This window comes from Flavobacterium sp. FlaQc-57 (assembly GCF_044007395.1).
In the GTDB taxonomy this organism is placed as follows: domain Bacteria; phylum Bacteroidota; class Bacteroidia; order Flavobacteriales; family Flavobacteriaceae; genus Flavobacterium.
The window spans coordinates 57,672-115,342 of the sequence record NZ_JBIPDA010000007.1 but is presented as its reverse complement, the minus strand read 5'-3'; the positions used below and the strand labels follow the sequence as shown (position 1 = coordinate 115,342).

Below are 57,671 nucleotides of genomic sequence, written 5' to 3'. Positions count from 1 at the left end.
ATTTGAATCCGGAAGGAGCGAAAGACTTAGTTTACGAATTAGGAAACTTAGGAAATAATTTGTTTTTACTTTTGGCTACTGCCGAAGAAGGAAAACCAATGTTGACATGTTATATTTCTAAAGAATTGGTTGCAGAAAGAAAACTAAACGCGGGACAAGTAGTTCGCGAATTAGGAAAATACATTCAAGGTGGAGGAGGAGGACAACCTTTCTTCGCAACTGCAGGAGGTAAAAACGCTGATGGAATTGCTGAAGCTTTGGCTAAAGCGGTTGAGTTCGTTAAATAAAGGTTCTAAGGGAACTAAGTTACTTAGGTTCTAAGTTTTTTATAGTATTCAAAAAAGTAAACCCGACAGATTTTAAAAACCTGTCGGGTTTTTAAGTATTTTATTATGGAAATTAAAGATGTTTGTTACACCGTCGGTATTTTATTGACATTTATTATTGGTTTTTTAAATTATCTTGTCTCTTTGAAAAACAGAAGAAATTTTCTTAGAGAATTAATTTATAAAGAACAACTTAATGTTATGGGAAAGATAAATTCAGAATTTCATATTTTGAATACATTCTTAATTAAATCCTTAAAAGCTAGAAAAAAAAATACTTATAACGAATTGGAAATGAAAATACTAGAAATTGATAATTTGCTTTATTCTAATACTCATTTACTGCCAACAAAATTGTTTGTTGTTTGGAAAGAAATTTTAGTTATTCTGGATGAATTTTTAGATTCCTTTGATAGTTCTGAGAGTAAACAACTAAGGGAATGTTATGATAAATTCGGTGAAAAATACTATAGTATTATAAAATTAATAGTTAAAGATTTTGGAATTGATAAATTATATTTAGAAAACAAATCTATATTGATGAATAATTGGTCAAAAAAGTTTTTTGAATAAGTTAATTGTCTGTTCAGTTAAAAAAAAAGAATTCTAGTACAAGTTAAGAAGAAAGGCCTTAGCCAAACGTAACAGTTTGGCTAAGGCCTTTTTCCAATACAGCTAAAGCTGGAGGTTATTCATAAAAAAAACTTAGAACCTTAGTAACTTAGAATCTCAGAACCTACAAAAAAATTACTTACGCTCACCAATTTGTTGGCGCCACATAGCGTAATACAAGCCTTTTTCAACAATCAAATCTTCGTGTTTTCCTTCTTCAATAATTTTTCCTTGTTCAAGTACAAATATTTTATCGGCGTGCATTACAGTAGATAATCTGTGCGCAATTAAAACTGTGATTCTGTTTTTGTCAGAAATATTTCTAATCGTAGTATTAATTTCTTCTTCGGTAATAGAATCTAATGCCGAAGTTGCTTCGTCAAAAATCAATAAATTCGGATTTCTTAATATCGCACGAGCAATCGATAAACGTTGTTTTTCTCCACCCGAAACTTTAATTCCGCCTTCGCCAATTGTTGTGTTTAAACCGTCTTCGGCACGTTTTAAAAGTTTATCGCAACTTGCTCTTTTTAGAGCATCGTATAAATCTTCATCGGTTGCATTGGGTTTCACAAACAATAAATTCTCGCGAATCGTTCCGGAGAATAACTGAGCATCTTGCGTTACAAATCCGAGCTGTTTTCTTAAATCTAATAAATCAATTTCGGTCGAATCAATTTCATTATAAAGTACACGACCTTCGGCAGGCGTATATAATCCGACCAATAATTTAACTAAAGTTGTTTTTCCGGAGCCAGAAGGCCCGACAAACGCAACGGTTTGACCTTGCTTGATCTCAAAATTAATATTTTCAACCGCTTTGAATTTTGCCGTTTTGTGCTGGAAACTTACATTAGAGAACAATAAGGACTGAATTGCTCCAACATGTTTTGGGTTTTTAGGACGAAATTCTTTTGGAGCACTTAATAAAGTCTTGAAGTTTTCCATCGAAACTTTAGTCTCATTCACCGCAATAATAAAATTACCTAATTCTTGTAAAGGTCCAAAGATGAAAAAAGTAAAAAATACCATTGTCAATAAATCTCCAACAATTATTTTTTGTCCAAACAAGAAATAATAGAGAGTAAAAACGACACAAGTTCTTAAAAAGTGAACTGTTGTACCTTGAATAAAACTTAAACTTCTAATGAAACGGATTTTTTCCAATTCAAGATGCAGAATTTTAAAAGTGTTTAAATTCAAACGTTTCTCTTCCTGATACGTTAATCCTAAACTTTTTACAAGTTCAATATTTCTTAAACTTTCAGTTGTAGAACCCGCCAAAGCATTGGTTTGATTGACAATTTTTCGAGAAACAATTTTTATTTTTTTCCCTAAATACGAACTAATTAAGGCAATAATTGGAGCCGTAATCAAAAAGATAATCGATATACGATAATCGATTCGGGCAACATATACGATAACAAATATGAATCCGATTATAGTTTGAAAAATTAGAGAGATAGAAAGTGTAATTAATTTTTCAGAATCAGTACGTACTTTGGTTAATTTGCTTAAAGTTTCACCGCTGCGTTGATCTTCGAATTCTGCGTAAGGTAAATCGAGTGATTTTTTAATTCCGTCCGTATACATTTGAGCTCCGGTTCGCTGAATCACAACATTGGTAAAGTAGTCCTGAAAATTTTTAGTAATTCGGGATACCATCGCCGCACCAAGTGAAAGTCCCAGCCAAAAGGATAAAGATTTTATAAAACCCATTTCATTTCCTTCATATTTATGCAAACCAACACCGCAATCTTGCATTAATTTACCGGTAATTACAGAGTCGGATAAGCTGAAACAGATGTTTATTGTGGCCATAATCAAAGCAAAAAACAGAAGCATTTTATGTTTGATTATATAAGAATATAGTAATTTCATAAGAGAATTTAGATTTATTGGAGATGCAAAAGTAGTGAATAGTTTGGCTATATATAGCTGATTTTTACTGGAGAATATTAAATTTTCTTATTCGTAATATTTTCAATTATATTTGTTCAACCAAAAACAAATACCAAAAAATGAAACAACTTTTATTGCTTTTCAGTGCTTTTTCTTTATTGCTTACATCGTGTTCCAGCGATGACAATTCTTCTTCTGAAGATAAATCTATCCTGCCTAAAACAATTTCTTATATTTATCCGTCAGTAAATTTGGGGACAAATACTAAAAATACTTTGACTTATGACGGAAACAAAATACTAAGCAGTATTTCATTAAATTCAAAAGTAATTTTTACATATACAGGAAATGTTATTGCCAAACAGCAGTTATTTGATGTTGATTCCAAAGGCTTAGAAACTAAAGATATGGAAGCTGAATATACTTATGAAAACGGGAAATTAAAAACCAGAGTTACAAGAGAATATTTTACTGCTAAATATCCTAACGGACAAAATATTGGCAAAACAATTTATACTCATGTTTCTAATAATTCGATTTCATATATAGATTACTTGGTTAATCCGGATACTAAAATAGAAACAAAAATCAGTGAAGGAACTTTTACTTATAAAGACGGTAATCTTATTGAAGATAAGAATATTAGAGGAGTTGTAACATCGACAAGAACTTATGAATATGACACTAAAAATAATCCTCTTAAAAATATTTTGGGTTTAGATTTGTTATTAAAAGAAACAGAAATTGCTAGTAACAACATATTGAAAATTAAAAGAGTAGACAGCGATTTACCGAATCCAGCGATTTATTTAACAAATTACATTTATAATGATAAAGGTTTCCCAACAAAACAAACATCATTAACGGGTGACGGAAAATCAATAGAGTATGAAATAGAATATACTTATTAAGGAATCAAAATTTGAAATTATATCAAAAACCAAATACTTCTGTATTTGGTTTTTTTATTGGCGAAAATTGGTGAAATTCGTACTTAAATTAAATTCCATGCAATTCAGAACTCAAATTCCAATTTCTAAAACCAATAATCCAATTGATTATAATTCGAAGATAATTTCTATTGGTTCTTGTTTTGCAGAAAATATGGCCGAGAAGTTTGATTATTTTAAGTTTCAGAGCGAGACGAATCCGTTTGGAATTATTTTCAATCCCGTTTCTATCGAGACCGTTATTAAGAGAGTTGTTCAGCAGGAATTTTATACAGAGAAAGATGTTTTCTTTTATAACGAACGCTGGCACAGTTATGAAGTACATTCAGACTTAAGTAATTCGGATAGACAAGAGTTACTGGAAACCTTAAATAAAGCACTTTCAGAAACCTACAAACAATTAACCGCGGCGACTCACATTATTATTACCTATGGAACTTCGTGGGTTTATAGAAATTTAGAAAGTGATCAAATTGTGGCCAATTGTCATAAAGTACCGCAAAAGCAATTTTCAAAAGAATTATTATCAGTTGATGCAATTCAGAAAAGCATTCAAAATACCATTGAATTGATTCATACATTAAATCCGGAGATCAATTTCATTTTCACCATTTCGCCTGTACGTCATATAAAAGATGGTTTTGTAGAAAATCAATTAAGTAAATCGCATTTGTTTACTGCAGTGCACACAGTTCTAAAAAATCATAATTTGCAACTTATAACGCATAACTATTTTCCGTCTTACGAAATCATGATAGATGAACTTCGTGATTATCGTTTTTATAGTGAAGATATGTTACATCCAAATCAAGTTGCAATTGATTATATCTGGAATAGATTCAGTGAGAATTCCATTGCTGAAAATAGTGTTGCTACAATGCAGGAAATCTCAGAAATTCAAAAAAGTCTGCGTCATCGAAGTTTTAATCCGGAGTCAGAGCAGCATCAGAAATTCTTAGCCAAACTTCGTCAAAAAATGAATCTTTTAGAAACGAAGCTTCCGCATATCAGTTTTTAAATTAAGTAAGAAAATATTTATATATAAATAAAATTATAGAATAATTGACCTCAATTGTATAAAATTTTGAGGTATATTTTTTACAATTTTGTAAATTGTATAAGACTACAATTTTTGTAACGCAATTGTCTAAACGTGTTTTATAACGTATGAATAAGAAACCAATTTATTTTCTAAAAAAAGCACTACGTATACTACTTTGGTGCGTGGTTTCGATTATTGCACTTTTACTACTTCTTATTATTTTAATTCAGATTCCGTCAGTTCAGAATTTCGCTAAAGACAAAGCGATTAACTATCTGCAGGGTAAAATTAAAACCAAAGTTTCGTTAGATCATATCTCTATTAAATTTCCAAAAGACATAGTTTTAGAGGGTTTTTATTTTGAAGATCAAAAGAAAGATACTTTATTGGCCGGTAAACGTTTAGAGCTCGATGTTGATTTGTTTAAATTGGTAAGCAGTGAACTCGAAATCAATTCAGTTTCATTAGAAAATGTCAAAGCAAATATTTCCAGGAATAAAGACGGAGTTTTCAATTTTGATTACATCATAAAAGCTTTCGAATCTAAAGAACCCAAAGTTGAAGATCCGGATAGTAAACCATTTAAAATATCAGTTGTAAAAATAGATCTCGAAAATGTCAATTTTAATTTTAAAGACGATTTATCTAAAAACGATATTCGTGTAAAGCTTTCTAATTTCGACACCAAATTCAAGAAATTTGATTTGGATAAAATGGATTTTGATATTCCGAATATAAATTTGAATGGACTAAAAGTTGTTTTGAATCAAGACGTTGTTGAAAAAATAGCCGAAGTTTCAGTAAAAACTGCCGATACTATTTCTAAAAGAAATGACTTCAATTTGAAATTGGGAAAAATAAGTCTTTCAAAAATTGATATTGCTTATGACAACAAAGATTCAAAATTAGATTCAGGAATAAAACTGGGTAATCTGAATTTATCATTCAATACAATAGACCTTAATAATCAGCTTGTAGATTTAGAAACTTTCGAAATAAATGATTTAAAAGGAAATCTTCGTTTAGGAACAAAAGACAAACAAATTCAAACTCCAAATTTAGATACAACGGCAATAAAACAAGCAGGTTGGAAAGTGAAATTGGCTGATATTAGCTTAGAAAATATCGCGTTCAAATTTGATGATATGCAATCGAAACCTATTTTAAAAGGTATCGATTACAGTCATATGGATTTGGACAAAATCAATTTTAAAGCTGAAAAGTTATATTACGGTAATGATACCATTTCTGGAAATATAAAAGCTTTGACTGCAAATGATAAAAGTGGATTACAGATTCAGTCTTTCAAAACCAATTTCTTTTATGGGCCTAAAAATGCTTATTTGAATGATTTGTATTTGAAAACTCCTCAGACATTACTTCAAGATAAAGTAAAAGTTGCCTATCCGTCTATTGCAGCAGTTTCTAAAAATATTGAAAAACTTTCTTTAGACGCCAGTTTAAAGCAATCGAAAATTGGATTTAAAGACATATTATTATTTGTGCCGGATTTGCAAAAAACAAATCCTTTTAAGAGTAATCCAAATGCCGTTTTGTATTTGAATACACGCGTGAGCGGAAAAGTTAATGACCTAAACATTCCGCAATTCGAGATGAGCGGAATAGGAACAACAAAAGTTTCTCTTTCGGGAAAAATAAAAGGCTTGCCTGATGCGCAAAAAGCGTATTACGATTTAGATATTAAAAAACTATCGAGCACATCAAAAGACATTTATTCGTTTGTACCAGCAGGAACAATTCCTAAGAATATTCAGTTGCCTTCGCAGTTGAGTTTGCAAGGAAAATTCAAAGGTTCAGTACAGAGTTTTGACACTAATTTAATCTTAAGCAGTAGTTTTGGAAATGCAAAAGTCGATGGTTTATTTGATCAGCGCGTTAAAAACAAAGAAAGATATGACGCGACCGTTTATTTATTAAATTTCGATTTAGGGCGATTAATCAAAAATGATTCAATTGGAAAAATTACGCTTAAAGCGAAAGTAAAAGGTAAAGGTTTAGACCCGAAAACGGCGCAGGCAGAATTTGACGGATTGGTTCAGAAAGCCGTATTTAATAAATACACGTATAAAGATTTAGCATTAAAAGGAAATATAGCAAACGGATCATTCGCTGTTAAATCAGGAATGAAAGACCCTAATTTGCATTTTGATTTAGTAGCCAGCGGAGATACAAAAGACAAATACCCAACCATACAATTAAAACTAAATCTGGATATTGCTGATCTGGAAAAACTAAATCTGCATGCAGGTCCAATGAAACTGCGAGGAAATGTAGACGCTGATATTGCAAATAGTAATCCTGATTTTTTAAACGGAAAAGTATTTCTTTCAAATATTCAGGTTTCGCAAGGTGCTGAACCAATTGTTTTAGACTCGATGAGTATAATTGCATTTGCAGATAACAACCGAAATAATATCAAAATTACTTCTCAATTCTTAAAAGCAGAAGTTGATGGAAAATACAAACTGACAACATTAACGGCCGCAATAAAAAAATCGTTGTCAAAATACATGGACTTAAAAAATCCGAAAGTAAACGGAGAATCAGATGAGCAACGATTGGCTTTTACATTAAAAATAGACAACGATCCGCTGCTTTTTAAACTGGTTCCAAAATTGACAAGTTTAGAGCCTGTCATTATTACGGGAAAATACAATAATGTAGCCGATTCTTTAGAAATAAAAGGAACGATTCCGAAAGTAGTTTATGCAGGAAATACAGTTTCAGATGGTAAAATAAACATAGAGGGAAAAGAGAATGCTTTAGAATATCAGGTTTCTATCGCTCCTATAGAAAGTGGTGATTTTAAAATTCCTTTTGCAGGTTTATCGGGTAAAATTGAGAACAATATCCTTTCATACGCTTTACAAGTAAAAGATAAAGAACAAAAAGAACAGTATTTTATTAAAGGAGAATTGTTGCATGAAAATGCTAAAAACACCTTGAAATTTGATTCGGATAATTTTGTTCTAAATTATGATAAATGGAATTTGAATCCGGAAAATTGTATTGAATTTGATGATAAAAGGCTGTATGTTAATAGATTTTATTTAGAAAATTCAGGTAACGAACTTAGAGTTCAATCTCAAAACGAAGGAAATGATTCGCCGTTGAAAATCGATTTTGTTAATTTCAAAATTGAGACGATAATGAACTTAGTCAAAAAAGACGAGCTTTTAATGCAAGGTTTGATAAACGGTACAGCTTTGGTTGAAAATATTATGACTAAACCAATATTTACCTCTGATATAAAAGTAGAAGGTTTTGCTTTTAAAGGGGAGCCGGTTGGTGATATTACGGTGAAAGTTGACAATAAAACAGCAAATTTATTAGCAGCAAATGTCACGCTTAGCGGAGAAGAAAACGACGTAAATCTTACGGGTACTTATAAAATTGACGATGAGAATCTTGATTTTAACTTAGATGTAAACAAACTAACAATCAAGAGTATTCAAGGTTTCAGTATGGGCAATCTTACTGAAGGAAAAGGATTTTTAGCAGGAAATTTCAAAATTACAGGTAATGCAGCCGCGCCAAAAGTTAACGGCGAATTGGATTTTAAAGATACTGGTTTCAGAGTAACAAAATTCAATTCTTATTTTAAGACAGTAGATGAAAAAATAACGCTTCAGAACGACGTAATTACATTTGATAAATTTACTTTTCACGATGAAAATGATAATGAACTGACGATAAACGGAACAATAAAATCGGCTGATTATAGCAATTTTGATTTTGGTCTAACGATAGTTGCAGATGATTTTAGAGCAATACATTCTAAAGAAGTAGACAACGATTTGTTTTATGGAGATTTGATTTTAGATACTAAACTGAATATCAAAGGAACACTTGAAAATCCAATCGTTGGAGGAACCATAAAAATAAATGGCGACACCAAATTTACGGTTGTTTTACCACAATCAGATCCGTCGATTGCAGACAGAGAAGGAATTGTAGAGTTTGTAGACGAAGATAATATACAACTGAAACAAACTGTTGCGATGGAAAACAAGCTCAACCAATCGCAATTGATTGGTATGGATGTGAGCGTTGCGATTTCGATTGATAAAAAAGCAGAACTTACCTTAGTTATCGATAAAGGAAATGGAGATTACTTGAATCTTAAAGGTGAAGCGGAACTTATTGGAGGAATTGACCCATCTGGAAAAACTACTTTAACAGGTAAATATGAGTTTTCAGATGGGGCGTATGAGATGAATTTTAATATGATTCGCCGAAAATTTGATATTCAAAAAGGAAGTTACATTATTTGGAATGGAGAACCTACAATGGCCAATTTGAATATTACTGCAATTTATAAAGTAAATACAGCGCCAATTGACTTATTAGGAAATCAATTGGGAACTATGTCTCCGGCTCAAAAAAATACATACAAACAGAAAATTCCTTTTCAGACACATTTGAAAATGAATGGTGAATTGTTAAAACCGGAAATTACTTTTGATATTGTACTTCCGGAAGGTAATTACGATGTTTCGTCTGCTATTGTAGACATGTCCCGAACAAAATTAGAACAACTGAGACAAGAGCCTGCCGAATTAAACAAACAGGTATTTGCGCTTTTATTGTTGAATAGATTTATTGGTGAAAATCCGTTTGCAAGTGAAAGTGGCGGAACGAGTGCCGAATCATTAGCAAGACAGAGTGTGAGCAAAATACTTTCGCAACAATTGAATGATTTGGCTGGAGAATTAATTTCAGGAGTTCAATTAGAATTTGATCTTGAATCTACAGAAGATTATACTTCAGGAGCTAAGGAAAACAGAACAGATTTGAATGTTGGTGTTTCTAAAAAGCTCTTAAATGACCGACTAAAAGTTACAGTTGGGAGTAGTTTTGCAGTTGAAGGCCAAGAGCGTGCAAATGAACAAAGTACAAACATCGCCGGCGATGTTGCATTAGATTATCAGCTTACTAAAGACGGGCGCTATATGGTTCGTGCTTACAGAAAAAATGAATATCAGGTTGCGGTAGAAGGTCAGGTTGTCGAAACTGGAGTTGCTTTTATTATCACTATGAGTTACAATAAATTCCGTGAACTTTTTCATCGTAGTGCAGCAGAAAAAGAGATGATTAAAGAAGAGAAACTCCGCAAGGAAAAAAACAAACTCAAAGAAAAAGAAGATAAGGAAAAAGAGGAAAATAAAATAGAGGGAAATGAGCAAAAAACATAGCAATATGAAAACGAAATATATCAGATGTTTTATGGTGCTGTCCTTACTTTTTGTTTTTGGATGCAGTAATACAAAATATTTACCTAAAGGTGATTTATTGTACACAGGCGGTTCTGTGACAATAAAGGACTCCGTTATTAATAAGAAAGAAAAAAAAGAATTAGAAAACGAACTTGAAGGTTTGTTGCGCCCTTTGCCTAATAAACAATTTTTAGGATTGCGTCCTAAATTATGGTTTTATAATATTGCCGGAGAACCCAAAAAGCAAAAAGGAATTAGATATTGGCTGCGTAATAAAGTGGGCGAAGCACCGGTACTTTTTAGTAAAGTCGATTTAGATTATAATGCTTCTGTTTTGCGAAATTATGCTGAAAACAAAGGATATTTTAAAACTCGCGTAAGTTCTGATTCAACCGTCAACAGCAAAAGGGTAACCGCAGAATATACCGTAGAACCTAAAAAACAATATAAAATTAAGAGTGTAACTTTTCCTGATGACTCATTGGCAATGTCAAGAATAATTGGGCGATCAAGTCGTAGAAGTTTATTAAAAGTGGGTAAGCCATATGATTTGGATGTCATAAAAGCCGAACGCGAGCGAATAGATGCCAGACTAAAAGAAAGAGGATATTATTATTTTAATCCTGATTATATTTTGGCGCAGGTAGACAGTAGTAAAGGCGATTATGAAGTAAAAATTAGATTGGTAATAAAAGCCGATACACCGGCAAAAGCACTTACTTCTTACAAGATCAACAAAATAGTTGTGTATCCTAATTTTACGATTTCAAAAGATAGCGTAAAGTATAAAAAAGAAGATATTGTTCAATACAAGGATTTTACGATTATAGATACAGCAAATACTTTTAAACCAAGAGTTTTTGATCGTGCCATTTATTTTAAAAAAGGAGATCTTTACAACCGAAAAGACCACAATTTAACCTTAAACCGATTTGTAAATCTCGGTACTTTTAGTTTTGTGAAAAATGAGTTTAAAACATCAGACAGTTTGCCAAACACATTAGACAGTTATTATTATTTAACCCTTTTGCCTAAAAAGTTTATTCGTGTTGAGGTTTTGGGAAAAACGAACTCAGCGAGTTACACAGGTTCAGAAATTAATGTAAACTGGAACAACCGAAATTTATTTGGTGGCGCTGAATTACTAACAGTTTCCATTTTTGGTGGTGCCGATTTTCAGCTTTCAGGAGCAAATAGTGGAAAAAACATTTATAAGCTAGGTACAGAAACCAGTTTGACCTGGCCAAGATTTGTTACGCCGTTTCATATTGAAGGCTCAAGTGAGTATGTGCCGAGAACAAAGGCGACATTGCGATACGAATATCAAAATAGAACACAATTGTATGCCTTAAATTCTTTTCAGACTTCTTTTGGTTATTTGTGGAAAGAAAACATTCGAAAAGAACATCAGTTAAATGTAATTGATGTTACTTATGTAAGTCCAAACCATGTAACAGCAGAGTATTTAGAAGATATAAAAGAAGACGAATCATTGGGTAAAGTAATTGAGAAACAATTGATATTTGGTCCAACGTATAACTTCACATATACTAACACAATGCAGAAGCGTAAAAAAAATACGTTTTATTTTAGTGGTGATTTAGATTTGGCCGGAAATATAACAGGTTTGGTTACAGGCGCAAACGTCAAAAAGAACGACACCATAAAAATATTTGATGTTCCGTTTAGTCAATATGTAAAAATGAGAGGTGATTTTAGACATTATTTAAAACTTACAAAAAATAGTGAACTAGCCAGTAGAATCATATTAGGAATTGGACTTCCTTACGGAAATTCTGGGGCGTTACCAACATCGAAGCAGTTTGTAGTAGGAGGAACCAACAGTATTCGTGCCTTTAGAGCGAGATCAATTGGACCTGGAAGTTATATAAATACCACGACAAGTAATTCATTTTTGCCAGATCAATCGGGAGATTTAAAATTGGAATTTAGTACAGAATACAGAGCAAAATTGTTTAGTATTGTCCGCGGAGCAATATTTGTCGATGCAGGAAATATTTGGCTTTTAAATGCCGATAAGGATAAACCTGGTGGAGAAATCAGTAAAGATTTTATGAAAGATATTGCTGTAGGAGCGGGAGCGGGTTTACGTTTCGATTTGTCATTTTTTGTTCTAAGAACCGATTTAGCATTTCCACTTAGAAAACCGTATTTGCCTCAAGGAGATCGATGGGTAATCGATGATATTAACTTTGGAAGTGGCCCGTGGCGAAAAGAAAATCTGATACTTAATATTGCAATCGGATATCCTTTTTAAAGTATTTTTTTGATAAATTTTTTGCCACAAATTTCACGAATTTTAATCCGTATTATTAATAAATTATAGACAAAGCATTAGTGAAAATTAGTGAAATTCATGGCAAAAGAAAAAATAATTCATGACGAAAAAGAATAAAAAAAGAAGTAAATTCGTCTAAACAATTTAATAGAATGCAAAACTTAGTCAAAAGAATTATAGGAATCGGTGTTATCGTTTTAGTCATTGTTTTGGCTTTCAAATATTGCGAGTTTAAAAAAGCCGACGATTCTACAATTGATTATAATACCAATTTAATTCAGCAGCAAATCTTGAACGTGGGTAAACTGGTAGTTACCGAAGGACATTTTTCAGAAGTTATAACCTATAAAAATCAGCAGAAATATTTGATGGATATGGTTTCTTTTGAGAAGAAAGCACTTGTTGTAGTGAATGCAAATGTTACAGTTGCATACGATTTACATAAGATCAAATATGATATTGACGAAAAAAATAAAACAATCACGATTTTAAATATTCCAAAAGAAGAAATTACAATCAACCCGGATATTCAGTTTTATGATGTAGAACAAAGTAAACTAAACCCTTTTACGGGAGATGATTACAATAAGATCAATAAATCTGTAAAAGCAAATCTGGCCAAAAAAATTGAAAATTCTACTCTTAAAACAAACGCACAAAATAGATTAATTAGTGAATTGTCTAAGATTTTAATCCTGACAAACTCAATGGGATGGAAGTTGCAATACAACGGAAAAACGATTGAATCTGAGAAAGAATTGAACCAGGATTTGAAGTTGTAGAGGAGAGGTTCAAAGGCTCAGAGTTGCAAAGGTTCAGAGTTGCAAAGGTTCAGAGGTTTAAAGGTTTTTTCGTAAACTTGTCATTTCGAGGAACGAGAAATCACACAAGAAATTCCATGTAGTACGTCGCCAATCTTTGTCGAGTTACTAGTGTGATTTCTCGTTGCTCGAAATGACAAACTATAGTTTTAGCATTTCTCTTTATCAAAAATCAAATCCAATCCTCCGGCTATTAAATGTGCTACTTCAGGACGTTTTAATTTCAACTGGTCGAGATAAACCAAGACTTCCTGTAAAAGTTGTTTTTCATCAGAATCTTTCAAAAGTTCTGCAATTTCAACTGCCAGTAGCCAGTCGTTAGAATGGTTATTTTGAAGTTTTTCAAATACATTTTTTAATTCGGCTTTTGAATCTTTATTATCTCTAATTAGTCGAACTGTTTGATAAAGAACTTCTAAATCATCACGTTCGTCTGAATGTTTTGCTTTGATCGTAGTAGTTTTCGGAACCGTATTTATAAGATCAAAACTATTCACATCGGCTGGACCGGAAAAAGCCGAAACAACTTTTTTACCAATTGCCATATCGTAATTTCCCCATTCAGGCTGAAACAAAATCGTTTCGCCATGAGTAACAGTACAATTTCTAAAACTGATTAGGATAATCTCTCCGTGTAAGTTTCTGGAACCTGTAATAATTTCACCTTCAACAATAATATTGCCTTCAAACTCCAATTTTACAGTTTCGTTTTCTACGATACTATAGGCTTGTAAATCTTTTGGACTCATATCTTCAATGGCTAAATTAAAGCCTTTCAGTTTCCCAATCGGACTTCCAAATCCGTGTGGATGAGTTAAAGTTCCGTGGCCAACTAATTCTTTTTCACGATAGGATAAAGCCGTTTTTCCTGTGGTTTGAATGTAAATTGGTTTTCCTTCTTCTTCCAAAGCATTGGTAAAAACTCCGGAGATTTGTAAACCCGTGCTCAATTCAATCGTTCCTAAAGCATTAGAATGAATTAATTTTTGAATTCCTGAAAGCCCTCCGGTTCTTAAAGCCATTTTATTAGCAAATTCTTCTAAAATCAAACTCAAATAAGAAAAATTAGGAGTAACATAAAGTTGAGGCTGTAACTGCGTAATATCAAAATTTTGATTGGCAGCGGAGATATCATAAGGGATTTTCTTTACATTATCTGTCATACACCAAGCGCTTTCTCCGATAGAAGAAAGTAATCCGGCACCGTATATTTTAGGATCTTCAATCGTTCCAATCAAGCCATATTCAACCGTCCACCAATGTAGATTTCGAATTTGAGCCATTTCGGACAATTCACCCATATTATTTTGTAAATCGGCAACCGCTTTTTCAGCATCATCAATTTTTTCCTGAGGTGTATCTTCAGCTTCTTTCAAAATAGAAAGTAAACGAATTGCTTCATACATCTGATAATCTTTATGAGATGAAATCGCTTTACAGCCAATTTCTCCAAAACGGCGCAAATATTCAGCATATTCAGGATTTGCAATAATAGGAGCGTGGCCGGCGCCTTCGTGAATAATATCCGGAGCAGGAGTATATTCAATATGTTCTAATTGACGAATATCTGACGCAATTACCAAAACATTGTAAGCCTGAAACTCCATAAATGCATTTGGCGGAATAAATCCGTCAACGGCAACTGCAGCCCAGCCAATTTCAGTCAAAATTCGATTCATCCCGTACATACTCGGAATAGAATCAACCTCGATTCCTGTTTTGCGTAAACCATCTAAGTATGAACTATGCGCAACTTTTGATAAATAATCTACATTTTTGCGCATTACGTAGCGCCAAACCGCCTGATTTATTGGCGTGTAATCGCTATAATCCTGTGGCTTAATAAATTGCTTTAAATGCTTTGGCAATCGTTCTAATAACGGATTTGTTTCAATAGTTGGGTTCATTTCGAAAACGTTGTAGATTAGAATGTAAAATTACGAATTTACAGCACGATTTTTTATCGTTTATCGCAAAATTTTTAATCAAAAGAATGTTTTATTGAGTTTTTCGTGAGTTTTGTTTTTTATCAAAAAGCATTTAGCTTAAAGTTTAATTATTTTAAAATAATATCATAATAAGATTTTTATTACTTTTTTGTAAAAATATTTATATATTGCTGTAGTTTAAAATGAGAATTAACTTATAAAAAAAATTATGGCTAATAAACATGTTGTAGTACAAGGAGCAACTTTAGAATGTGAATTTAGTGTTGCGCCAATAACGGATATCTTAAAAGTTTTGACAAATTCAAAGCATTATGCAAATGATCATGAAGCCGAAAATAAGCTTATTGCCACTACTAAAGAAATTGGTCAGATTTTGGAGAACAATACATTTGGCAAATGTAAAAAACAACCATCGGGAAATGATTATTTGCCTTGCACAGCACAAATTATAAAATGGAGTAATTTTTATGAAAAAGTAACTTTATCTAATAAAGGCAAAATGTTACTCGAAGATAGTAAAGCTACTTGCCCAATGGGAGCGCCAGATTGTATTAGTATTGTAAAACATGGACAGAAGGCAGAACTTACCAAAATTCATGTTATGAAAGCTAATCCAATCCTGATGAATCAAATAAATCCATTGTTGGATATGGGAGCATTTCAAAACAAGTTAAACGGAATACCAGAAGTTGAAAAATAATAATTATGAGTTTTTATATAAAAGGAGAAATAAGACCATTTCTTGGAAAAAATGTCTATAAACTAATGTCGACAAGTGCCCCTCAAGCAAAGAAAAAAATAGAACTTTATATTGATCCTGATGTAGATACAACACAAAAAGCAGATCCCTCAAAGATTGTAAAACAGCGTTGGACATTATATAAAAGAGGAGAACGTTTTTTTGATTTAGGTAATGATGGAGGTGTTACATTTAACCAAGCAAGTTTAGGAGTAACGTATAAAATAGAAGTAATTTTTACAGATGCTTTTGGCGTATCAGGCAGTGCGTCTCTCGAAATTATACCTGTTGCAGGTAAACCAAGTATTCAAAATCTTAAATGGCAGGATCAATATTATGAAGATCTAAACGGAAGACCAATTGCTTATCTTGATAATGTGCGATTGTTTATTCATACGCTTAACATTCCTATTGGTGATACACTACAAGTAACCATTTGGGAAGATGAAGGTTTAGACGGGCATGACAAGAAATCCAGAAACATGGGGACCTATACTACAACCCGTGTTGACAAATATGGAAAAGCAGAGCTCTATTTTACCAATATAAAACTATATCAAAAAATACTTAATGATCAGGATTATGTAAATGAAGATATGCATGAGTTTTATGCCGAAGTAAAATACAACGGCAAAATGGATGTTATCGAAGATAAAATACAGCTTAAGGTTTTTAACAGTTTAGTAAAAAGAATAGAACAGCCTAAGAGTAATAGTGTTCTGAAAGTATCTATTCCGGATAAACAAAAGAAACCCGAAAATAAAAAAGGAGTAAAAGTAAACATAAATTTATTTTTTGATGGCACATTGAATAACGGTAATAATACGGATGCCAGATTAGCTTATAATAAAAAGAAAAAAGGAATTGCATTAAGTCCTGAGGAATCAAAAGCAGCTGAGGCATACAGAAAAAATCATGAAGACGGCAGTAGTTACGAAAATTATTACTCGAACATAGCCATTATGCACCAAATGAATCTCGCCGATAATGCAAAGAGAGAAATAAAGGTATACATAGAAGGCGAAGGAACCGAAGACTATAAAGGTGATGATACTGATGGATATGCTTTTGGCAGTGGTAAAACAGGTATTCCTGCCAAAGTGAATATCGCTTTTTTGAAAATTAAAAAGAATATTGAAAATATTCAAGATAACAAATATATAGAAAAAGATGAGTTTATAAACGAAATAGAATTAACGGTATTTGGTTTTAGTCGTGGCGCCGCAGCGGCACGACATTTTATCGCGCTCAAATACAAAGTACAGGATGAATACAATATAGAATCAGCTAAGTTTTCTATAAAATTTGTGGGGTTGTTCGATACAGTATCTTCTTATCATGATGCCCATAGTTTAATAACCGGAGCAGCAAATAAAAATTTTGATAACGATGTAGACGAACTCAAACTAAAAATGGAAGGTGTAAAAAAAGTATTCCATCTTACCGCTGCCGATGAGTATCGAGAAAACTTTTCGCTTACTACCATAGAACATTCAATTGCTGCAGGAGTAGGTTTTGAATTAGAAATTCCTGGTGCGCATAGTGATGTAGGCGGAGGTTATGGTGAGATGGAAAATGAAACAAGATATTTTAGTGATGAACCTGATTTTAAAAATATCCAACAAGTTTTACTCGAGCAAGGATGGTACACACCACAACAGCTTAATTACCCAATGAGAAATGAACAAGCAGGAAAACCTTATGGAGGTACACGCGTAGGAATCCCAAACAGTTATCAATATGTAGCATTGGCTATTATGGTAAAAATGGCAGAGAAATATGGTTTAAAGTTTAATAAAACATTAATGGTTGGAGATAAAAAAGCGACCTATAAAGTTCCTGATGATTTAAACTTCGTAAAAGAAAATTTATTGAGTTTTGCTTTAAAAAATGATGGAGCACGCAGTATAAAAGCGACCATACATGAAGAATATTTAAAACCTATCCGTAATAAATACCTACATCGCTCAACTTCAAAAGCTATAGGAAAAGGAGGGCGATACCTAGACGGCAAGCCTTACAGACAACCAATAAAAGGTTAGAAAAAATGAAAAAATGTAGTAAGATAATAATAATGCTAATGCTCTTCGTAATTGTTTTGAGCTGCAAAAAAAACGAAAAAGATATGTTTGTTAAAATAGAAAAATTTGAATGGAGTCCAGAAGTAAGTGCTGATGTTGCCTACCCGATGGAAGTAATTTTTGGTAGTTTTGCACTTTCAGATGGTAATAGCGTCCGGATACCTAGCGGAGAATTTCTTCAAGGAGACTGGCGCTCTAGCAGTAGTTCTTATGCCGTAGGGGAGGAAAGGAAAAAAGTGCCAGAGAAAATTGTACTAAGATGGTTTTCTTATGCCGAGAATAAGTTTTATTTAGGAGATTTTGAGTTACCACAAAAAAAGCTATACGACATCTTTAAAAAGGATTATGGAACTTCTTTTTATCCCAGTGGTAATGAATATAAAAAAGCCTACTATATCTTAACGGTCGGGATAGCACCAAAAGGCATGATAACAGTCTGGATAGGTGGTAGTGCAGGCAATATAGAAATAGGCAGTTACCAGGCGCATGAAGTTTATGATGAAGACTGGAACGATTTTAGCAAAAACCCTGACCGCAAAAACGTTATGAAATCTTATTATGATGATTTTTTACCTTTTGTTCAGAAAGAAATAGACGATAATAAAGTAAACAATACTTATTTTAAGAATCGCCTTAAGCGTTACAATTATACTATCGTAACCAATAATCCAGACTTTAAAATTTACGACTTTGATATTCTTTTTCTTAATGGCGAAGTAATGGAAAAGAGCAATGCTGGCCTTGAGTTTTTGACCGATATTGTAAATGGCAAAGGAGTACCAAACTCGATGGCAATTTTTATTGAAGATCGATTTCGTCACAAGCTCGAAGTTCGAATTTGGGTTGATTTATTAGACGGTAAAACCACAGGTGAAAACGATCATTTGCAAGACCCAATAGAAGAACGGGCATTTAATAATCAGTTAATGGATCGTTTTAAAACTTTTTTTGAAAACAATCAAAATGTTGAGTTGTATATAAAATTTGATAAAGAGATTAAAAAGAGTAATATCAACAAGCCTGTATATTCGGGTAAAGTTTGTTTGAAATCGCCAACAAATGAGTTTGAAATACCAAATTCAAAAGTTGAGGTTTATGATGCGGAATAATTAAATTATTTAAGTTGCTAATTCTCGATTTTTTCCAATTAATCGAGAATTAGCAATCATTAAAATTATTGCTTTTCAGCATTTCTAAAATATTCAATTTTATAATTGAACATATACGCCATATTTGCTGCGCGTACTTTAGCTTCTTCGGCTAATTTTCCAACAAATAAAAAATCTACAGTCGAAGTAAAAATTTCCATCCAGCGATCAAAATGTGCTTGATCTATTGGTAGTTGTTTATGCGGAGGAAAAGGACTTCCGGAATAAGTGTGTTCTTCTAATAAAATAGTCTGCCAAAAGCGATACATTTTCTCTAGATGTTCAGGCCATCTTCCTAACATTTTTTGGTTAAAAATTGGACCTATCAAATCGTCGTCCTGCACTTTTGCATAAAAAGCATTTACTAAAAGTTTAATATCGCCTAAGCTTGAAATATCTTGAGTTGCCATTTTTTTTGGTATAAAATTCAGATCGCAAAAATACAATACAACTGAGTCTTTGTTTTCTGATAATTATCATTTAACGTTTTTTTATCCAATTAGCTGCGTAAATAAATCATGCTTGTCGTTTAAATATTGAAATTCAAAACCATTTTTGGTCATATTCATTTTAATTGCCTGAATGTCTTTTTTATTCTTTAATTCTAATCCAACCACTACAGAACCTACCTCACGGCTGTTTTTCTTCGCAAACTGAAAATAAGTAATATCATCGTCAGGCCCTAAAATATTGTTTACAAATTCCTTTAATGCTCCCGGGCGTTGGGGAAACTGAATCATAAAATAATGCATCAAGCCTTCATAAAGTAAAGAACGTTCTTTTATTTCGGCAGTTCTTTCAATATCATTGTTGCTTCCGCTCACAACGCACACGACGTTTTTACCTTTAATTTTTTCTTTATAAAAATCTAAAGCGGCAATTGTTAAAGCTCCCGCAGGTTCTACAACCATCGCTTCTTCATTATACAAACGTAAAATTGTAGTACACACTTTTCCTTCTGGAACGAGGATAATATCATCCAGATTGTTGCGACAAATTTCAAAAGTGATGTCGCCAACTTGTTTTACGGCGGCACCATCTACAAATTTGTCTATTGTTTTTAAGGCTGTATTTTTGTTTTCTTCAATAGAAGTTTTCATCGATGGAGCACCTTTTGGTTCAACGCCAATAATCTTTGTATTTGGACTTAAATGTTTAAAAACTTCAGATAAACCCGAAGCTAATCCGCCGCCGCCAATCGGAACAAAAACATAATCAATAGGCTCTTTGTAACTTTCTAAAATCTCTAAACCAACTGTTCCCTGGCCTGCTATTACTTTTTCATCATCAAAAGGATGAATGAAAATTTTATGGTTTTGGATTGCATCTGCAGTGGCAGAAGCATAAGCGTCATCAAATGTATCTCCAGTAAGAACGATTTCAACAAATGATTTTCCGAATAATTGAACTTGTTTTACTTTTTGTTTAGGAGTAGTTTTTGGCATATAAATTTTGCCGTTTATCTTTAAAAGATTACAAGAATAAGCTACACCTTGTGCATGATTTCCAGCGCTGGCACAAACAATTCCGATTGCTTTTTCGGCATCATTTAACGACGAAATTTTGTTGTAGGCTCCTCTAATTTTATACGATCGTACAATTTGTAAATCTTCTCTTTTTAATAAAATAGTTGATTTAAATTCGTCTGAAAGATTGAGATTTTGCGTGAGCGGAGTAGCGGCAACTACATTTTCGAGTTGCTTTTTGGCTGCAAGTACTTCGTTAAATAGATTCATGATTTTGTGTTGTTTTTTTGCCACAGATTAAATGATTTTAAATGATTTTAATCTGTGAGAATCATTTAATCTGTGGCGAAAATTTACTGTTTAATAGTTTTTTAAAATAAAAAACCTCCCGATTTGGGAGGTTTAATAAATTGTATTTTGTTTACTTATTTATATAATACCTCACCATTATTGCTGAATAGCAATAATATTGATAGAGATAATAATGTTATTTAAGTTTTTCATTTTAGATAATTGAATCGCAAATGTATTAATTATTTTTTTACCGGAGGATATTGTGCTAAAATTTTAGAAACAAACTCGGCAACTTTTTCATCTTTTTTGTCAACGTTTTTAGTTAAGGTACCTACACCTTCACCTTGCCAGATCATTTCTTTCTTTTTAGCATCAATCAAATCAATGAATAAAGTTCCTTCTGTAGAAGTTGAAACGGTAGTTTGGTTTCCTCCGTACATCATGTATGGATTCCATCCCCAACCCCAACCGTAGCCCCATCCGGCGCTAAATTGATTTACATTAACTTGCTCCCTTGCTTTAGTAAAAATGTTAATTAATAAATCAGGGTTGTCGCTTTTTGTAAAACCTTTGGCTTGCATTTGTTCATCGATGGCACGTAAAATACGTCTTTTATCCAAATCAGAAATTTCGACCTTGTCAATTCCGGGCTTAAAAAAAGCATAGGTTTTATAAGGCGCAAAATCTACGTTTTTATCATAATCAGAATAAACACTAACAGTGCTGCAAGAGGCTAGTATTAAAAGCAAAAAAACGGGTACTAATTTGAATGTTTTCATAGTGTTTAAAATTTTAATGTTTTTAGTTTTTAGTAATGTAAAAAAAGCTTTTAACTAAAATAGTGTTTCGTCTACTATATTAGGTAAAGTTACTTTTAGTAAAGGCTGAACTTCCATTGCTCTTTTTATTGCAAAAATAGCTTCGTCGTTTCGAGCCCAGCTTCGTCTTGAAATTCCGTTGTTAACATCCCAAAAAAGCATTGATGCTAAACGTTTTGAAGCCTCTTTAGAACCATCAAGAACCATACCAAAACCGCCATTTATAACCTCTCCCCAGCCAACTCCGCCACCATTATGTATAGAGACCCAAGTTGCTCCTCTAAAACTGTCACCAATTACGTTTTGAATCGCCATATCGGCCGTAAAACGTGATCCGTCGTAGATATTTGAAGTTTCTCTGTACGGAGAATCGGTTCCTGAAACGTCATGATGATCCCGTCCTAAAACAACAGTTCCAATTTCGCCCTTTGCAATCGCCTGGTTAAAAGCTTCAGCAATTTTAATTCTTCCTTCAGCATCAGCATAAAGAATTCTGGCTTGAGAACCCACAACCAATTTATTTTCCTGCGCGCCTTTGATCCATTTTATGTTATCCTGCATTTGCTGCTGAATTTCATTTGGAGCTGTCTTAGCCATTTCTTCTAAAACCTGACTCGCAATTGTATCTGTTTTTTGCAAATCCTCGGGTTTTCCTGACGTACAAACCCATCTAAAAGGTCCAAAGCCATAATCAAAACACATTGGTCCCATAATATCCTGAACATAACTCGGATATTTGAAATCGATATTATTCTCTGCCATAACATCTGCGCCAGCGCGAGAAGCTTCAAGTAGAAAGGCATTTCCGTAATCAAAAAAGTACGTTCCTTTTGCAGTATGTTTGTTGATTGCTTTTGCTTGTCGGCGCAAAGATTCTTGTACTTTTTCTTTGAATAATTCAGGATTGTTAGCCATCATTTCATTGGCTTCTTCAAAAGAAATTCCAACCGGATAATAACCTCCCGCCCAAGGATTATGAAGTGAAGTCTGATCGGAACCCAAATCAATTTTGATATTTTCTTTGTCTAAACATTCCCAAACATCCACCACATTTCCTAAATAAGCAATCGAAACCACTTCTTTATTGGCTTTGGCCAAAGTGACTCTTTTTACCAATTCTTCAGTCGAAGTTACGATTTCATTAATCCAACCTTGCTCGTGACGAATTTTGGTGATTTTTGGATTTACTTCAGCACAAATAGTGATACAACCTGCAATGTTTCCTGCTTTTGGTTGCGCACCCGACATTCCGCCAAGCCCTGAAGTTACAAATAAATTACCTTCGGGATTTAGTTTTATTTTTCTGAAACCATTCAAAACCGTAATTGTGGTTCCGTGTACAATTCCTTGAGGTCCAATGTACATATAACTTCCTGCTGTCATTTGGCCATATTGCGAAACACCCAATGCGTTCATTTTTTCCCAATCGTCCGGTTTCGAATAATTAGGGATAACCATTCCGTTGGTAACCACAACTCTAGGTGCTTCAGAATGTGAAGGGAATAATCCCATCGGATGTCCTGAATACATCGTTAACGTCTGTTCATCTGTCATTTCAGATAAATACTGCATCGTCAATAAATATTGCGCCCAGTTTTGGAAAACTGCACCATTTCCTCCATACGTAATTAATTCGTGCGGATGTTGCGCCACAGCATAATCCAGATTGTTCTGAATCATGTGCATAATTGCTTTTGCTTGTAATGATTTTCCTGGATATTCGTCAATTGGCCTCGCGTACATTCTGTAATCGGGACGTAGACGGTACATATAAATACGGCCGTAAGTTTCTAATTCTTCAGAGAACTCTTTGATTAATTCAACGTGATGTTTGGCTTCAAAATAGCGTAATGCATTTTTTAAAGCTAGTTTTTTTTCTTCTGCCGAAAGAATTTCTTTTCGTTTTGGCGCATGATTAATAGCTAAATCGTATGCTGCCTTTGGAGGTAATATTGAGGGAATTCCTTGTTGTATTTGTTCTTGAAAAGTCATTTTTTTTTAGATTTTTAGATGTTAGATCGTTAGACTTCTTAGATTTTCTCTAAAGCCGAATAATTAAATATCTAATGAATTGAATGTTAGTTTAAATTATTTCTGAAAATTATCTCATTCTCAAATTGACACATTTTCTAATTAAAACTAGGGATAGCGGATATCCGACCTATGATAGGATTTGTGGATGGTAATCCTAAATTTTCGCAAGAGAATATCCATTTTAAATTTTTAGATGTTTAGACTTCTTAGATTGTTAGATTAAAATAATATTAATCTATATTTTTATTTTATAAAAAGATTGCTGTTTTTTAGACATTCAAAAAAAGATCTTAAGATCTAAGAAGTCTAAAAATCTAACAATCTACTTTTTTCTGATTTCCCCCGTTCGTTTGTCAAATCCATACGGACAATGACGGCAGCCACTTTTGCAACAATATCCACGTTTTAAGTGGTGTTTTTCAGTAAAGCATTTATAACCTTCTGGTGTATAATAAAAATCTTCACCTTCGATTAATTTATTTTCATTACTTTGCTCTTTCATAAATCTGCTTAGTATTCATGTTCTTTTACTCTAAATCAAATTTATTATGATTTTAATGAAATCGAACAACTTTTATCTACAAATTTATAAATTTTACAGCTCATGTTTCTGATTGTTGCTAAATATTTAATTCCGAAAGGATATCGAGGAATGACTGTGTTTCCGTTTGTATTGATGAAATATGATTTTGATAAAGCAAATCAGACTTTTATAAATCACGAGAAAATACATTTAAGACAGCAAATAGAATTGCTGATTCTTCCTTTTTTTATTTGGTATGTTTTTGAGTTTTTAGTGCGTTTTGTTCAGTATAAAGATAAAGATCTGGCGTATCGAAATATAAGTTTTGAGAGAGAAGCATATTCTAATGAAACAGATTTAAATTATTTGAAAAACCGATCGTTTTTTGGCTTTTTAAAGTACTTAACATTAAAACAATAATAGATTTTGAATCAAGAAATTCATATCACTTTTCCCAATGATATTTCGCTAACGATAAAACGCGAAGATTTAATTCATCCGTTTGTTTCCGGAAATAAATTCAGAAAGTTAAAATACAATTTGCTTCAGGCGAAAGCCGAAAACAAAGAGACCCTACTGACTTTTGGCGGAGCATTTTCAAATCATATTGCTGCTGTTGCATTTGCCGGAAAGGAGCAAGGTTTTAAAACAATTGGAGTTATTCGCGGCGATGAGCTTTTTGATAAAGTTGAGGAAAATCCAACGTTGAAATTTGCTCAGGAAAACGGAATGCAATTTGAATTTGTTTCGAGAGAAGATTATAGATTTAAAAATGAAAATTCCTTTTTAGAAAAGCTGAAAGATAAGTTTGGTGACTTTTATTTGGTTCCTGAAGGCGGTACAAATGATCTTGCGGTAAAGGGCTGTGAAGAGATTTTGACAGAGGAAGATGCTGTCTTTAATTATGTCTGTTGCGCGGTTGGAACTGGTGGAACAATCTCCGGATTAATCAATAGTGCTGTGCAAAATCAGAAAATTTTAGGATTTCCGGCATTAAAAGGTGACTTTTTAAACGATGAAATTCGTATTTTTGCAAAGAAAGACAACTGGAATTTAATATCTGACTATCATTTTGGAGGTTATGGCAAGATAAATTTAGAATTAATTCAATTTATCAATACTTTTTTTGAAGAAACAAAAGTGCCTTTAGATCCAATTTATACAGGAAAGATGGTTTTTGGCGTTATAGATTTAATACATAAAAACTATTTTCCTGAACATTCAAAAATATTACTCATTCATACTGGCGGATTGCAAGGAATTGAAGGGATGAATATGAAATTGAAGCAGAAAAAATTACCAATACTTAAAAGCAATGGTTAGAAAAATATTTACATTCATAATTTTAGCAACTTTGGTAAGTTGTTCTTCCAGTAAACCTGCTATTGCGACGACTAAAAGAGCAGCAGAAATTCAGAGGACCAGAGTAGCGACTACTAAAAAGCATACTCCCGCTAAGCCAATAGCTAAAAATTATCCTTCTACAAATAATACAACTGAGGTTATTCAGTCTACTTCAAAAACAGTTGTAAACAGCGATTTAATCAATAATTATATTTTACAGTTTAAGGATATTGCAATGGGCAATATGCAAAAGTATGGTATTCCGGCCAGTATTATTTTGGCACAGGGAATTCTTGAATCTGGTGCGGGAAAAGGGGATTTGGCAATGACTGCCAATAATCATTTCGGAATTAAGTGTCATAAAGACTGGTTGGGAGAAAGTGTTCGTCATGACGATGACTCCGCTCAGGAATGTTTTAGAAAATATAATGAGGCTTCAGAATCGTATCGAGATCATGCTTTGTTTTTAGTCGGAAAAAATAGATATGCAAGTTTGTTTACTTATGAAAAAGACGATTATAAAGCCTGGGCAAAAGGTTTAAGAGCTTGCGGATATGCTACAGATCCAAATTATCCGGATAAATTAATAAGTTACATCGAACGTTATAATTTGCATCAATACGATTGTCAAATTACAGGAAGAAACTATAAGCCGTTTGAGAAATCAACAGCAGCAAAAAGTACATCGGCTCCAGCCAGAAGTATAGCCAACTCGAATTCTAATGATCCAAATTTATACGAGGTTCAAAAGGGAGATACTTTATATTCGATATCAAAAAAATTCAATTTATTAGTTGATGACTTAAAACAGAAAAACAATCTTTCAGATAATGCAATTTCGATTGGACAGCGATTGAAAGTGAAGTAGTTCTTCAGTTTTAAGTAACAGTTTTCAGTTTTGAAATCAATCTAAAATCAAAATTTTAAAATAAAGTTCTCAGTTTATAATATAAAATTAATCCCGTCCCGAAGTTTCGGGATCGGGACTAAAATCTAAAATAAATAATGTTATATAAAAGAAGTAGTCAGCTTTTTGCTGAAGCAGAAAAAGTAATTCCGGGAGGAGTAAATTCGCCAGTAAGAGCGTTTAAAGCAGTTGGAGGAACTCCTATTTTTGTAAAAAGTGCCAAAGGTGCTTATTTGTATGATGAAGACGGAAATAAATTAATAGATTATATCAACTCTTGGGGACCAATGGTTTTAGGTCATGCCTATCAGCCGGTTGTTGATGCTGTAATCGAAAAAGCAAAATTAGGAACTTCATTTGGAATGCCAACTGAATTAGAAACTCAAATTGCGGCTCTTGCTGTTTCTATGGTTCCGAATATTGATAAAATCAGATTTGTAAATTCAGGTACAGAAGCTTGTATGAGTGCTATTCGTTTGGCTCGTGGATTTACAAAAAGAGATAAGATTATAAAATTTGCAGGTTGTTACCACGGACATTCAGATTCATTTTTGATTCAGGCCGGAAGTGGCGCTGTGACATTTGGATCTCCAAACAGTCCAGGAGTTACAGAAGGAACTGCAAAAGATACTTTGTTGGCGAAATATAATGATTTAGAAAATGTAAAAACTTTAATCGAAGCTAATAAAGGAGAAATTGCTGCGATTATTATCGAAGCAGTTGCTGGAAATATGGGTTGTATTCCGCCTCAAAAAGGTTTCTTAGAAGGTTTAAGAGAATTGTGTACAGCAAACGGAATTTTATTGATTTTTGATGAAGTTATGACAGGTTTCCGTTTGGCTCGTGGAGGAGTTCAGGAATTGTATAATATCAATGCAGATATCGTAACTTTCGGAAAAGTAATTGGCGGAGGTTTACCAGTTGGAGCATTTGCTGCGCGAGAAGAAATTATGAATTATTTAGCGCCGCTTGGTCCGGTTTATCAAGCAGGAACATTGTCTGGTAATCCGTTGGCAATGGCAGCAGGATTAGCGATGTTACAATCGTTAGATAATGATCGTGCTATTTTTACACGTTTAGAAGAAAAAACAGCATATTTAGAAGCAGGAATTGAGAGGGTTTTAAAAGCTAATAATATCGCATTTACAATCAATAGAGTTGGTTCGATGATTTCTGTTCACTTTGATGCAAATCCGGTTGTGGATTTTCAAACAGCTGCAAAAGGAGATAATGAAACGTTTAAGAAATTCTTCCACGGTTTATTGCAAGAAGGAATTTATATTGCGCCATCTGCTTACGAAACTTGGTTTATTACAGATGCGTTGACTTATGAAGATTTAGATTTTACGATTAATGCCATTGATAAAGTTTCAAAGACATTTTAAATCTTAAAAAAACAGATTATATTTTTTCAATTTCAGGTTCAGCTTTTTTATTAAAGCTGAACCTTTTTTTATGGCTTCTTGTTTTGAATTGTAATAGTTAATGAAATGTTAATAAGAATGTTTTTCTGCATATATTTAGAATAAAAATTATTTTTGTTTATTAAATAACTATTAAACCTACCATAAATGAATAAATTTTTCATTTTTATTACGATGACAGTATTTATGCTGTTTTCTACTTCACAGTTCGCCCAATCAAATAAGAAAGAATCCAAAAAAGGTGATCCCGTAGTTGCTCCGCCAGAAAAAAAAGCTGAATCAACAATTAAAGATTACAATAAAGTAATTACAAAGGATGCTGTTTCTGATGATGGACTTTTTAAAGTTCATAAAGTGGATAAAAAATACTACTTCGAAATTCCAAATAAATATTTAGATAAGGATATGCTTTTAGTAAGCAGATTGTCTAAACTGCCTGCAAATTTAGGTGGAGGATATGTAAACGCCGGCTCTGAAACGAACGAACAATTGATCGTTTGGCAGCGTTTTCAGGATAAAATTCTAATTAAATCAAAGTCCTATAATGCTGTTGCAAACGATACTTTACCGATTAGCATTTCGGTAAAATCAAACAATTATGAGCCAACTTTATTTGCTTTTGATATTGTTGCTTTCAGTAAAGATTCTGCCAATACTGTAATTGATGTTACTAAGTTTTATAGTACAGATGTTAAGGCGATCACCGGAATATCAGCAGAAATGCGAGAAACTTATAAAGTAAAAGGACTTGACGATTCAAGAAGTTTTATTAATACAATTAAAAGTTTTCCGATGAATATCGAAGTAATTCAGGACATGACTTATAATGCTTCAAAACCATCAATGTTAGAAGGAACAGAATCGATTAGTATTCAAATGAATCAGTCGATGATTTTGTTGCCGGAAGTACTAATGAAGCCAAGATTAGCAGATCCGAGAGTTGGTTATTTTATTGTAAATCAATACGATTACGGAAGTAATGAGTTGAAATCTGATCTTAAAACTTATATTCGTCGTTGGAGGTTAGAACCAAAAGATCCTGAAGCATATGCGAGAGGTGAACTGGTTGAACCAATAAAACCTATTGTTTATTATCTGGATCCTGCAACGCCGGAAAAACTTAGAAAATACATAAAATTAGGAATTGAAGAATGGCAAAAACCTTTTGAAACCGCCGGTTTTAAAAATGCTATTATTGCAAAAGATGCCCCAACAAAAGAACAAGACCCGGATTTTAGCCCGGAAGACGTTCGTTATTCAGTAATTCGTTATGTAGCAAGTACAACCCGAAATGCGGTTGGACCAAGTGTTTCAGATCCAAGAACAGGAGAGATTATTGAAAGTGATGTAATTTGGTATCACAATCACCTACGTTCTTATAGAAATAGATATTTATTAGAAACAGGTGCGGCAAATCCGTCAGCCAGAACTTTGCAAACCAGCGATGAAGAAATGGGGGATATGATGCGAATGGTTATTGCACATGAAGTTGGACACGCTTTAGGATTTCCTCATAATATGGGGGCAAGTTGCGCTTATGATGTAGAAAATTACAGAAATGGTGATTTTACACAGCAAAACGGAATCTCGGCAAGTATAATGGATTATGCCCGTTTTAATTACATCGCACAGCCGGGAGATAAAAATATTCGTTTTATTCGCAAAATGGGAGCTTATGATCATTATGCACTTAACTGGGGTTACAGAGTGATTCCGAATGTGAAATCTCCTCAGGATGAGGTCAAAACTTTAGACAAATGGATTTTGGATAAGGCCGGGAATCCTCTTTATAAATACGGGAAACAAAGTAGTGCATTTGACCCAACAACTCAAACAGAAGATATTGGAAATAACTCAATGAAAGCGAGTTCTTACGGAATGAAAAATCTGGAATATGTGGCCAATCATTTAAGCGAATGGACTAGTAGTGCGACCAATAATTATGATGATTTAGACGAGTTGTACAAGGAATTTCTTGATGTTTGGAGCAGATATGTTGGTCATGTTGTGACTAATGTTGGCGGTGTTTATGAAAATACTAAAAAGCCAAATCAGGCTGGAAATATTTATGAAATTGTACCAAAAGCAAAGCAAATTGAAGCTATGAATTGGTTACAAACAAATGCTTTTGCTTCTCCAACCTGGATTGTAAATATCAATACTTTAAAAAACACTGATTACGCTGGTTATACGGAAAGATTTAGAAGTCTGCAGGTTCGACATTTAAACAGTTTGCTAAGTATTGGCCGTATTGGTCGATTAATGGATAATGAAATTCTGGGTGCAGATACTTACAAAGCATTAGACTTATTTAGAGATACCCGAAAAGGAATCTGGAAAGAAGCTTCTACAGCAGGAAATGTGACCATATATAGAAGAAATTTACAACGTGGATATATTGATAGAATGGGTGTTTTAATGACCGAAGAAATTAAACCTACAGACAGATCAACAAAATATTACAACGTAGCACAATCTGATTTGAGAGCTTTAGTTCGTGGCGAATTAAGTGCATTGAGAGGTATACTTTTGACAGCAAAAGCAGGAGCTGTAAATACAGAGACAAAATATCATTATGAAGATTGTATCAAGCGAATTGATTTGATTTTAAATCCGAAATAAGATTTATAATAAAAAAAGAGGCTTTAAAAGCCTCTTTTTTTTATTCATCAGATTTGTTGTTATCTTTTCTGTATTCTTTCATTTTGTCTTTCATCTTATCTTGATTCTCTTTTTGAATGCTTTTCCATTTGTTGTATTGGTCAGTATTCAAGATAGATTTCATTTTTGCATCATTAGCATCTTTTTCATCCATCATTTGTTTTTTGAAAGCTTCTTTCTCCGCTGCAGTAGGTTTAACTTTACTGTCTTTTCTATCTTTACGGTCTTCTTTAAATTTTTCAGCTTTGGCACTTCTATCGGCCAAAAGTTGTTTTACCTGAGCTTGTTGATTGGCATCTAAATTCAGTTCAGACGTTAGTTTTTTTAATTGTTTGTCATTACGTTGTTCAGGAGTTAGTTTTTCTCTTGGTTCACGTGTGGGTTTTTGGTCAGCTTCTTGTGCAAAACTTGCCATTCCAACGAATAACAAAGCTGCGATAAATAATTTTTTCATGATGTAAGTTTTTTAATTGTTATATCGATTAGACTTTATCAAATTCAATAGGTTTAATTTGATTATCAGAATTGTATTTTATTTAACATATTGAATCGTAATTGATTAAAACGGTTTTGTTTGGATTAAATTATAGAATTAATTGCTTATTTTTAAGGTATCAATAAGTATAGAATCTAGAACAAAGTATTATGAGTTTAAACACCACATTGACCAAAAATAGAATAGCTTTTTTTTCAACACAACCTTACGACAAGACTTTCTTTAACAAACACAATGATAAGTTTGGTTTTGAATTGGATTTCTTTGAAACGCAGCTTAATCCGCAAACCGTAATTTTGATCGAAAATACAGCTATCGTTTGTGTTTTTGTAAACGATATTGTAAATGAAGCAGTTATTAAGCAATTGGCCGATAAAAATGTAAAAATTATTGCACTACGTTGTGCAGGTTTTAATAATGTTGATTTAGAAGCTGCAAAAAAATACAATATAAAAGTATGTCGTGTTCCTGCCTATTCGCCTCAAGCGGTTGCTGAACACGCCATGGCGATGATTTTGACTTTAAACCGAAAAACACACAAAGCTTATAATCGAGTTCGTGAACAAAACTTTTCGCTAAACGGATTATTAGGTTTTGATTTATTCGGAAAAACAATCGGAATTATCGGAACGGGTAATATTGGAAAAGCTTTTGCGAAAATTGCTCTGGGTTTTGGTTGTAAAGTTTTGGCGTATGATATTGTGACAAATTCGGAAATGGAAAAAGACGGAGTTGAATTTGTTTCTTTAGAAGATATTTTCAAATCGAGTGATATTATTTCGCTTCATTGTCCATTAAACGATCAGACAAAACATGTGATTAATAAACAGTCAATCGATTTAATGAAAGACAATGTTATGATTATCAATACCAGTCGAGGTGCATTGATAGAAACGGCTTCTGTGATTGAAGGCTTGAAAGAAGGTAAAATTGGTTATTTAGGCATTGATGTTTACGAACAGGAAGAAAAACTATTCTTCAGAGATCTTTCAGATGATATTATTCAGGATGACGCAATTCAGCGTTTAATGAGTTTTCCGAATGTTCTGGTAACGGCACATCAGGCATTTTTTACGAATGAAGCTTTAACGCAAATTGCTTTAATAACTTTTGAGAATATCAAATCATTATTGACTCAGAATGATATTGAGAATAAGGCAGCTTTGCTTGTTTAGAAATTAGTTTAAGAAACTTAAAATGAAAAATTATGAAAAATAAGTTTTTAATAACATTGATGATTCTGATAATGATTTCATGTCAGAATAAAGATAAAACCGATTCGGGAAATGTTGTTAAAACGATTGCCGAAGATACCTTAACAAAAACTGTTGCAGGAGCTGCAGACTTAAGTGATGCACCTCCAAGAGATGATAAGGCAGTCGAGATGATTCGGAAACAACTTTCAATCTTATTGAAAAAAGATTTACCGGCAATGACAAAAGACGATCGGTTCTTTTATTATGAAGCTTTTGATTTGAATAATGATAAGAAAAATGAATATTTTGTAGGCTTTTCTAATTCATACTTCTGCGGAAGCGGAGGTTGTTCAGGATATATTTTAAATAATGACGGAAGCGTAATCAATCGTTTTACTGTAACCGATTTTCCGATTTTTGTAACAACTTCAGTAACTGAAAAGTTTTACGATCTTAAAATGCAAAGTGGCGGTAATTCCCATCTCATAAAAATGAAAAACGGAAAATATCCATCAAATCCATCTGTTCAGGAAGTGTGGAATGGTGATATTTCAAAGGAAAAAACTAAGGTCTTGGATGTTAATTCTAAGAGATTAAAGAAGTATTCGTTTTAGAAAAAAAAACAAAACCCAACAGGTTTTAAAACCTGTCGGGTTTGAATATTATAAAGGAACGAAAAATTACCCTACCAATTCCACCATTTTAAAATCGCCTTCAACAGCAACTTTAGTCAAACCATGTTTTGATAAATTTTTCATAGCCGCATCCCATTTTTTACCGCTTAAATTAGCTGTAACTTTTAGCTGCGCTAAATCCATTTTATTTTCGTTTTCCTTAAGGAAGTGAATAATTGCTTTCTCTTCGTCAGACAATTCAATTGATTGTTTTTTCTCAGGACGCATTTGCGGGAACAATAAAACTTCCTGAATTGAAGCATTATTTGTTAAGTACATAATCAAACGATCCATTCCAATTCCCATTCCAGAAGTTGGAGGCATACCGTATTCAAGCGCTCTTAAGAAATCTTCGTCGATTACGCCGTTTGCTTCATCATCACCTTTTTCAGCCAAACGCATTTGATCTTCAAAACGTTCGCGTTGATCAATTGGGTCATTTAATTCTGAATAAGCATTTGCAATTTCTTTACCACAAACCATTAATTCAAAACGCTCAGTAAGTTCAGGATTGTCGCGGTGTTCTTTACACAAAGGCGACATTTCTTTAGGATAATCAGTAATGAAAGTTGGCTGAATATAATTTCCTTCGCATTTAGCTCCAAAAATTTCATCAATTAATTTTCCTTTACCCATTGTTTTATCAACGTCAATTCCCATTCCTCTTGCTGCTTCAAACAATTCATCTTCCGATTTTCCTGAGATATCAAATCCAGTAAAATGTTTAATAGAATCTGTCATTGTAACACGAGCGTAAGGCGCTTTAAAGTTAATTTGGTGTTCACCAAAAGTAACATCACTAGTTCCGTTAACCGCAATAGCACAATGCTCAAGTAAACCTTCAGCAAATTCCATCATCCAGTTGTAGTCTTTGTATGCTACATATATTTCCATAGCAGTAAATTCAGGATTATGCGTTCTGTCCATTCCTTCATTTCTAAAGTTTTTCGAGAATTCATAAACACCTTCAAAACCGCCAACAATTAGTCTTTTCAAATACAATTCGTTTGCAATACGCATGTAAAGCGGAATGTCAAGCGAATTATGGTGCGTAATAAACGGACGCGCCGCAGCACCACCCGGAATTGGTTGTAAAACCGGAGTTTCAACCTCAAGATAACCTGCATCGTTAAAATAACCACGCATAGCAGTAAATAACTTAGTACGCTTGATAAAAGTATCTTTAACTTGTTGATTTACCGTTAAATCTACATAACGCATTCTGTAACGTAATTCAGGATCATTAAAAGCATCGTGTACTTTTCCGTCTTCATCTACTTTTGGTAAAGGTAACGGGCGTAAAGTTTTACTTAAAAAAGTAAATCCGTCAACGCGAATACATTGTGCACCAACTTTTGTAGTAAACAATTCACCTTCGATTCCGATAAAATCACCTAAATCAGTTAATTTTTTAAATACAGTATTGTATAAAGTTTTATCATCACCTTCACACAAAACATCGCGATTAACGTACAATTGTAAACGTCCTTCGCTATCCTGCAATTCAGCAAAACAAGCTTTTCCCTGATCTCTAACACTCATTAAACGTCCGGCAACAATAACCTTCTTACCCTCTTCAAAAGATTCCTTCACCTGCTTCGAAGTATGATTTACAGGAAAAAGATTAGCCGGATAAGGATTGATTCCTAAGTTGCGTAAGTTTTGAAGTTTTTCTCTTCGGATGATTTCTTGTTCTGATAATGCCATTTTGTGCTCTTTTTTAAGTGTGCAAAGATAAAGAAAAGAATGTAGATTTTAGAATGCAGGTTTTAGATTTTTTATAGCAGCAATTTATTGTATTTCAATCCCCTTTTGTCGTGCTCCCGAAGCTTCGTGACAATTGTATCTTTTTTGCAGAAAACGCAAAAAGTATACCGCTTCTATAGGGGTTGGATTAGAAATTTTGATTTTCAATTGACCTGTTAGTTGGGGTATATTTGGGCTTTTAACAATATTGACATCCTGAGGAAAGAAGGATCTTTGTATGAAACTCTGCATTATAAATCGTCAATCTTTGTTGATCAACTGGTGTGATAAATGAATTTGAGAAAAAAAGAAACCAAAGCAAAACTTCCTATCTTAGCCTCTCAGAATCTCAGAACCTTTCAAAAAAATGAAGCATATATCAGCCTTTTTACTTCTACTTCTTATCGTAAGTTGTCAAGTCACAGAAACCATTAAGATCAATCCTGACGGAAGCGGTACAATAGAAGTTTATAGTCTTCGCGATGAAAATAGTTTAGGACAGTTAGGAAGACCGCGCCTTGGCTCGGAAAAATTTAGAGACACAACATTTGTTTTTCAGGATTATATTGTAAAGTATCAGGAAACTTTTGTAAAATTTAATAAATCAGATCAGGCACTTTTTCAGGATCATGCCAATGTTAAAATGCACATAAAAGTAGATCCTGTTCAGGTAGAAAATTTTAATATCGTTTCGTTAGATTTCAAGAAATTAGAAGATGTGCCTAATGTTTATGAAAGTCTTAGTTTAGCAAATTCTTTAAAAGAAAATTATCCGATAGTAAATCAATTTTATAAAATAAAGTATTCATTTGATGGAACTGTTTTTAAAAGAAACCTTGTAATTACAGATCAGGAAAAATTCGATCAGGATAAAAAAATACTCGAAGAGAGAAGAAAAATGTATGCTAAATATAAATTGATGCAATCTTATACTTTGAAGTATCAATTTCCCAGAAAAATAAAATCCGTTTCAAACCAAAAAGCAATTATAAGTTCAGATAAAAAAACAATGACATTAGAATTTCAACTTTTTGATTGTTTGGAAAATACCGAATTGACAAATTTAGAAGTGATTTTAGAATAAGTAAATTTAAATATATAAAAAAGAGAATGAAGAAAACTTTAGTTTGTCTGTTGATTGTTTTGGCTTTTTCGAGCTGCGTTATGAAGGAAAAAATGGTGATGAATGAAGATGGTTCCGGAACTTTTTCGTACGGATTTGATTTGTCCGGAATATTTAAAGTAGGTTTTAAAAGCACCGATTCTACAAAAACCAATAAAGTAATTGATAGCGTTTTTACTTTCAAAGAAGTTTTTGCAAAAGTAAAAGATAGTGTTGCCAAATTACCGAAGTCTGAAAGACAAAAAATTAAAATGCTTGAAAATTTTAAAGTGACTGTAAAAGCAAATGAAGCTAAAGAACAATTAAAATTTGACATGGAATATAATTTTCAGTCAATAGACAGCCTTAAAAATATGCTTTCGCCCTTAGAAGTTCTTGAAGCAATGCCAAAAATTGGCCCGGGCAAACAATTAGGTAATTTAAGTGTTCCTAAAAAAGAGAATAAAAAAACAATGTTTTCATACAATTATGACGGAAAGGTTTTTGAGAAAGTGATTTTGCTTTCCAAAGATGCTAAAACAAATAAAGAGAAGAAGAAAAAAGAAAAAGATGCAGATAATGATTTTTCAAAAAAAATGGATGACATTTTAAAAGAATGTAAATATTCAATCGAATATCAGTTTCCAAAAAAGATAAAAACCTTGTCATTAAAGAACGCAATAATCTCAAAAGATAAAAAAAGTTTTACGCTTGAAATTCCAATCAAAGATTTTCCGGATGATGAAGAAAAACTTGGTTTTAAAGTGACATTTGAAAATTAACAGGAACTCTTAAAGACAACAATTCTTTAAAATAGAGTTTGTATCTTTGATAAAAAATTAGCCATATGAGATTATATAAATTACTTACTTTTTGTTTTTTGATAGCAACATTAACGAGTTGTACTTTTACCGAAAATATTTATGTAAACGATAACGGAACTGGAAAGTTCTCTATTGATATGGACGGTTCGTCTTTAATGTCAATGGCCGGTGATCAGCTTGGAGATCAAATGGGCGGGGATCTTAAAAAAAATATAGACTCCACTTTTACTTTTAAACAACTATTTGAAGAGAAAAAAGACAGTATTGCAAAATTATCTCCAGAGGCTCAGAAGGAACTTAAAAAACTGGAAAATTTTGTAGTAAATACCAAAATGAGTGCAGAGAAAAAAGAATTTTTGATGACGCTTTCTACTGATTTTAAAAATGTAAATGAATTGCAAGATGCGTTACAAGCTTTGAGTACACTGCAGAAATTAGAAAGCGGAGGAAATCCTTCGGCCCCTTTTTCTAGTGGCTTGGGAGATAACAACAGTAAGCTAAGCTACACGTATGACGGGAAGAAGTTTACGCGTAAAGCATTAATTGACAAACAAAAGTTGGCTGAAAAGGCAAAAGATTCTTCGGCAGATATGTCGAAAATGATTTTTGCTTCGTCTAATTATATTATAAAGTATCATTTTCCTAAACGAATAAAAAAAGTATCAAATACGAGTGCTTTGTTTAGTGAAGATCGCAAATCAATTACAATTCAATACCCTTTCAAGGATTATATGGAGAATCCTGACAAACTCAACTTTGAAGTAGAGTTTGAAAAATAATAAAAATGAATAAAAAAATTCAACTTCAAGATTTAGGTAATAAAGATTATAAATCGACTTGGGAATATCAGGAAGAACTTTTTAAGGATATAGTCGACCTAAAAATCAAAAATAGGAGAGAAGAGTTAGATTTAGAAACACCAAATTATTTGCTGTTTGTAGAACATCCTCACGTTTATACTTTGGGTAAAAGTGGTGATTTAGAAAATCTACTGCTAAACGACAAACAGTTAGAAGCCAAAGGAGCAACTTTTTATAAGATTAATCGTGGCGGCGATATTACGTATCACGGACCAGGGCAAATAGTAGGTTATCCGATTTTGGACTTAGAGAATTTTTTTACAGATATTCATAAGTATTTACGTTTTCTGGAAGAATCTATTATTCTGACTTTAGAAGAATATGGTTTAAAGTGCGGAAGAAGTGAAGGCGAAACAGGAGTTTGGCTGGATGTTGGAACTCCGTTTGCACGTAAGATCTGCGCACTTGGTGTCCGCGCCTCACGTTGGGTAACCATGCATGGATTTGCATTAAATGTAAATGTAGACTTGGGTTATTTTGATAATATTATCGCTTGCGGAATTCGTGGAAAAGGTGTTACTTCTTTAAACGTAGAACTCGGCGTAGAAAGAGTAGATGAAGCCGAAGTAAAAGCCAAAATAGTTAAACATTTGACTCAATTATTTGAAGCTGAATTTGTTTAATAGTTTTTATACAATAGATCATTTATTATTATAAATCCAATGTTAATTGATCTGGCAGTAATCTAAAACTCATTCTGTGGTATTTTGTTGGGCCGTATTTTCTAATGGCTTCTCGATGCTCTTTAGTTGGATAGCCTTTATTTTTTTTCCAGTTGTACATAGGGAATTCTTCATGAATTTTATCCATGTATTCGTCACGATAGGTTTTTGCTAAGACAGAAGCTGCGGCTATACTTAGAAATTTTGCATCTCCTTTTATAATACTCCGATTAGGGATTGATTTTAGTAATTCGATTTCAGTTAAAGAAAACTGTTTTCCAACGCTATTTTTTAATCCCAATTTCGCATTTAGAGCTCTGTTTCCATCTACAATTATAAATTGAGGTGTTTTCTCTAATTTCAGGATACATTCCTGCATTCCTTTCATTGACGCGTTTAGAATGTTTATTTCGTCAATTTCATCAGGAAACAAATGTGTAACTGCAAAACAAATTGCATGTTCTTCGATGATTGGTTTTAAACGAACTCTTATTTTTTCAGATAATTGTTTACTGTCATTTAAAATTTGGTTTTCAAAATCTTCAGGTAAAATTACTGCTGCTGCCGTTACTGGGCCTGCTAAACAACCTCGACCAGCTTCGTCGGTTCCTGTTTCTAAAATATGGCCTGAGAAATTTTTTTGAAGCATGCGTTGAATATTAAATGACAAATATTACAAAATTTTCTGAGAAATTATTGTCAAAAAATGAAATATGTTTTTTGCATGTTTATTTAACTCTTGTATTGTTTTTTCAAAAGCTTTCAATTTAAATATTAAACACTATTCATAGGTAATGTCTGTCTTTTTTTCTTTGATTAATTATGGCTTTTAAGAGTAAATAAAAAAATCAATAGAGAGAGATTGACCATTTTATTTTCAAATTTAATACAATTTGGTTTACAATAATTTGCACTGTTTTTTTACTTAAAATGTTAAAAAGAGAAGGACAAAGATGATTTTGGTTAAAAAAGCATTTTTTTAGATTTTTTTTAGTAAGACAAATAATATGCTTTTGATTAAAATAAGCTCTTGCTTAAATTTTCGTCCTGTAATTTTTGTTAAATTTTTGTTAAAACTAAGTTTGATATAAATGTTGAATTTTATGCCTATTGTTATAAATAGCGCCGTTTTTATTGTAAAATGTTTGTTTATTTATTTTTATGTTAAATAAAGATCAATGAAAAAATGCCTGTTTGTTAAGATTCTTGTTGTTATTTTAAGAAAATATTATGATGTTTGCCAGATGCTAATTCAAAACAAATTAAAATGAAATTAAAATTACATTGGATCTTAACACTATTAGTAGTGTTTTTTATTCAGTTTTCTTTTGCTCAAGAGAAGACTGTTTCAGGTACTGTTTCTGGAGATACGGGAGTTATTCCAGGAGTTAATGTTATTGTTAAGGGGACAAAAGTTAGTGCCCAAACAGATTTTGACGGAAGTTTTTCTATTAAGGCTAAAGCTGGAGATGTTCTGCTTTTTTCTTATGTAGGAATGGAGGACGTTTCAGCTGTTGTAGGTCCGTCTTCTACCGTTAGTGTTAAAATGAAAGATTCTGGAAAGTCTTTAGATGAAGTAGTTGTTATTGCTTATGGTCAGGCTAAAAAGAGTTCTTACACAGGTTCTGCTGTTTCTATCAAAGGAGAAGATTTTCAAAATAGAGCAGTAACTAATGTTCTGTCTGCTATTGAGGGTGCTACTGCAGGTGTTCAAATACAAAGTGCTGCTGGACAACCAGGTTCAGCTCCTGCTATTAGAATTCGTGGATTTAGTTCTGTAAACGGATCAAATACTCCTTTGTATGTTGTTGATGGAGTTCCTTTCGCGGGAGATATCAGTAACTTGAGTTCGAATGATATTGAAAGTTTGTCAGTCTTAAAAGATGCATCTTCAACTTCACTTTACGGATCAAAAGCTGCAAATGGTGTTGTTATCATTACTACAAAAAGTGGTAAATCTTCAAAAGATAAATTCTCATTGAATGTTAGCCAAGGTATGACATCAAGATTGATCAAAGAATATGAGAGAGTTAATGCATTAGATTATTATCCTATAGAATGGGAGGCGATTAGAAATAGCCGTCCTATGGCAAATCAAGCTCAAATTGATGCAGCGAATTTATATGCATCAGGAAGAGTACCGGTTGTTTTAGTAACAAACCCATTTAATGTTCCTAATGCTCAAATTGTGGGTACAGATGGTAAATTAAATCCTGCTGCTAAGTTATTATATCCTCAAGATTTAGATTGGGCTGCTCCATTAGAGAGAGCAGGTGTTCGTCAGAATGTTGATTTTTCTTACCAAGGGAAATCTGAAAAATCGAATTATTTTGCTTCGATCAGTTATTTGAATGAAGATGGTTATATTCAAAAATCTGATTATGAAAGAATTGCTGCGCGTTTAAATCTTAATACTTCTTTGAAAGAATGGTTCAAAACCGGAATCAACTTATCAGGAACAACTACAGATTCAAATTTAGCTGTTGATGGTGTTGATAACACAAGTTCTTTTAATAATCCATTTAGATCTATCAGATACATGGGGCCAATTTACCCAGTTTTTGATCACACAGCTAATGGAGATTATGTATATGATGCTACAGGTAATAAAGTGTACTCAACTGTTAGAGGTTCAGGAGCTTCAAATGGTAGAAATATTGTTTACGAAACATTAAATAATACTGATAACCAAAAAGGTTTGGCACTTTCTGCCAGAACATACGCAGAAATTAAATTTTTGAAAGATTTCAAATTTACATTTAATGCGTCTTTAGATAAATCATATTATAACAGAACATATACTTATAATACTGAAATTGGAGATGGAGCACCTACAGGATTAATCTCAAAAGAAGATAGAATCTTGACTGGAATTACTTATAACCAATTATTAAATTATGACAAAAAATTTGGGAATCATACAGTTTCTGTTTTAGCAGGTCATGAAAGCTTTAATTACGAAAGAAATTGGCTTACAGGTACTAAAACAGGACAAGTTTCTCCTGATAATCCAGAGTTTATCAACTATGCAACTACTACTGATCTAACTTCTTACACTAGAAATTACGGTACAGAATCTTATTTTTCAAGAGTAGGTTATGACTATAAAGATAAATATATTGTTTCAGCTTCTTTGAGAAGAGACGGTTCTTCAAAATTTGCAAAAGATAACCGTTGGGGGAATTTCTGGTCAGTTGGAGGTGCTTGGGTACTTTCTAAAGAAAGTTTCTTAGAAAACAGTTCTTGGATTAATGATTTAAAGTTAAGAGCTTCGATGGGAGAAGTTGGTAACGACTCTCACATTAGTAATGATGGTTTAAGTTTTTACGTTAGCCAACCAACATTTAGCTTAGGGTATGATAATGGTAGTGAAGGTGGAGTTGTAACAAACGCTGCAGGTGCTGCAGACTTACAATGGGAGAAAAATACACAAAAAGATATCGCACTTGAATTTGGATTGTTCAATAATAGATTGAGAGGTAGTGTTGAATATTACAACAGAAATACAGATGGTTTAATATTTTCAGTACCAAACCCATTATCTGCTGGATTAGATGATAGAGTTGAAAATATTGGATCTATGGTGAATAGAGGTGTTGAGGTTTCATTAGATGCTGTAGTTATAAAAACTAATAATTTTTCTTGGGGATTGAATATTAATGCTTCTACAATTCAAAATGAGATCACAAGTTTGCCTCAGAAAGAAATCATTAATGGAACTAAAAAATTAATGGCTGGACATTCTATTTATGATTATTGGTTGAGAGATTGGTATGGTGTAGATCCTACAGACGGATATGCTTTGTACGTTTCAGATCCAACTTTAATTGTTGCTGGTGATGCTACTCAAAGAGTTGTAAATGGTGTTAATGTAACAACAGACCAAAATAAAGCTTTATACCATTATGCTGATTCAGCGATTCCTGATTTATTTGGAAGTTTTGGAACTAATTTGAAATACAAAGGTTTAAAATTAGATGTTTTATTTGCTTATCAAATAGGTGGAAAAATGTATGATTCTAATTATGCTGCACTTATGCATACAGGTAATAACTATGGTTCTGCCTTAAGCGTTGATGCACTTAACAGATGGCAAAAACCAGGGGATATAACTGATGTTCCTAGAATGGATATTAACAGAAATACGCAGTCTACTTCAGCTTCTGACAGATGGTTAGTTGGTTCTGATTACTTATCATTAAGACAAGTTAACTTATCTTATAGTATGCCATCAGACTTAATTTCTAAATTAGGTGTAGATAATGCTACTTTATATGTAAATGGTGAAAACTTATTGTTGTTCACTAAGCGTCAAGGATTAGATCCAAGTCAGACTTTTAATGGAACTACTCAAAATAGATTTACTCCTTCTAGAATTATTTCGTTAGGTTTAAACTTAAACTTTTAAAATTTAATATTATGAAATCAAACTATATAAAACAGATATTTTTTGCAATATCCTTGTTGATCCTTACTTCTTGTTCTGATGATTTTTTAGAAAAAAAACCTACAGAATTTATCGATTACGAGGCTTCGACAAAAACGACCGAAAATTTAATGACTCTTTTAAATGGTATTCACAGATCGCTATATGTGAGATATGAATCTAATCAAAATGAGAATGGATTAGGAAGTATGATGCAACAAGTTGATATTGCTGCAGATGATATTGTTTTTCCAGTTACTAATGGATGGTTCTTGCAAGTGTATAACTGGAATGGGCAGGCAAATGAAAATTCTCAGGATATTAGATTTCCTTACAGAACTTATTACAGAATCATCAGAAATGCAAATACTATAATTAATGCTACAGATGCTGCAATTGGTTCTGATGCTGATAAAAAAATAGTAAAAGGTCAGGCTTTACTTTATAGAGCTTTCGCGCATTATCAATTAGTTCAATTATATGGAAAAAGATATGTAAATGGAACTCAAAACACGCAACCTGGTGTGCCAATTATTTTGACTGTTAGTAGTACTCCAGTTGCTCGTGGAACTGTTGAAGCAGTATACACTCAGATCAATAAAGATCTTGACGAAGCAAATGTTTTGTTAGTTGGCTATTCAAAACCAAATAACTCTCATTTAGGTTTAAAAGTAGCTCAAGGTTTAAAAGCAAGAGTCGCTTTAACTCAAGGAAATTGGGCAATAGCTGCTGACTATGCTGCTAAAGCTAAAGCAGGTGTAGCTTTAATGAGCACAACTGAATATGTAAAAGGATTTAATGATTATAACAATGTAGAGTGGATGTGGGGTAGCCATATCAATGAAGTACAAACAGATTACTTTGGTAATTTTGGAGCATATATGTCAAGAAACTATAACTCAACAGTTATTCGTTCTTGTCCAAAAGCAATCAATAGTAAACTTTACAACTTAATCCCTGCTACAGATATTCGTGCTGCTTTATTTGATAAAACAGGTAAACATACAGCATTGAATTTACCTTCAACTTATGCTAAGTTTGCTTATACAAGCCAGAAGTATTTAGCATTAAGTACTGGTGATAGTAGATGTGATGTTCCTTATATGCGTGTTGCTGAAATGTACCTTATCGAGGCAGAAGCAAAAGCAAGATTGGGAGCAGCTGATGCAAGTGCAGTATTGTTTACATTAGCAAAAAGCAGAGATGCAGCTTATGTTTTATCTACAAAAACGGGACAGGCATTAGTTGATGAAATCTGGTTTCAAAGAAGAATTGAATTATGGGGTGAAGGATTTAGATTTTACGATTTAAAGAGAACAAATTCTGCTTTAGACAGAACTGGAGCTAATCATGATTCAGCAATTACAAATGGAGTTATGAGTGTTCCACCTACTGATAAAAGATGGCAATGGTTAATTCCTAGAGCTGAAATTAATGCTAACCCATTAGTTACTCAAAACGAATTATAATAAAACATATATCACTTAAACTATTGACTAATTTTTAAGGGCAATATTTTAATCATGGTAAAATACTAATAGGATATTTGAACAAAATACTCCATGAAGTATAAAAAAGAAGTTTCATTTTTTTTTGTAAACCCTCAATCACTTTTTTGATTGGGGGTTTTTACTTAAATGATGTGATTTGAAAAAACTTGAATAACAATGATTTGTTTTTTTATACGTTTTTATCTTTTACCTTTGCCTGATAAATTTTGTCAAAATAATTACATATAAAGCCATCAAATGAGAATATTCGTTTTTCTATATCTATTAGTCGTACCAACTTTATTGTTTTCTCAAGAAAAAAAAACTTCTAAGAATAGTTTAGATATGAATACAAAATATTCTAGCATAACTGATACTGTAAAAAAGAAAAAATCATTAGTAGCGAAAATAGATCAGTATCAGATTATTACATTAGAGCATGATACTACTTATGTAGACACTTCATTAACCTTAAAAAGTGCCTATAAGCAAAACCATCTTAGAAAAGACGATTTTGGGCTTTTGGCTTTTTCAAATATCGGACAGACATTTAATACTTTGCAATATAGTTTAACCAGTTTTTCTCCTTATCCTGAAATAGGTTTTAGTGGTAAACATTTTAATTATATGGAGGCAGATCAGATCAGATATTATTCTGTAGCAACCCCATTAACAGAATTATTTTTTAATACAACCATAAATAAAGGACAAAACGTAGATTCGTTTATAACCTTAAACACATCTAAGAATCTTAATTTTTCTATTGCGTACAAAGGTTTACGTTCAGAAGGAGATTATATAAATCAATTGGTAAGCGCAGGAAATTTTAGATTTACAACGAGTTATTTTACCACCGATAGAAGATACGCGATAAATGCACATTATACGTATCAGGATATTTCAAATGAAGAGAATGGCGGAATTACAAGGCCTCAGGATTTTGAAAGTGATAGCCAGGATTTTAAAAATCGTCAGAGATTACAAGTATATCTGACAGATGCAAAGTCATTTTTAAAAGGTAGAAGATTGTTTTTTGACCATGCATTTAGAATAAACCCAAAGGAGGGAAATAATAATTTGTACGTAACGCATCAATTTAATTACGAAAATAAATTCTTCGAATACAATCAGCCAACCGTTGCATCAACCGTTACAATTGATGCAGGTAATTCGACTACAAATCTAATTGTAAATCGATTTGGAGAGTCATATGTGACAACCGGCATAAACGATCAGACAAAATACGAAAGGCTATACAATAAAGTAGGGGTAGCTTACGAGAATTCTCTTTTGGGGAAATTTAATTTTTTTGTAGATGATTTTAGATCAAATTATGAGTACAATAGAGTTATTGTTTACCCTTCTGGAGAAATAGTTCCAAATAATCTATACGTTCAAATTAATAATGTTGGCGGACAGTATGAATATCAAAAAAATAAATGGAATGGTAGATTTTTGTATTCAAGATCCATTACAAATCAGTCGCTTTCTAATTTAGACGCAAAATTGCGATATGATTATAATGATAAAATTCAGTTTGATTTTAGGTATCGTAACATTAATAAATTACCAAATAACAACTACAACTTATACCAAAGTAGTTATGTAGAATATAATTGGTCTAAAAATTTTAAAAACGAGAAAATTAATTCATTAAGTGCTAATGTTTTTACACCATGGCTTAATGCTGAAGTGCAATACACGGTATTAAAAGACCATTTGTATTTTGAAGATGTTTCGAAACCAGAACAAGCAGCTCTAAGTACACAAATTGTTAACCCTGCTCAATACGGAAATGCAATCAATTATTTAGAATTAAAAGTGAGCCGCGAATTTAAGTTTGGTCGCTTTGCATTAGATAATACGCTTTTGTACCAAAAAGTAGATCAGTCTGATTTGATTTTAAATGTTCCAGATTTTGTGACCAGAAATACATTTTATTACTCAAGCCACTTTTTTGATAAAGCATTATTTATTCAAACCGGAATTGTGTTTAATTATTTCACAAAGTATTATGGAAATGATTACAACCCGGTTATTGGCGAATTCTTTGTTCAGAATAAAAAAGAAATTGGAGGCTATCCATTATTCGATCTGTTTGTTAATGCGAGAATTAGACAAACTCGATTTTATCTAAAAGCAGAACATATAAATGCACTTTTTGCAAAGAGTGATTACTACTCAGCACCTAATAATCCATATCGTGATTTTGTGATCAGATTTGGTTTAGTTTGGAATTTCTTCCAATAAATTAGGGCTCTATTTATATTAAAAACCCAATATTAAAATTAAAATAAAAATGGACTTTTCAAATAACATTTTAGAAACAATTGGTAATACACCATTGGTAAAACTCAACAAAATTGTTGCTGAAATTGATGCGCTAGTATTGGCAAAAGTCGAAACTTTTAATCCCGGAAATTCCGTAAAAGACAGAATGGCCGTAAAAATGATTGAAGATGCTGAGGCTGATGGTCGATTAAAACCAGGAGGAACAATTATTGAGGGGACTTCAGGAAACACCGGAATGGGATTGGCACTTGTTGCTATCATTAAAGGATATAAACTGATTTGTGTGATATCAGACAAACAGTCTAAAGAAAAAATGGATATTTTGCGCGCTGTTGGTGCCAAAGTAGTGGTTTGTCCTACAGATGTTGAACCTACTGATCCACGCTCTTATTATTCAGTTTCAAAACGTTTGGCTAGTGAAACACCAAATTCTTGGTATGTGAATCAATATGACAACATGTCGAACTCTTTGGCACATTATGAACAAACAGGACCGGAAATCTGGAAACAAACCGATGGGAAAATTACTCATTTTGTTGTTGGAGTAGGAACCGGAGGTACAATCTCTGGTGTGGGGAAATATTTAAAAGAAAAAAATCCAAACATTAAAATTTGGGGAATTGATACTTATGGTTCAGTTTTTAAAAAATACCACGAAACAGGAATTTTTGACGAAAATGAGATTTATTCTTATATCACAGAAGGAATTGGAGAAGATATTTTGCCTAAAAATGTTGACTTTTCTTTAATTGACGGTTTTACCAAAGTTACTGATAAAGACGCAGCAGTTTATACAAGAAAAATTGCTCTTGAAGAAGCGATTTTTGTTGGAAATTCAGCTGGAGCTTGTATAAAAGGATTGTTACAGCTAAAAGAACATTTTAAGCCAGAAGATGTAGTTGTAGTTCTTTTTCACGATTCAGGAAGTCGTTATGTTGGTAAAATGTTTAACGACGATTGGATGCGTGAACGTGGATTCTTAGAAGAAAACGTAACCAAAGCCGAAGACGTTATTAAAGATCATATCGATAAGCAATTGATAGTAGTTCGTACAGAAGAGTTGGTATCGCATGCAATTGAGCGTATGCGTAAATATAAAATATCGCAAATTCCAGTTGTAGATATTACCGGATTTGTTGGTTCTGTTGATGAAACAGATTTGTTTAGAAGTTATGTTGCTGATAAAAACGTAGCCGAAAAACCAATTAAAGAAGTAATGGGTAAACCTTTTCCAATTGTAAAATTAGGAACTCCTATTGAAGAGGTGTCTAAATTATTTACCAAAGAAAATGACGCTGTTTTAGTTGATCTTGAAAATGGAAATCATCATATTATTACAAAATATGATATTATTGGATCAATAAAATAAAACAGTTTTTATAACTTTATAAATCCATAAATCTAGTTTTCAAGATTAGATTTATGGATTTTTAGCTTAACTAAATTACGAAAATGAACTTTACCGCTATAGATTTTGAAACTGCAACAGGATATCATCCATGCTCTGTAGGTATTGTTACCGTTGAAAACGGAATAATTGTTGATGAATTTGTTACTTTGATTAAACCACCAAATAACGAATATAATCCGTTTACGATTCAGGTTCACGGAATTTATCCGCGAGACACTGTTAACGCAAAATCTTTTTTACAGGTTTATCCTGAAATCGAAAAAAGGTTAAAAAACAGAGTTGTAGTAGCACATAATGAAAGTTTTGATCGTAATGTTTTGGCCAAATCAATGGCGCTTTACGGTTTGCAGTATGAAGATTTAAACATTGCAACGCGTTGGGAATGTACAGTTAAGATTTATAAAGCAAAAGGTTTGAAACCAACAAAATTAAGTGATTGTTGTCGCGAAATGAAAATTCAGTTAAATCACCATGAAGCATTATCTGATGCTCGGGCGTGTGCTAAATTATATTTATTAAAATAAAAAATATTTCAATTTTTGTAAGATTAATACTAAAATTAATTAATTTAGGCTTTTGTAAATCATTGTATAAGCCTAAATATGAAAGAAGATTTTCTTCACTATCTCTGGAGATTCAAGAAGTTTGAAACTCTGAATTTAAGAACTACTCGAAATGAATTAATCACAATTGTTAAAACGGGTGATTATTTGGAGCTTTCTGGTCCCGATTTTTTTAATGCGCAAATTAAGATCGGAGATCAAAAATGGGCGGGAAATATTGAAATTCACTTAAAGTCTTCAGATTGGTATGTGCATGGACACGAGAAAGACCCTGCTTATGATAATGTAATTCTGCATGTAGTCTGGGAACATGATACGGAAATATTCGGTAAAAATAATCGAGAGATTCCTGTTCTGGTTTTAAAAGATTATATTCCAATAGAAACTATTTCTAATTATAATTCTTTGGTAACTCCAAAATCCTGGATATTTTGCGAAAAAAGTATTGGGGAAATAGATGAATTTGTTTTTAGTAATTGGCAAGAACGATTATTTTTTGATCGTTTAGAGCGAAAGTCAAAATTTATCTACGATCTGCTCGAAGAGACAAACCAAGATTGGGAAGCCGTTTTATTTTGTTTACTAGCAAAGAATTTTGGGCTAAATACTAATGGAAATACCTTTTTTCAGATAGCGAAATCTATTCCGTTTTCAATTGTTAGGAAGGAAAGTTTTGAAGTCGAAAATCTTGAAGCTTTACTTTTAGGTACTTCGGGCTTATTAAACTTCGAAAAAGAAGATGTCTATTTTACAGATTTAAAAATTAGATATTATTATCTTTTAAATAAATATCAATTAAATAAAACGTACGTAGATCCAGTTCAGTTTTTTAAACATCGTCCGGATAATTTTCCAACAATTCGTCTTTCTCAATTAGCCAATCTGTATCAGAAACATCAGAATCTTTTTTCAAAAATAATTACTTTAAAATCGGTTAAAGATGTTTATCAACTCCTGAATGTTTCTGCAGGTTTGTATTGGCAAAATCATTATCAATTTGATAAAGAAAGCCCGAAGAAAGCAAAGTCATTATCTAAAGCATTTATAGATTTATTAATTATAAATACAATTGTTCCTCTTCAGTTTGCTTATTCAAATATAATGGGAGAGTCAATCTCCGAAGAACTAATTGCTTTTATGATTGAAGTTGCACCGGAAAAGAATGCAATAATAAGTAAATTTGAATTTTTTGGAATATCTTCTAAGAACGCATTTGAGACTCAAACATTATTGGAATTAAAAAATGAGTTCTGTAATCAAAAAGCCTGCTTAAAATGCGCTTTAGGAATTGAGTTGCTTAAAAATAATGAAGTGATTAGAAAATGCATCAATTAGATAATTTTGTATTTTTGCATCAAATCTAAAATAAAAATATGTCAGCTATTTTAAAACTAAAGTTCTTTTTCGAAAAATATGGATTTCATGTTTCTTCGAGATTGGCAGACAAACTCGGGATGCGTGTAACAAGTGTTAGATTGTTTTTTATTTATATTTCATTCGTAACTGCTGGTTTGGGCTTTGGCGTTTATCTTACGTTAGCTTTTTGGATTCGATTGAAAGATTTAATTCGTGCAAAACGAACTTCGGTTTTTGATTTATAAACTAATTTTTAAGCATAAAAAAAGGATCATAAAGTAGATTTTACTTCATGATCCTTTTTTTTTTAATTTTATGTGGAAACTATTTTTCTGGATTGTTTAGTTTGCTGTTTTTCTTACCGTATACAAAGTAAATCACAACTCCTAATGCCATCCAAACAATAAGCCTTAACCAGCTTTCGTTTGGTAGCGAGTACATTAAAGCCAGACAGATTATAATACCTGCGATTGGTACAAAAGGGACTAATGGAGTTCTAAAAGATCTTGGAGCATCTGGCATTTTTTTACGCATTACAATTACACCAATACATACTAATACAAAGGCTAGTAAAGTTCCAATACTTACCATGTGTCCTAAATCACTTACCGGAACAAGACCAGCAAATAAACTTACAAATACTAAGAAGAAAAGATTTGTTTTCCATGGAGTACGGAATTTAGAATGTATTGAACTGAAAAAAGGAGGCAATAAGCCATCTTTACTCATCGTATAAAACACACGACTTTGTCCCATTAACATTACTAACATTACAGAAGTATAACCTGCCAAAATAGCAACAATTAAACCTGTTTGTAAAAAGTCATATCCTGTTTTTGCAAATGCAGTTGCAGCTGGTTTTGCATCTCCTGCAAATTCTTTATAATTTACAAGACCTGTCATTACGTGAGCAAAAAACACATATAATAATGTACAGATTACTAATGATCCTAAAATACCAATTGGCATTCCTTTTTGTGGATTTTTAGCTTCTTGAGCTGCTGTAGAAACGGCATCAAAACCAATGAAGGCAAAAAATACAGTTCCGGCTCCAGCGGCGATTCCTGACCACCCAAATTCACCAAAAACACCTGTATTTTGTGGAATATAAGGAGTGTAGTTTGAAGTGTCAATAAATTTCCATCCTAAAACGATGAAGACAATAACTACTGCTACTTTTACAACTACTAAAAAGTTGTTTAAAGATGCTGATTCTTTTGTTCCTCTAATCAATAATAAAGATAACATTGAAACAATAAAAATTGCAGGTAAATTTACAATTCCGCCTTCAATTACAGTTCCGTCACTTAATTTTAAAGTCTCCCAGGGAGAACATATAAATTCATGCGGAAGATGTATTCCGTATTTATTTAGTAATTCAAGTAGATAACGGGACCAACTGACACCAACTGTGGCTGCTCCTAAAGCATATTCCAGAACTAAATCCCAACCGATGATCCAAGCCATGAATTCTCCCATAGTAGCATAAGAGTAAGTGTAAGCACTACCGGCAACAGGAATCATAGAAGCAAATTCTGCATAACAAAGTCCTGCAAAAGCACATCCAACTGCTGCTAAAATGAAAGAAAGAGTAACCGCTGGTCCAGCATGTTCTGCGGCAGCAATTCCTGTTAACGAGAATAATCCGGCTCCAATAATGGCACCAACTCCAAGTGCAACAAGCGACCGTGAAGATAGGGTTCTTTTTAAGCCTTTTTCAGATTCGGATGCTTCGTCAAGCAATACCGAAAGTGGTTTAGTTTTCCAAATTGACATATAATTTTATTGGTTTATTGTTATTAAGCTCCAAATGTATCGTTTTTTGTAAAAAATAAAAACAATTATCTTCTTTTAAGTTATAAAATATTTAAATTTCTAATAAAACTGTCGCTAAACCTAGTCAAGCATCGTTTATTTATTAAATTATTTCCTATTTAATGTAAGAATGATAATTTTGCAGATTGAGTAATTTTTAGTATTTTTCTTAATAATTTATAGTTTTTGTCCTACTTTTGCTTTTAAGTAACAGATGTAAAACTTACTAAATAATGAACTTTAAAGCATTTTCAACATATTTTAGATTTACCAATCAACAACGTACAGGTATTTTTTTACTTTTAGCAATTATCATTATTTTGCAAGCAGTTTATTTCTTTGTTGATTTTAGTGTAGCCGATAGGGATTTTCCTGAAAAGCAAAAATGGATGGCTTTGCAGTCTGATGTAGACTCATTGAAATCGTCTAAATTTAATGAGAAGCAAAAAGTATATACTTTTAATCCCAATTTTATTTCAGATTATAAAGGTTATAAGCTGGGAATGTCTACTCAGGAAATTGATCGCTTACTGGCTTTTCGTAAAGAGAATAAATATGTTGGCTCTGCGGAAGAATTTCAGGAAGTAACTAAAATATCAGATTCATTATTATTAGTCATGTCGCCTTTATTTAAATTTCCTGATTGGGTTCAGAATAAAACTAGCTATAATAAAGAAAAGAGAGAGTATCCTAAGAAGGATTACGAGAAAAAGGAGAAAATAGTACTTTTAGATATAAATGAGGCCAGTCAGGAAGATTTGATTAAATTATATGGTATTGGTGAAGCTTTGTCGTTACGGATTTTAAAACAAAAAGAAATTTTTGGTTGTTTTGTTTCGATGGAGCAAATGAATGATATTTGGGGGTTGTCGCCAGAAGTTTTGTTGCAATTAAATACACATTTTAAAGTTTTAATACCTTCAAATTTTAAAAGAATTAAAATAAATGACGCTTCATTAAAAGAATTATCTCAGTTTCCGTATTTCAAATATGCAATAGCGAGACAAATCGTAACCGCTCGAAGTATGAATGGAAATTTTGATAATATTGAGGATTTAGCAAAAATTAAAGATTTTCCTGTTGATAAAGCAAAAATAATTAGTTTATATTTGGAGTTCTAAAAAAGAACAACACAATGAATTTTGATTATAACGAAACGCAGTCAATGATTGCTCAATCTATAAAAGATTTTGCTGAGAAAAATATTAAACCTTATATAATGGATTGGGACGAAGCTCAAATTTTTCCAATTCCTTTATTCAAAAAATTAGGTGAAATGGGATTTATGGGAGTTTTAGTTCCTGAAGAGTATGGCGGATCTGGATTAGGGTATCACGAATATATTACAGTAGTAGAGGAAATTTCAAAAGTAGACCCTTCAATTGGTTTGTCTGTAGCAGCACATAATTCATTATGTACAAATCATATTTTAACTTTTGGAAATGAAGAACAAAAGAAAAAATGGTTGCCAAAATTAGCAACCGCTGAATATATAGGAGCTTGGGGACTGACAGAACATAATACAGGCTCTGATGCTGGTGGTATGAACACCACTGCGGTTAAAGACGGAGATCATTGGATTGTAAATGGAGCAAAAAACTTCATTACACACGCTATCTCTGGAGATGTTGCCGTTGTAATCGTGCGTACTGGAGAAAAAGGAGATTCTAAAGGAATGACAGCTTTTGTCTTTGAAAAAGGAATGCCGGGATTTAGCTCAGGGAAAAAAGAAAATAAACTTGGAATGCGTGCCAGTGAAACCGCAGAGTTGGTTTTTGATAGTTGCCGTATTCCTGATGCAAATAGATTAGGAGAAGTTGGTCAAGGTTTTGTTCAGGCAATGAAAATATTAGATGGAGGCCGAATTTCAATTGGAGCTCTGTCACTTGGGATTTCAAAAGGGGCATATGAAGCTGCTTTGAAATATTCGAAAGAAAGATATCAGTTTGGGCAGCCAATTAGTAGTTTTCAGGGTGTCTCATTCAAATTGGCTGATATGGCAACTGAAATTGAAGCTTCAGAATTATTATTGCATAAAGCTGCGTTTCTAAAACAACAGCACAGGCCGGTTACTACACTTGGTGCAATGGCAAAAATGTACGCTTCAGAAGCTTGTGTGAAGATTGCCAATGAGGCAGTCCAGATCCATGGAGGTTACGGTTATACAAAAGACTTTCCTGTTGAGAAATTCTATAGAGATTCTAAATTATGTACAATAGGTGAGGGAACTACTGAAATTCAAAAAGTGGTTATTTCTAGAAATTTATTGAAAGAATAAAGAGAATAGAATAAAGAGAATAGAATAAAGAGAATAGAATAAAGAGAATAGAATATAGAGTGTAAGGTCTCTTCTCTTTATTCTATTCTCTTTTCTCTTAATTAAAAAATAATTTACAATTTATAACTCATAATTCATAATTAATATATACTTTTGCACCCTTAACGAGAGGAGGTGTCAATATTATGTTAATTATACCAATTAAAGACGGAGAAAATATAGATAGAGCATTAAAGCGCTATAAGAGAAAATTTGATAAAACAGGAACTGTTCGTCAATTAAGAGCACGTACTGCTTTTATTAAGCCTTCTGTAATCAAAAGAGCTCAAATTCAAAAAGCTGCTTACATTCAAAACATGAGAGATGGTTTAGAAAGTTAGTATATCGCTTTTCAAAAATAATTACCGTTAGTTGTCAAAATTTTGATGCTAACGGTTTTTTTATGCTTAATTTTGAGATGGCTACTTAGTAAGTGGTGTTTTTTTTTTTTTTTTTTGCAATTTAATAGATTGTTTGTTTTATGAAGTCGAATAAAGAAGCATTTCGGGATTATCTTCAGTTGGAGAAAAAATACTCTGTTCATACGGTGACTGCTTATTTGAATGATATTTTGTTTTTTGAAATATTTAATAAGACTCATTTTGAACAAGAAAATATAGAGCAGGTAAATTACAGTCAGATTAGAAGTTGGATTGTTTCTCTGGTTGATGAGGGGTTTTCTAATGTTTCGATAAATCGCAAAATGGCATCTTTGAAGTCTTTTTATAAGTTTCTTTTGAAAACAAAACAAATTGAGGTAGGGCCGATGCTGAAGCATAAAGCATTGAAAACTCCTAAAATTATTCAGATTCCTTTTTCTGAAAAAGAGTTGGTGGATTTAATGCGTGAAGTTGGTGAGCCGAATGGTTTTGATGAAGTGCGAAATAAGTTAATTATAGATTTGTTTTATACAACGGGTATGCGTCGGGCAGAGTTGATAAATTTGATGAAGAGTAATGTTGATTTGTCTTCTAGTGTTGTTAAGGTTTTGGGAAAGCGAAATAAGGAACGTATTATCCCTGTTTTGCCAATAATTATTGAACAGTTTAATGTGTATTTGAAAGAGAGAGCTTCTGTAGAAAAGATAGTTGATGAAGATTATTTTTTTATTTCCCGAAAAGGGTTAAAATTGAGTGAATCTTTTGTGTATCGTTTAATAAATTCTTACTTTAGTAAAGTCTCTGAAAAGGTGAAAAAAAGTCCACATGTGCTACGGCATACTTTTGCGACTCACTTGCTGAATAACGGAGCGGATTTAAATTCAGTTAAAGAATTATTGGGACATTCGAGTTTGGCGTCAACGCAAGTTTATACTCATAATAGTTTAGCAGAGCTTAAAAAGGTCTATGCAGATGCTCATCCTCGAAATAAGTGATAATTCTGAAATGTTTAACCCTAAAATTTATATTATGAAGGTAGATGTTCATGCAGTTAACTTTACTGTTGACAGAAAATTGGTAGATTTTATTCAGGAAAGAATGGATAAGCTAGAAAAATATTATGATCGAGTTGTTTCGGCAGACGTTTTTTTAAAAGTTGAAAGAACAAGTGATAAAGAGAATAAGGCAGTAGAGATAAAGATTAATGTTCCTGGGGATGATTTTTTGGTTAAAAAGCAGTGTAAGACTTTTGAGGAGGCGATCGAGCTTTCTGCGGAATCTTTAGAACGTTTGTTAGTTAAAAGGAAAGAAAAAATAAGAACACATATATAATTGAAAATTTTTTTGAAAAAATGTTTTGATTAAAAGATAAAATAGCTACATTTGCAGTCCGTTAGAAATAGCGGACTTTTTTATTGATATTGCCAGCGTAGCTCAGTTGGCTAGAGCAGCTGATTTGTAATCAGCAGGTCGTGGGTTCGAGTCCCTCCGCCGGCTCAAAATATTTCAAATGCGATTTGAAATTGTTCATGCAATTATTGATAAAAATAGGGGAGATACTCAAGCGGCCAACGAGGGCAGACTGTAAATCTGCTGTGTGAACTTCGCAGGTTCGAATCCTGCTCTCCCCACAGAAAAAGAAATTAAGATCTCAGATTTTAGGTTTTGTTGTTTAGAAAAACAAAAATATAAGCTTTGAAGGATTAAGTTCAGAACTCTCTGCCGGTGTAGCTCAGGGGTAGAGTGCTTCCTTGGTAAGGAAGAGGTCTCGGGTTCAATTCCCGACATTGGCTCAAGTAAGTAGGAAATTGAAAATTAATATATAACTAAGATTAAAAATTAAGTAAAATGGCAAAGGAGAATTTTAATCGTTCCAAACCGCACTTAAACATAGGTACAATTGGACACGTGGATCACGGAAAAACTACATTAACTGCAGCAATTACAAAAGTATTGTCTGATGCTGGTTACTGTCAAGCAAAATCGTTTGATCAAATCGATAACGCTCCAGAGGAGAAAGAAAGAGGTATTACTATTAATACATCTCACGTAGAGTATGAAACAGCTAACCGTCACTACGCTCACGTTGACTGTCCAGGTCACGCGGATTACGTAAAGAACATGGTTACTGGAGCTGCTCAAATGGACGGAGCTATCTTAGTAGTTGCTGCTACAGATGGTCCAATGCCACAAACTCGTGAGCACATCCTTTTAGGTCGCCAGGTTGGTATTCCTAGAATGGTAGTTTTCATGAACAAAGTTGACATGGTTGATGACGCTGAGTTATTAGAGCTTGTTGAAATGGAAATTAGAGATTTATTATCTTTCTACGAATATGATGGAGATAATGGTCCTGTTGTTCAAGGTTCTGCTTTAGGAGGATTGAATAATGATCCTGCTTGGGTTCCTAAAATTATTGAATTAATGGAAGCTGTTGATGCTTGGATCGAAGAGCCAATCCGTGATACTGCAAAACCATTCTTGATGCCAGTTGAGGATGTATTTACAATTACTGGTCGTGGAACTGTTGCTACAGGTCGTATCGAAACTGGTATTGCTAATACAGGTGATGCTGTTGAAATCATTGGAATGGGAGCTGATAAATTGACTTCTACTATTACAGGAGTTGAGATGTTCCGTAAAATCCTTGATAGAGGTGAAGCAGGAGATAACGTAGGTTTATTGTTAAGAGGTGTTGATAAAGAATCTATCAAAAGAGGAATGGTTATCATTAAGCCAGGATCAGTAAAACCACACGCTACTTTCAAAGCTGAGGTTTATATCTTGAAAAAAGAAGAAGGTGGACGTCATACTCCATTCCATAATAACTACCGTCCACAGTTCTACGTACGTACAACTGACGTAACAGGAGTTATTACTTTACCAGAAGGAGTAGAGATGGTAATGCCAGGAGACAACTTAACTATCAATGTATCTTTATTAAGCCCAATCGCAATGAGCGTAGGTTTACGTTTCGCTATCCGTGAAGGTGGTAGAACTGTAGGTGCAGGTCAGGTTACTGAAATCGTAGGATAATCCTATAAAATTATAAAAAGCCAGTTGATTTTCTTAACTGAGGTCACTGGCTTTTAATTTTAATTACGGGCGTAGTTCAAGGGTAGAATAGCGGTCTCCAAAACCGTTGATGGGGGTTCGAATCCCTCCGCCCGTGCAATAAAAAATATATCAAATGACAAAAGTTACTAATTATTTATCAGAGGCTTTCGAAGAGTTAAAGTCAAATGTTACTTGGCCTGCTTGGGCTGAGGTTCAAAAATTGACAATTGTTGTGGCTGTATTTTCGGTTTTATTTGCCTTGGCAACATGGGGAGTAGACGAATTTTTTGCAAAAGCTTTGGCTGGATTTTTTAACTGGTTAAAAGGATAATTTTTTTGTGATGGCAGATAATAATGTGAAAAAATGGTACGTAGTTAGAGCTGTAAGCGGACAAGAAAATAAAGTCAAAGCTTATATCGAAACTGA

The 57,671-nt window shown here is 32.8% G+C and carries 47 protein-coding genes and 4 tRNA genes (2 of these 51 cut by a window edge); 40 read left to right on the top strand and 11 right to left on the bottom strand.

Annotated features, from left to right (window positions below; all coding sequences use genetic code 11):
• Both alaS and ACHRVZ_RS19455 read left to right on the top strand, forming a co-directional pair.
• Nucleotides 1-287, top strand: the end of a protein-coding gene (gene alaS, locus ACHRVZ_RS19460; protein ID WP_395424551.1) for an alanine--tRNA ligase. Its footprint begins 2,353 nt before the window's first position; only the last 287 of its 2,640 coding nucleotides appear in the window; its start codon lies off the left edge, out of view; its stop codon occupies nucleotides 285-287.
• 105 nt (nucleotides 288-392) lie between these two features.
• Nucleotides 393-899 carry a hypothetical protein gene (locus ACHRVZ_RS19455; RefSeq protein WP_395424549.1) on the top strand — a complete coding sequence of 169 codons (507 nt, stop codon included), beginning with the start codon at nucleotides 393-395 and terminating at the stop codon, nucleotides 897-899.
• A gap of 174 nt (nucleotides 900-1,073) precedes the next feature.
• Here ACHRVZ_RS19455 and ACHRVZ_RS19450 read toward each other — a convergent pair whose 3' ends face one another.
• Nucleotides 1,074-2,819, bottom strand: a complete 1,746-nt coding sequence (locus ACHRVZ_RS19450) for an ABC transporter ATP-binding protein (RefSeq protein WP_395424548.1) — start codon at nucleotides 2,817-2,819, stop codon at nucleotides 1,074-1,076.
• Between the two features lie 140 nt (nucleotides 2,820-2,959).
• On the opposite strand from ACHRVZ_RS19450, the gene ACHRVZ_RS19445 reads away from it, so the two are divergent.
• The 5 genes from ACHRVZ_RS19445 (at nucleotide 2,960) to ACHRVZ_RS19425 (ending at nucleotide 13,150) form a co-directional block, all read left to right on the top strand.
• Entirely contained in the window at nucleotides 2,960-3,751 is a 792-nt protein-coding gene (locus tag ACHRVZ_RS19445) for a hypothetical protein (RefSeq protein WP_395424547.1), read from the top strand.
• Between the two features lie 97 nt (nucleotides 3,752-3,848).
• Entirely contained in the window at nucleotides 3,849-4,808 is a 960-nt protein-coding gene (locus tag ACHRVZ_RS19440) for a GSCFA domain-containing protein (protein WP_395424546.1), read from the top strand.
• Between the two features lie 149 nt (nucleotides 4,809-4,957).
• The gene (locus ACHRVZ_RS19435) at nucleotides 4,958-10,048 is read left to right on the top strand and encodes a translocation/assembly module TamB domain-containing protein (RefSeq protein ID WP_395424544.1); all 5,091 of its coding nucleotides are present in this window, start codon (nucleotides 4,958-4,960) and stop codon (nucleotides 10,046-10,048) included.
• Nucleotides 10,032-12,347: a BamA/TamA family outer membrane protein gene (locus tag ACHRVZ_RS19430; RefSeq protein ID WP_395424542.1), complete on the top strand. Its 2,316-nt coding sequence runs from the start codon at nucleotides 10,032-10,034 to the stop codon at nucleotides 12,345-12,347. The genes ACHRVZ_RS19435 and ACHRVZ_RS19430 overlap by 17 nt, the downstream gene beginning before the upstream one ends.
• A 173-nt stretch (nucleotides 12,348-12,520) precedes the next feature.
• A complete protein-coding gene (locus tag ACHRVZ_RS19425; protein WP_395424541.1) occupies nucleotides 12,521-13,150 on the top strand; it encodes a DUF4230 domain-containing protein in 630 nt (209 codons plus the stop codon).
• Nucleotides 13,151-13,338: 188 nt separating this feature from the next.
• Here ACHRVZ_RS19425 and ACHRVZ_RS19420 read toward each other — a convergent pair whose 3' ends face one another.
• Nucleotides 13,339-15,096 carry an aromatic amino acid hydroxylase gene (locus tag ACHRVZ_RS19420; RefSeq protein ID WP_395424539.1) on the bottom strand — a complete coding sequence of 586 codons (1,758 nt, stop codon included), beginning with the start codon at nucleotides 15,094-15,096 and terminating at the stop codon, nucleotides 13,339-13,341.
• Between the two features lie 250 nt (nucleotides 15,097-15,346).
• Here ACHRVZ_RS19420 and ACHRVZ_RS19415 point away from each other — a divergent pair, with 250 nt between their 5' ends.
• The 3 genes from ACHRVZ_RS19415 to ACHRVZ_RS19405 all read left to right on the top strand — a co-directional run bounded on the left by ACHRVZ_RS19415 (nucleotide 15,347) and on the right by ACHRVZ_RS19405 (nucleotide 19,067).
• Nucleotides 15,347-15,838 (top strand): DUF4280 domain-containing protein, encoded by a 492-nt coding sequence (locus ACHRVZ_RS19415; RefSeq protein WP_395424538.1) that lies wholly within the window; start codon nucleotides 15,347-15,349, stop codon nucleotides 15,836-15,838.
• Between the two features lie 5 nt (nucleotides 15,839-15,843).
• Nucleotides 15,844-17,919 carry a phospholipase effector Tle1 domain-containing protein gene (locus ACHRVZ_RS19410; RefSeq protein ID WP_395424537.1) on the top strand — a complete coding sequence of 692 codons (2,076 nt, stop codon included), beginning with the start codon at nucleotides 15,844-15,846 and terminating at the stop codon, nucleotides 17,917-17,919.
• 83 nt (nucleotides 17,920-18,002) lie between these two features.
• Nucleotides 18,003-19,067, top strand: a complete 1,065-nt coding sequence (locus tag ACHRVZ_RS19405) for a DUF2931 family protein (protein ID WP_395424536.1) — start codon at nucleotides 18,003-18,005, stop codon at nucleotides 19,065-19,067.
• A gap of 65 nt (nucleotides 19,068-19,132) precedes the next feature.
• On the opposite strand, the gene ACHRVZ_RS19400 is transcribed toward ACHRVZ_RS19405, so the two are convergent.
• From ACHRVZ_RS19400 to ACHRVZ_RS19380, 5 genes are all read right to left on the bottom strand, one after another.
• Nucleotides 19,133-19,516 carry a group III truncated hemoglobin gene (locus ACHRVZ_RS19400; protein WP_395424535.1) on the bottom strand — a complete coding sequence of 128 codons (384 nt, stop codon included), beginning with the start codon at nucleotides 19,514-19,516 and terminating at the stop codon, nucleotides 19,133-19,135.
• A gap of 81 nt (nucleotides 19,517-19,597) precedes the next feature.
• Nucleotides 19,598-20,842 (bottom strand): threonine ammonia-lyase IlvA, encoded by a 1,245-nt coding sequence (gene ilvA / locus ACHRVZ_RS19395; protein ID WP_395424534.1) that lies wholly within the window; start codon nucleotides 20,840-20,842, stop codon nucleotides 19,598-19,600.
• A gap of 263 nt (nucleotides 20,843-21,105) precedes the next feature.
• Nucleotides 21,106-21,645 (bottom strand): DUF4136 domain-containing protein, encoded by a 540-nt coding sequence (locus ACHRVZ_RS19390; protein WP_395424532.1) that lies wholly within the window; start codon nucleotides 21,643-21,645, stop codon nucleotides 21,106-21,108.
• A gap of 54 nt (nucleotides 21,646-21,699) precedes the next feature.
• Nucleotides 21,700-23,676 (bottom strand): urocanate hydratase, encoded by a 1,977-nt coding sequence (locus ACHRVZ_RS19385; protein WP_395424531.1) that lies wholly within the window; start codon nucleotides 23,674-23,676, stop codon nucleotides 21,700-21,702.
• Between the two features lie 364 nt (nucleotides 23,677-24,040).
• Complete coding sequence (locus ACHRVZ_RS19380) at nucleotides 24,041-24,220, bottom strand: DUF5522 domain-containing protein (protein WP_066032608.1); 180 nt, start codon at nucleotides 24,218-24,220, stop codon at nucleotides 24,041-24,043.
• A gap of 102 nt (nucleotides 24,221-24,322) precedes the next feature.
• Here ACHRVZ_RS19380 and ACHRVZ_RS19375 point away from each other — a divergent pair, with 102 nt between their 5' ends.
• From ACHRVZ_RS19375 to ACHRVZ_RS19355, 5 genes are all read left to right on the top strand, one after another.
• Complete coding sequence (locus ACHRVZ_RS19375) at nucleotides 24,323-24,661, top strand: hypothetical protein (protein WP_395424530.1); 339 nt, start codon at nucleotides 24,323-24,325, stop codon at nucleotides 24,659-24,661.
• A 6-nt stretch (nucleotides 24,662-24,667) separates the two neighbouring features.
• Nucleotides 24,668-25,564 carry a 1-aminocyclopropane-1-carboxylate deaminase/D-cysteine desulfhydrase gene (locus ACHRVZ_RS19370; protein ID WP_395424529.1) on the top strand — a complete coding sequence of 299 codons (897 nt, stop codon included), beginning with the start codon at nucleotides 24,668-24,670 and terminating at the stop codon, nucleotides 25,562-25,564.
• Nucleotides 25,557-26,453 (top strand): glucosaminidase domain-containing protein, encoded by an 897-nt coding sequence (locus ACHRVZ_RS19365; RefSeq protein ID WP_395424527.1) that lies wholly within the window; start codon nucleotides 25,557-25,559, stop codon nucleotides 26,451-26,453. The genes ACHRVZ_RS19370 and ACHRVZ_RS19365 overlap by 8 nt, the downstream gene beginning before the upstream one ends.
• Nucleotides 26,454-26,590: 137 nt before the next feature.
• Nucleotides 26,591-27,877 carry a glutamate-1-semialdehyde 2,1-aminomutase gene (gene hemL, locus ACHRVZ_RS19360; protein ID WP_395424526.1) on the top strand — a complete coding sequence of 429 codons (1,287 nt, stop codon included), beginning with the start codon at nucleotides 26,591-26,593 and terminating at the stop codon, nucleotides 27,875-27,877.
• 186 nt (nucleotides 27,878-28,063) lie between these two features.
• Nucleotides 28,064-30,538 carry a zinc-dependent metalloprotease gene (locus tag ACHRVZ_RS19355; RefSeq protein ID WP_395424525.1) on the top strand — a complete coding sequence of 825 codons (2,475 nt, stop codon included), beginning with the start codon at nucleotides 28,064-28,066 and terminating at the stop codon, nucleotides 30,536-30,538.
• 40 nt (nucleotides 30,539-30,578) lie between these two features.
• On the opposite strand, the gene ACHRVZ_RS19350 is transcribed toward ACHRVZ_RS19355, so the two are convergent.
• Nucleotides 30,579-31,031 carry a hypothetical protein gene (locus ACHRVZ_RS19350; protein ID WP_395424524.1) on the bottom strand — a complete coding sequence of 151 codons (453 nt, stop codon included), beginning with the start codon at nucleotides 31,029-31,031 and terminating at the stop codon, nucleotides 30,579-30,581.
• Between the two features lie 191 nt (nucleotides 31,032-31,222).
• Between ACHRVZ_RS19350 and ACHRVZ_RS19345 the strand changes: the two genes are divergently transcribed.
• Nucleotides 31,223-32,248: a 2-hydroxyacid dehydrogenase gene (locus ACHRVZ_RS19345; protein ID WP_395424522.1), complete on the top strand. Its 1,026-nt coding sequence runs from the start codon at nucleotides 31,223-31,225 to the stop codon at nucleotides 32,246-32,248.
• Between the two features lie 32 nt (nucleotides 32,249-32,280).
• Nucleotides 32,281-32,883 carry a hypothetical protein gene (locus ACHRVZ_RS19340; protein WP_395424521.1) on the top strand — a complete coding sequence of 201 codons (603 nt, stop codon included), beginning with the start codon at nucleotides 32,281-32,283 and terminating at the stop codon, nucleotides 32,881-32,883.
• A 66-nt stretch (nucleotides 32,884-32,949) separates the two neighbouring features.
• Here ACHRVZ_RS19340 and lysS read toward each other — a convergent pair whose 3' ends face one another.
• Nucleotides 32,950-34,650 (bottom strand): lysine--tRNA ligase, encoded by a 1,701-nt coding sequence (gene lysS, locus ACHRVZ_RS19335; RefSeq protein WP_395424519.1) that lies wholly within the window; start codon nucleotides 34,648-34,650, stop codon nucleotides 32,950-32,952.
• Nucleotides 34,651-35,056: 406 nt separating this feature from the next.
• On the opposite strand from lysS, the gene ACHRVZ_RS19330 reads away from it, so the two are divergent.
• From ACHRVZ_RS19330 to lipB, 4 genes are all read left to right on the top strand, one after another.
• The gene (locus ACHRVZ_RS19330; RefSeq protein WP_395424518.1) at nucleotides 35,057-35,773 is read left to right on the top strand and encodes a hypothetical protein; all 717 of its coding nucleotides are present in this window, start codon (nucleotides 35,057-35,059) and stop codon (nucleotides 35,771-35,773) included.
• 26 nt (nucleotides 35,774-35,799) lie between these two features.
• A complete protein-coding gene (locus tag ACHRVZ_RS19325) occupies nucleotides 35,800-36,573 on the top strand; it encodes a hypothetical protein (RefSeq protein ID WP_395424516.1) in 774 nt (257 codons plus the stop codon).
• Between the two features lie 65 nt (nucleotides 36,574-36,638).
• On the top strand, nucleotides 36,639-37,394 hold the full coding sequence (locus ACHRVZ_RS19320) for a hypothetical protein (protein ID WP_395424515.1): 756 nt from the start codon (nucleotides 36,639-36,641) through the stop codon (nucleotides 37,392-37,394).
• 5 nt (nucleotides 37,395-37,399) lie between these two features.
• Nucleotides 37,400-38,098: a lipoyl(octanoyl) transferase LipB gene (lipB, locus tag ACHRVZ_RS19315; RefSeq protein WP_395424514.1), complete on the top strand. Its 699-nt coding sequence runs from the start codon at nucleotides 37,400-37,402 to the stop codon at nucleotides 38,096-38,098.
• Between the two features lie 28 nt (nucleotides 38,099-38,126).
• Here the strand turns inward: lipB and ACHRVZ_RS19310 are convergent, their stop codons facing one another.
• A complete protein-coding gene (locus ACHRVZ_RS19310; protein WP_395424513.1) occupies nucleotides 38,127-38,786 on the bottom strand; it encodes a ribonuclease HII in 660 nt (219 codons plus the stop codon).
• 618 nt (nucleotides 38,787-39,404) lie between these two features.
• On the opposite strand from ACHRVZ_RS19310, the gene ACHRVZ_RS19305 reads away from it, so the two are divergent.
• The 7 genes from ACHRVZ_RS19305 (at nucleotide 39,405) to ACHRVZ_RS19275 (ending at nucleotide 49,920) form a co-directional block, all read left to right on the top strand.
• Entirely contained in the window at nucleotides 39,405-42,545 is a 3,141-nt protein-coding gene (locus tag ACHRVZ_RS19305) for a SusC/RagA family TonB-linked outer membrane protein (protein WP_395424511.1), read from the top strand.
• A gap of 11 nt (nucleotides 42,546-42,556) precedes the next feature.
• Nucleotides 42,557-44,032, top strand: a complete 1,476-nt coding sequence (locus ACHRVZ_RS19300; protein WP_395424510.1) for a RagB/SusD family nutrient uptake outer membrane protein — start codon at nucleotides 42,557-42,559, stop codon at nucleotides 44,030-44,032.
• 279 nt (nucleotides 44,033-44,311) lie between these two features.
• A complete protein-coding gene (locus ACHRVZ_RS19295; protein ID WP_395424509.1) occupies nucleotides 44,312-46,303 on the top strand; it encodes a putative porin in 1,992 nt (663 codons plus the stop codon).
• A 49-nt stretch (nucleotides 46,304-46,352) separates the two neighbouring features.
• Entirely contained in the window at nucleotides 46,353-47,714 is a 1,362-nt protein-coding gene (locus ACHRVZ_RS19290) for a pyridoxal-phosphate dependent enzyme (RefSeq protein ID WP_395424508.1), read from the top strand.
• A gap of 83 nt (nucleotides 47,715-47,797) precedes the next feature.
• The gene (locus ACHRVZ_RS19285) at nucleotides 47,798-48,280 is read left to right on the top strand and encodes a 3'-5' exonuclease (protein ID WP_395424507.1); all 483 of its coding nucleotides are present in this window, start codon (nucleotides 47,798-47,800) and stop codon (nucleotides 48,278-48,280) included.
• Nucleotides 48,281-48,358: 78 nt separating this feature from the next.
• Nucleotides 48,359-49,654: a DUF2851 family protein gene (locus ACHRVZ_RS19280; RefSeq protein ID WP_395424506.1), complete on the top strand. Its 1,296-nt coding sequence runs from the start codon at nucleotides 48,359-48,361 to the stop codon at nucleotides 49,652-49,654.
• A 38-nt stretch (nucleotides 49,655-49,692) separates the two neighbouring features.
• The gene (locus ACHRVZ_RS19275) at nucleotides 49,693-49,920 is read left to right on the top strand and encodes a PspC family transcriptional regulator (RefSeq protein ID WP_007810860.1); all 228 of its coding nucleotides are present in this window, start codon (nucleotides 49,693-49,695) and stop codon (nucleotides 49,918-49,920) included.
• Between the two features lie 79 nt (nucleotides 49,921-49,999).
• On the opposite strand, the gene ACHRVZ_RS19270 is transcribed toward ACHRVZ_RS19275, so the two are convergent.
• Nucleotides 50,000-51,451, bottom strand: coding sequence for an amino acid permease (locus tag ACHRVZ_RS19270; protein WP_395424505.1), 1,452 nt, complete (start codon nucleotides 51,449-51,451; stop codon nucleotides 50,000-50,002).
• Nucleotides 51,452-51,723: 272 nt separating this feature from the next.
• On the opposite strand from ACHRVZ_RS19270, the gene ACHRVZ_RS19265 reads away from it, so the two are divergent.
• From ACHRVZ_RS19265 to nusG, 12 genes are all read left to right on the top strand, one after another.
• Complete coding sequence (locus tag ACHRVZ_RS19265) at nucleotides 51,724-52,611, top strand: ComEA family DNA-binding protein (protein WP_395424504.1); 888 nt, start codon at nucleotides 51,724-51,726, stop codon at nucleotides 52,609-52,611.
• Between the two features lie 14 nt (nucleotides 52,612-52,625).
• On the top strand, nucleotides 52,626-53,768 hold the full coding sequence (locus ACHRVZ_RS19260; RefSeq protein ID WP_395424503.1) for an acyl-CoA dehydrogenase family protein: 1,143 nt from the start codon (nucleotides 52,626-52,628) through the stop codon (nucleotides 53,766-53,768).
• Between the two features lie 185 nt (nucleotides 53,769-53,953).
• Nucleotides 53,954-54,148: a 30S ribosomal protein S21 gene (gene rpsU / locus ACHRVZ_RS19255; RefSeq protein ID WP_026985791.1), complete on the top strand. Its 195-nt coding sequence runs from the start codon at nucleotides 53,954-53,956 to the stop codon at nucleotides 54,146-54,148.
• 140 nt (nucleotides 54,149-54,288) lie between these two features.
• Entirely contained in the window at nucleotides 54,289-55,182 is an 894-nt protein-coding gene (locus ACHRVZ_RS19250; protein ID WP_395424502.1) for a tyrosine-type recombinase/integrase, read from the top strand.
• A 34-nt stretch (nucleotides 55,183-55,216) separates the two neighbouring features.
• A complete protein-coding gene (gene hpf / locus ACHRVZ_RS19245) occupies nucleotides 55,217-55,519 on the top strand; it encodes a ribosome hibernation-promoting factor, HPF/YfiA family (protein ID WP_041517713.1) in 303 nt (100 codons plus the stop codon).
• Between the two features lie 91 nt (nucleotides 55,520-55,610).
• Nucleotides 55,611-55,684 (top strand) — tRNA-Thr (locus ACHRVZ_RS19240).
• A 53-nt stretch (nucleotides 55,685-55,737) separates the two neighbouring features.
• A tRNA-Tyr gene (locus ACHRVZ_RS19235) sits at nucleotides 55,738-55,818 on the top strand.
• A gap of 90 nt (nucleotides 55,819-55,908) precedes the next feature.
• A tRNA-Thr gene (locus ACHRVZ_RS19230) sits at nucleotides 55,909-55,980 on the top strand.
• Nucleotides 55,981-56,035: 55 nt separating this feature from the next.
• On the top strand, nucleotides 56,036-57,223 hold the full coding sequence (gene tuf, locus ACHRVZ_RS19225) for an elongation factor Tu (RefSeq protein WP_127340289.1): 1,188 nt from the start codon (nucleotides 56,036-56,038) through the stop codon (nucleotides 57,221-57,223).
• Nucleotides 57,224-57,288: 65 nt separating this feature from the next.
• Nucleotides 57,289-57,359 (top strand) — tRNA-Trp (locus ACHRVZ_RS19220).
• Nucleotides 57,360-57,377: 18 nt separating this feature from the next.
• Nucleotides 57,378-57,575, top strand: a complete 198-nt coding sequence (secE, locus tag ACHRVZ_RS19215) for a preprotein translocase subunit SecE (protein ID WP_041517377.1) — start codon at nucleotides 57,378-57,380, stop codon at nucleotides 57,573-57,575.
• A gap of 10 nt (nucleotides 57,576-57,585) precedes the next feature.
• A protein-coding gene (gene nusG / locus ACHRVZ_RS19210) for a transcription termination/antitermination protein NusG (RefSeq protein ID WP_271334895.1) crosses the window boundary here: on the top strand, nucleotides 57,586-57,671 show its beginning. 466 nt of this gene lie beyond the right edge of the window; only the first 86 of its 552 coding nucleotides appear in the window; it begins with the start codon at nucleotides 57,586-57,588; its stop codon lies beyond the right edge, outside the window.

Coding starts and splice junctions, on each gene's coding strand:
- ACHRVZ_RS19455 (WP_395424549.1), top strand. CDS start 393: ATGGAAATTAAAGATGTTTGTTACACCGTCGGTATTTTATTGACATTT.
- ACHRVZ_RS19450 (WP_395424548.1), bottom strand. CDS start 2,819: ATGAAATTACTATATTCTTATATAATCAAACATAAAATGCTTCTGTTT.
- ACHRVZ_RS19445 (WP_395424547.1), top strand. CDS start 2,960: ATGAAACAACTTTTATTGCTTTTCAGTGCTTTTTCTTTATTGCTTACA.
- ACHRVZ_RS19440 (WP_395424546.1), top strand. CDS start 3,849: ATGCAATTCAGAACTCAAATTCCAATTTCTAAAACCAATAATCCAATT.
- ACHRVZ_RS19435 (WP_395424544.1), top strand. CDS start 4,958: ATGAATAAGAAACCAATTTATTTTCTAAAAAAAGCACTACGTATACTA.
- ACHRVZ_RS19430 (WP_395424542.1), top strand. CDS start 10,032: ATGAGCAAAAAACATAGCAATATGAAAACGAAATATATCAGATGTTTT.
- ACHRVZ_RS19425 (WP_395424541.1), top strand. CDS start 12,521: ATGCAAAACTTAGTCAAAAGAATTATAGGAATCGGTGTTATCGTTTTA.
- ACHRVZ_RS19420 (WP_395424539.1), bottom strand. CDS start 15,096: ATGAACCCAACTATTGAAACAAATCCGTTATTAGAACGATTGCCAAAG.
- ACHRVZ_RS19415 (WP_395424538.1), top strand. CDS start 15,347: ATGGCTAATAAACATGTTGTAGTACAAGGAGCAACTTTAGAATGTGAA.
- ACHRVZ_RS19410 (WP_395424537.1), top strand. CDS start 15,844: ATGAGTTTTTATATAAAAGGAGAAATAAGACCATTTCTTGGAAAAAAT.
- ACHRVZ_RS19405 (WP_395424536.1), top strand. CDS start 18,003: ATGTTTGTTAAAATAGAAAAATTTGAATGGAGTCCAGAAGTAAGTGCT.
- ACHRVZ_RS19400 (WP_395424535.1), bottom strand. CDS start 19,516: ATGGCAACTCAAGATATTTCAAGCTTAGGCGATATTAAACTTTTAGTA.
- ilvA (WP_395424534.1), bottom strand. CDS start 20,842: ATGAATCTATTTAACGAAGTACTTGCAGCCAAAAAGCAACTCGAAAAT.
- ACHRVZ_RS19390 (WP_395424532.1), bottom strand. CDS start 21,645: ATGAAAACATTCAAATTAGTACCCGTTTTTTTGCTTTTAATACTAGCC.
- ACHRVZ_RS19385 (WP_395424531.1), bottom strand. CDS start 23,676: ATGACTTTTCAAGAACAAATACAACAAGGAATTCCCTCAATATTACCT.
- ACHRVZ_RS19380 (WP_066032608.1), bottom strand. CDS start 24,220: ATGAAAGAGCAAAGTAATGAAAATAAATTAATCGAAGGTGAAGATTTT.
- ACHRVZ_RS19375 (WP_395424530.1), top strand. CDS start 24,323: ATGTTTCTGATTGTTGCTAAATATTTAATTCCGAAAGGATATCGAGGA.
- ACHRVZ_RS19365 (WP_395424527.1), top strand. CDS start 25,557: ATGGTTAGAAAAATATTTACATTCATAATTTTAGCAACTTTGGTAAGT.
- hemL (WP_395424526.1), top strand. CDS start 26,591: ATGTTATATAAAAGAAGTAGTCAGCTTTTTGCTGAAGCAGAAAAAGTA.
- ACHRVZ_RS19355 (WP_395424525.1), top strand. CDS start 28,064: ATGAATAAATTTTTCATTTTTATTACGATGACAGTATTTATGCTGTTT.
- ACHRVZ_RS19350 (WP_395424524.1), bottom strand. CDS start 31,031: ATGAAAAAATTATTTATCGCAGCTTTGTTATTCGTTGGAATGGCAAGT.
- ACHRVZ_RS19345 (WP_395424522.1), top strand. CDS start 31,223: ATGAGTTTAAACACCACATTGACCAAAAATAGAATAGCTTTTTTTTCA.
- ACHRVZ_RS19340 (WP_395424521.1), top strand. CDS start 32,281: ATGAAAAATAAGTTTTTAATAACATTGATGATTCTGATAATGATTTCA.
- lysS (WP_395424519.1), bottom strand. CDS start 34,650: ATGGCATTATCAGAACAAGAAATCATCCGAAGAGAAAAACTTCAAAAC.
- ACHRVZ_RS19330 (WP_395424518.1), top strand. CDS start 35,057: ATGAAGCATATATCAGCCTTTTTACTTCTACTTCTTATCGTAAGTTGT.
- ACHRVZ_RS19325 (WP_395424516.1), top strand. CDS start 35,800: ATGAAGAAAACTTTAGTTTGTCTGTTGATTGTTTTGGCTTTTTCGAGC.
- ACHRVZ_RS19320 (WP_395424515.1), top strand. CDS start 36,639: ATGAGATTATATAAATTACTTACTTTTTGTTTTTTGATAGCAACATTA.
- lipB (WP_395424514.1), top strand. CDS start 37,400: ATGAATAAAAAAATTCAACTTCAAGATTTAGGTAATAAAGATTATAAA.
- ACHRVZ_RS19310 (WP_395424513.1), bottom strand. CDS start 38,786: ATGCTTCAAAAAAATTTCTCAGGCCATATTTTAGAAACAGGAACCGAC.
- ACHRVZ_RS19305 (WP_395424511.1), top strand. CDS start 39,405: ATGAAATTAAAATTACATTGGATCTTAACACTATTAGTAGTGTTTTTT.
- ACHRVZ_RS19300 (WP_395424510.1), top strand. CDS start 42,557: ATGAAATCAAACTATATAAAACAGATATTTTTTGCAATATCCTTGTTG.
- ACHRVZ_RS19295 (WP_395424509.1), top strand. CDS start 44,312: ATGAGAATATTCGTTTTTCTATATCTATTAGTCGTACCAACTTTATTG.
- ACHRVZ_RS19290 (WP_395424508.1), top strand. CDS start 46,353: ATGGACTTTTCAAATAACATTTTAGAAACAATTGGTAATACACCATTG.
- ACHRVZ_RS19285 (WP_395424507.1), top strand. CDS start 47,798: ATGAACTTTACCGCTATAGATTTTGAAACTGCAACAGGATATCATCCA.
- ACHRVZ_RS19280 (WP_395424506.1), top strand. CDS start 48,359: ATGAAAGAAGATTTTCTTCACTATCTCTGGAGATTCAAGAAGTTTGAA.
- ACHRVZ_RS19275 (WP_007810860.1), top strand. CDS start 49,693: ATGTCAGCTATTTTAAAACTAAAGTTCTTTTTCGAAAAATATGGATTT.
- ACHRVZ_RS19270 (WP_395424505.1), bottom strand. CDS start 51,451: ATGTCAATTTGGAAAACTAAACCACTTTCGGTATTGCTTGACGAAGCA.
- ACHRVZ_RS19265 (WP_395424504.1), top strand. CDS start 51,724: ATGAACTTTAAAGCATTTTCAACATATTTTAGATTTACCAATCAACAA.
- ACHRVZ_RS19260 (WP_395424503.1), top strand. CDS start 52,626: ATGAATTTTGATTATAACGAAACGCAGTCAATGATTGCTCAATCTATA.
- rpsU (WP_026985791.1), top strand. CDS start 53,954: ATGTTAATTATACCAATTAAAGACGGAGAAAATATAGATAGAGCATTA.
- ACHRVZ_RS19250 (WP_395424502.1), top strand. CDS start 54,289: ATGAAGTCGAATAAAGAAGCATTTCGGGATTATCTTCAGTTGGAGAAA.
- hpf (WP_041517713.1), top strand. CDS start 55,217: ATGAAGGTAGATGTTCATGCAGTTAACTTTACTGTTGACAGAAAATTG.
- tuf (WP_127340289.1), top strand. CDS start 56,036: ATGGCAAAGGAGAATTTTAATCGTTCCAAACCGCACTTAAACATAGGT.
- secE (WP_041517377.1), top strand. CDS start 57,378: ATGACAAAAGTTACTAATTATTTATCAGAGGCTTTCGAAGAGTTAAAG.